Source organism: Lentisphaera marina (assembly GCF_028745505.1).
GTDB lineage: Bacteria > Verrucomicrobiota > Lentisphaeria > Lentisphaerales > Lentisphaeraceae > Lentisphaera > Lentisphaera marina.
On sequence record NZ_JAQZZL010000002.1, the window covers coordinates 1,960,834 to 2,018,504 of the forward strand.

The window sequence follows — 57,671 nt, forward strand, 5'->3', positions numbered from 1 at the left end:
ACCTCAATTATTCGTCAAGCCAACGCCTACAAAAAGCTACAGAAAGCTGAAGAAGCCATTGAGCTTCTAAATACTCTTATCCAAAAAGATAATGTTAACCCCGCCATGCTGAAGGCCGCACAAAAAGAAATCCAAAACATAGCAAAGTCTAATAGTATTGAGACTCCAGTTATAGAGAAAGTGAAAACTCCCACCACAAGCCAAAAGAAGGAAGTAATTAATGAGGCTCCAAGCGAGCCCAGCAAAGATGTGATCCCAGTCCCTAAAGCAGATCAGAAAATCTACATATAATTATCGAAGTTCTTCCAACATTTGCAGAACAACTTCTCCGACAATTTCGAAACTTCGGGGAGACAATTTATCTAAAGTATCTTTTTCAGTATGCCAATAAGAGTTATTGGGTCCATAGGAAAAGTCTATTAGGTCAATGGCAGGAACACCCAGATCAACAAAGGGCACATGATCATCAAGTACTGCCATAGTGCCTTTGGAAAAGTATTTTGACCAATTATTTTTCTTCGCTAGCTCTAAAGTTAAATCTTTTAACTTATCATCTCCATTTGCGGGGATCGCAATATGAAGATCTTTATCGGCAATCATATCAACTAAAATCATTGCCTTACAATTTCTCAGTTCTCCCTTAACTAATAACTGAGAAGCATAGCGTTTACTGCCGTGCAAACCGTCGTTATGCGCGTAATTAAGCTCACACTCCTCACCATCAAAGTGAACCATGCGCACCGATTTACCGCCTTTGGGAATATGCTTCATCAACTCAATAAGTAATGCCGTGCTCGAACCACCATCATTAGCACTGATAAAATCAGCTTTCCCCGGAATCGTCTTTGTATCATAGTGCGAGCCCAAAAGAATAAAATCTTTACCTTCGCCAGGCAATGTACAGATCACATTCCTGTAAGTATTAACCTTCCCGCGGTGCTTCTCCGTCCATTCATCAATCTCAACCTCCCAACCCGCTTTCTTTGCTTCTTGAGCAATCCATTCAGCAGTCTCTTTCGCTGCCTTGGAATTGAGTAAACGAGGCCCAAAATCGATCTGCTTTTGAACTAAAGACATGCAACGGTCGCCATCAATTCGAGAATTGTGAACTAACTCTTCTTCACAACTCGATAAAAGACCTACGAGACAAAGCATCCAAAATCTCAACCTCATTTTCTGACCTTAATCCCTAAGCGTTTATACGTGGGAACTTTTAATTTAGTCATTAAACCTGGAGTATTTTCATGGCGCAAAAACATGTGCATCAAATCTTCATCATAAGTCACTTGCTTCGGCACTGCTGTTTTTGGTGCCGCAACTACTTGAGGCGCTTGCTCAACTTTGTTAAGTCGAACTAAGGCTAATAAAAGCTCAATTTTATCGGGCTCGCCATAACCATCTCCATAGGCTCTTAAAAACTGACAATGTTCTGGGCAAGCCAATTCCACCGTAGTTCCTAAGTCGTGCAATACATTTAAATCTCCATGGGCTGAACCCATGCGCATATAAAGTAAGCCAACATCAGCAGAAGAACGTGATGATCCCAACAAGCTAGATGCCCATAAATTTTCAACTGAATCGCTAATTTTATGCCCCTTCCCATAGGCAAAGTTCACCACTCCGAAATCGTCTTTTAACAGAGAACGTAAATCATTTAGGTTAATCTTAACCGGTCCTAAATCCCTTAGCATATCAACGAAATAGCCAACACTCTGAGCAATTAATTCCTGTCTTGTACTAAAGGCTTCATCTAGAGTACTGCGAGAATTAGACATCATAACTTCATCATCAAAACACAAAACTGCAGACTTATTTTCTAATAATCTTTCAATGATGTTATTGGCTCGATTAAGTTTCAAATCCCCCTCTAAGCGATGAGGACGCATCAATAAAAATATTACTTTTTTATTCGACAATTTCTTACTTAAACTGAGTAGATTTTCACCTCTCTCCAAGCTATCAAGATCCGAAAGAACAATAATCCCACCCTCTGGGATCCAGAGTTCGCGCCATGGCGATCGTTCTTTTAAATTAATTAATTTGATCATACTCTCTCGAGCATAACGTTTACCTTCACGCAAAGCGACCAATTTGGCAAAATTATTCATTTTTGGTAAATCAGCAATCAAATCACCTGCACGTTCGCCCAAACCAATGATCATCATTTCGTTCATCTTATTTTCTATCATTTGGTTTTGTGTCCTCGCGATTGTAAATTTCAATAAATTAAATGGGAAACGAGCTTATGCCATACATTTACACTGCTTTCATATCAATTTTCTTTAGTCTTTTTTGTCATGCTGAACAAAGCCTCGTCATCTTGCAAACAACCGACATCCATAGTGCTATTTTTGACGAAGATAGCAAAGACTCTGCATCTTGGTTGAGGATGTCATCAAAAATAAAAGACTTACGACAAGGATACGGCGCTGAGAACACCTTGCTCATTGACTGTGGCGACACTATCCAGGGTAGTCTTTCTGCTTCAATTAGTCGCGGTGAGGACGCCATAACAATACTTAATCACTTAAACTATGATGCTTGGGTGCCTGGCAATCACGAATTAGATTTTGGTTCACATCGCTTCTTAGAACTCTGTAAACAGACCCAAATTCCTGTTCTTAGTGCCAACTTTGAATTTATTCCCAAGGACGCTTTCGAATTCCAAGCTTTTCGTAGCTATCAGCGTGCAGGAAAGAAAATTATTGTCATTGGCATGCAGGCCTCCTTTCTCCACTACTGGTCTACTGGCTCCCAATTTTCCAATTGTCGTGTTTGGAGTGCAAAAAGTGAACTAATGAAAATCATGCCCACCATTCTTGAACAAGATGCCGACCTCATCATCCTTGCGCTTCATCAGGGCCTCGCATTTCGCGATGACCGCAAAGTGAATGAAGTACTTGAAATCGCTAAACTCTTTCCTGAAATACATTTGATCCTAGGAGGGCATACCCACCGTGAATTTCCCGCTGAACTGATCTCTAATGGAGTCCTCTATACACAAGCAGGAGCTCACGCTAAGAGCTTAGCCAAAATCAATATTGAATTCCCAAAAAATAGTCCTCCTGTAATTCAGCCTGAACTCATAGGAATCAATCAAAACACCGCCCTAGATCCAGTCGCTCTCAGACTCGTACAAAAAACCCACCGTGAACTCACTACTCAACTCACTTATCCTATCACACATTTGGAATCTGACCTCAAGGCTGCAAAAGTTGGTGTGAACTGTCGAATCAGTCATTTAATTGGCCACGCTATTTTAAAAGCCAGCTCCGCAGACATCGCCATCCATGGTAGGTTAAGCTCTAGCAGCCTGAAAAAAGGCCCTGTCGGTGAACGAGAACTCTTTGGCATTATTCCTTACGAAAACGATTTATTTACTGCGCAAGTTAGTGTTGAAGAGCTCAAACTTGTCATGAATGAACAAATGAACTTTCAAAAATCATATAGTTTTAATGCTCCAGTTAATTTTAGCTATAATCACCTTGAGCAAAGCATCACTTTAAAACCAGAATTGAGAAACAAAGAGAAACTAACTCTATGCATCAATAGTCGCGTCGCCGCTAGTGGGGGCAAGCGTTTTCCTGTTCTAAAAAACATTATTAGCCAGCCTTCTGCACAGCTAAAAGAACTCCCCATAAAAACTCGGGATGCTGTTCGCCAACAACTGCAAAGAGGTGTACCCAATTTTGAAGCAACACTAATTTTCTAAACATACTTGATTTATCACTGACAAGATATAAAGTTGACTATTATAATCAAGATAAGGATTGCCTAATGATTCACAGAAAAATAGCATCCAAAATAGCGCATCTTTTCCCACAAAAGTTTCTATTCATTCTAATAGGATTAGTGATCCAAAGTAGTTTCGCTAATGATCTATATGAAACATCTTTGATCGATTATGAAAATCGCCAAGCGAACAATGCCATCGAAAGACTAAATACGGCCCTCCGCGAGAAAAAAACTACCCTCGACTACAACAATGAGCGTGGTTATTTAGACGCTTTGCTGAAAGAACTCAAAATCCCTCTCAATTCACAGACTCTCATCTTCTCGAAAACTAGTTTTCATCGTAAACAAATCTATCCCAGTAACCCCCGCGCACTCTATTTTAACGACGAAATTTACGTTGGTTGGGTTCCGGGAACTCAATTATTAGAGATTGCCATTTCTGACCCCGAACTTGGTGGCGTTTTTTATACCTTAGAACAAAAAAAGCAAGACTCCATTCAACTCCAGCGAGATGATTCCTGCCTTTCCTGCCACGTCTCGAGTCGAACACTTAATGAACCTGGATTTTTCATCCGTTCTGTTTTTCCAGACGAGGAAGGTGAACCCATAAGTCGTTTAGGTTCCGACACTATTGATCATAGTTCAGAAATAGGTGCTCGCTGGGGTGGCTGGTATGTCACGGGAAAAAAAACTGAAATTCATCGTGGTAATACCATTTATACAAAAAGCTCCGAACGAATTGGAAAACCTCACAAAGCGCTAACGACTCAAGATTTACACAGATTTTTTAATCCCGATAAATATCTAGCAAACAGCAGTGATATCGAAGCACTTATGGTCCTTGAACACCAAGTTCAAATGCACAACATTTTCACACAAAGAAATTTCCAAGCCATTAAAATGATTGCTGCAGAAGAGTCCATCAACCGCGCTCTTGGCGAAACTGGTCGCCGCCCTCTCACTAAGAAAATACTTAACAACGCCTGTGAAGAAATCCTTGAGTACATGCTTTTTTGTGATGAAGTCTATTTCAGAGCTATTGAAGGCAACGCCAACTTTAAAGAAGATTTTGCCAAAGGTAAAATTAGCGCCAGCAATGGTGACAGCCTCTATAAACTACAATTTAAAGAGCGCATTTCAGAGTTGCCCTGCTCTTGGCTAATTTACTCTGAGGCTTTTAAGCACCTCCAGCCCGACCTCAAGCAAATCGTTTTATTACGCCTAGAAGAGATTTTAACTGGCAAAGAAATCCCTAATGAATACATCCATTTGCGCAGTACTCGCGCTCGCATTCATCAAGTCCTTCTAGAAACACTCGATAGCTACCCAGTAAAGCCAAACAGCAAGATCTGACTTAAGCCCTTAAGCCATCAGATATTATACATAGAAGAATTTAAAAGCTTTTTTCTCTTCCACACTGTAAACTTAGTTCTTACAGAACAGTAGTATTTTATATTAAGAAACTAAGGGACAGCCATATGAATAAGTATTTCGTCAAAAAACTAATATTATTAAGCGCACTCTCACTACTAAGCCTCACTGCAGATGAAGGCGCCAAGTCATGGCCAATGTCTGGTGGGCCAAATGGCAATTGGCAAATTAACACCGAACAGCACGTTCCTACTGAATGGTCCGTACGTACAGGAAAAAACATTAAATGGCGTACCGAACTACCCGAAGGTGGTCAAAGTGGTATTGCAGTCTGGGGAGACAAAGTCTTTTTAACGATCAACCCAGAGCTAGACACTCCACCCTTTGATCAAATCACAAGTAATTTAGATAAAGCTAAAAAAGCTTACGATACTCATAAAGATACTGTAGTTAATAAAATCAAAGATGACTCTACTTACCTTGAAAAAACAACTGCTTTAAGCCAAGCGCAAAAATCATGGGATGATTTTTTTGCTAAGCGCAGTGCCAAAATGCCCAAAAACCAAATTGAGCGTAGTCGTAAACGTTTATTATCCTCCTCTGATGAAGGTAAAAACTTAAGAAAAGCGGAGCACAACTTACGGGTTTTCATTCACAATTTAGACAAAGAACTCAAATCATTAGACGCAGAATTATCACAATGCTTACGTGAATTTAAAACAAGAGGAGCCAGTAAAGATATCACCCTTGTGTGTCTAGATAGTAACAATGGCAAAATCCTTTGGCAAAAATCAGTTAAAGGCCTCATGTCTAGTGGTTACCATTACGGTTTTAGTGACTCAACCACTCCTTGCCCCACTACCGATGGCAAATACGTATGGGCCATCAATGCCAGTGGTGGCATGGCATGTTTTGATTTTAATGGCAATGAAATTTGGTCACGTACATGGATGCCCACTGGTGGACGTCCCTTTAACAAACAATTTGATTCTATCATGACAAGCAGTTCCATTCTCAATGTAGAGCCACCAGAGAAAGGGGATACGACGCGTAACCCTGAGTGGAACTATTTACGTGCTTTAGATAAAAACACTGGTAAAACTCTTTGGGTATGTAAAGATGCCATCACTCACTACAATGCTCCAGTACTTGGCAGAATGGCTGATGGTACACAAGCCGTACTCATTGGTCGCGGTGGTCCTCACGAGGTTCCTGAACGTCCGGTTGGTCTAAGTATGGTGAGCCTTGACAATAAGAATGCTGGTGAAATACTTTGGCAATGGGAACCCAAAGAAGATAATAAAATATCTGGTTGGGGAGCTCTTTCGACCCAACACTGGGATAAAGGTAAAGCTTACTGGTATAATAACCCTGCTCAAATGTCACACATCTCCATAGATTCTACTAATGGTAAAGAAATCAAGCAACTTCCACTGAATAAGATGGATCGCTATATCTATGATACCTCCGCTAAAACCTTTAAATTTGAAAAGGATTATGAACTGAGAAGACAAGACCAATCGCGTCACTGTAATATCATCGTTGGTGATCATGCTTTGTATCTAATGCGCTATGCTCCCTTTGTCGTTCGTCACAATACCAAAACGGGTAAAACAGAAGCCCTAGAACTTCCAACTGAAATCATTCGTGAGAAAGGCAAAGAGGATCAATGGCTCTACCAAACTAAAGAAATCAATGATGGTTTGAATTCGAAAGGACAAAATCATGCTGCCGATTCAAGAACTCGTGGTGATGGCTTCCAAAAATGTTTCCTAGGCTCGCCCACAGCCGTGAATGACAAAGTTTACTTCACAAATGCTCTTGGCCTCACTTACGTCATTGATGCCAACGCGCCTGTACTCAATGAACAGGCATTGATTGCCATCAATGACCTTGGTTCACGCGGAAAAACTTGGACTGTAGGATCTATGACTTATGCCAATGGCAAAGTTTACCACCGCGATCTAAAAGCAGTCATTTGCGTGGAATAAAACACTTCGTATATAGTTCTTTAAATGCCGAGTTCTTGCTCGGCATTTTTTATTTTGACTAACGAATGAGCATGCACTTAAAGGCACGCCCTTTCCATTTATCATCTCGCAAAATTTTTAAAGCGTGATTCACGGACTGACGCTCAATGGCGACATAAGAGTAATAGTCAAAAATTTGAATTTTTCCGACTTGTTCACCCTTCAAGCCTTTATCTCCCGTGAGCGCTCCCAAGAGATTCCCTGCACGTAACTTCTGCTTTTTTCCAAAAAGAATTTTTACACAAGACATCTTGGGGCGATACGGGTTTTCTTCTAAAAACTCTCGACCCGGCAAACTTTCGCTCTCAATTTCTTGACCAAGGAACTCTTGTAACAATGAAATTTTATGAGCTTCTTTTTGGCTGTAGAGCGAACAAGCCACTCCACTCTTGCCTGCGCGTCCCGTTCGTCCAATGCGATGAACATGAATCTCAAAATCTCGCGAAATATGATAGTTGATCACCAAATCAATCGAATCAATATCTAAACCACGAGCCGCGACATCTGTCGCCACCAAAACGGCCACACTCTTGTTGGCAAAGCGCACCAAGTTTTCTTGCCTATCCTTTTGCTCCAAATCCCCGTGAAGTGCTAGCGTACTAAAACCTGCTTGTGCTAAATCTTTGCGAATATCTTTTGCTTCTTGCTTGGTGTTACAAAAAATAACCGCTGATTCAGATTTAAATTTTTGCAGTAAAAGTTGCAGTGCTACCAATCGTTGACTATCACTGGTAACTTTATAAAAATGTTGCTCAATCTTACTTTCTTCATGGACTTGCGATTCTAGTTCTATGCGGATAGGTTTGTGCATGACACGCTTTGCGATGTTCGCAATTTTCTTTGGGTAAGTCGCTGAAAATAATAGTGTTTGCCTTTGCTTATTTGTCTGAGCTAAAATCGCATCAATCTCTTCTTGGAAGCCCATGTCAAGCATGCGATCAGCTTCATCGAGGACCAAAGTTTTTACATCATCTAAGGAAAGTGATGATTTATTGAGGTGCTTTAAGATGCGCCCCGGTGTTCCCACCACAATATGTGCACCATGTGCTACTGATTTCATTTGAGGACGAAAGGGCATACCACCACCCAAACTCAAGAGTTTAATATTGGGCATCATTCGAGCTAAATCGCGGATAGCTTCCGAAACTTGCTCACATAATTCACGCGTGGGACAAAGAATCAAAACCTGAATTTTATAATCATCTAAAGCTAAGTTAGATAAAACTCCCAAACCAAAAGCAGCCGTTTTACCCGTTCCCGTTTTTGCTTGCGCAATGAGGTCTTTTCCCTCGAGAATGGCTGGCAAACTCAGCTGCTGAATCTCGGTCATTTCCTCATAGCCTAAAGAAGCCACATTTTTTATTAAATCTTCTGACAGAGGCAGAGATGCAAAGTCTTTCGAACTCAAATTATTTTCCTTATTAAAGTCCACTAGCTCAGATATCTTTGGCCTTAAGACAATTTAATTACCTTCAAGCTTAGCCTTGATTCAGACTCTTACGAACCAATGCGAAAAATGATTCTAGTTATTAAATTCAGTTGATTTTATAAGAAGAACTTGATCTTAATATCTTGTCTTCACTTAAAGATAAGTTATTTGAGCGCAAAAATCTAAAGAGCTCTCGTTCAGTAACTCGACAATTAGGTCCCAATGTTATACTCGATAATAAGCGCCCTATACTAATTGGTAATTCAAAATATGGAATTAAGCGACCATCTTGAACTCTATATTGAAGCTGATTTAGATTACCATTAATCATTAACTTATTATGCTCAACATACATATCTGGAAAATAACTAAGACGAATTTCAGCTTCTTCTTTAAAACTATCTGATTTCATCATTACAGCTTTAGACAGCAACCACAGAACATGGTTTGTGATATATGCAGGATTCTCATTATGCTCTTTTGATTGATTAACATTTAGTTTTTTATATTGTTCTTTAATATCATAAATAACTGGGAATAATTGTAATCGAGCCATATCGATCAATTGATTTTTAACAGTTAGGGTAGCCCTATATTTTTTTGTATTTTCTTGAAGAGTTTTCGCGAACTCATTTACCTTAAAACCGATGCAAACACCCTGACTATTATCACCATACCCTCGCCATTGGCTTAACATATCACTATGTTTGGAAAACGAACAAACAAAAGCCTCTCGCTCTTTAAAATCATCCAATATTTTATTGAGAAAATCAACTCGCTCTTTGTTATATTCAACATTATATGATTTTAATTTTTCTTCTTGCAGTAACTCTTCCACCAGAGCAAACTCCAAATTATCATTTAAATACATTGTTGAACTAAGTCTTATTTTTTGGGTCTTAATAATACTATGTAAAGCCTCTATGCTTGTATAATGAAACACTTCTTTTTGATCAAGATCATTTTCATCAATAGCAACTTGTAAATTTCTTCCTCTAAACTCCATAAACAGACCTTTTTAAGTTTCTCATCTTAAAGTCACTCGCGTTTGCCAACTTTTTCCAGGCTCAATCATTTGTGGCTTTGCGTTAAGCGCATTTTTTTCATTGGCAGGTTCAAAGCAAATGTAGGGTACTTCAGCTGACTTGCGCCAAATGGTATAACGTTTAAAGACACTGGGGTCAAAAATCATTTCAACTTTTTCACTGCCTAAATTGAGTATGTTTCTTGCGTCATGATGGTCGAGAACATGCATATCTGGTGCTCCGTGAATACGATAGCTTTGTTCTCCCATTACTTCAAAATACTCATTCTCATTCATACTCACTAGGGCGTAATCTTCTAAGTTATTATTAACGCTTTGAGCACGAGATGAAAAAATGATTTGATTGGGATCGTCCACCGCAAAATAAGGGTGAATTCCCGGGGCAAGTGGAAGTGATTCTAAAGAAAGGTTTTTAAATTCGTAATCCATGACAAGCTCGCTATTTTCTAAGGAATACTTTACAGTGAATTCAAAATCAAAGGGATAACGTTTTTTGCTTTCTTGCGAACTCCGCAAAATGAGCTGCAGACTTTTTTCGTCTTGACTTAAGAGCTCAAATTCATGGTCGCGTGCGAAGCCATGTTGCTTCATTGCAAAACTTTGTCCCTGCCAAAGAAATTCATTATTCTCCAAAGGACCAAAACTTGGAAAACATAGGGGTATGCCACTATGAGAAATATCTTCTTCCGCATAAAAAAGCAGGTTATTACCATCACGATAAAAGGCGAGGATTTTAGCTCCAAAAGTATCGCAAACAATGCCGAAATTCTCATCGCCCAAAATCAAAGTTTTTCCTAAAGCTTTTTCTTTCATTATCTTTCCTGAATTTACATTAACGATTGAGGATCTACATCGATTATAATCTTATACTCTGCCGATGTTTTATAATTGAGTCGCAACCAATTTAAAACGCGCACTAAACGACGAATATTATCTGAAAAAATCGTTAATTGATAGCGATATTGACCGCGAATTTTTTCTATGGGAGAAGGTACTGCGGGCATCAAACGATCGTCTTTTGAGCAAGCCTCACTCAAACGCCTGCTAAAGTCACTCGCTAAACTCGCCAATGGACCCTCTTCGGGACCACGAAAATGAATTAAAACCATCTTGCTAAAGGGAGGAAACTTCATCACTTCTCGCCCCATTTTTTCATCCTCGTAAAAAGCATCGAAGTCACCTTCTAAAGCACACTGTAGTGCCGGATGAGTCGGATTGTATGTTTGAATCAAAACTCGTCCAGCATCATCGCCACGTCCCGAACGACCCGAGACTTGTGCTAAGAGCTGAAAAGTTCTTTCAGCGGCACGAAAGTCAGCCATATTTAAGCCTGCGTCCGCAAAAACTACTCCTACGAGTGTCACACGGGGGAAGTGAAGCCCTTTGGCAATCATCTGAGTTCCAATTAAAATATCGTATTTACCTTGTTGAAAATCCCCTAACATCGTTTTGTGCGAATCCTTACGCGTCATTGTATCGCTATCCATACGAGCAATTCGAGCATTGGGAAAAACGCCTCGACATAAGCGCTCAATTTTCTCTGTACCAAGACCCGAAAAAGATAAATCATTATTTCCACACTCTGGGCATTTTGGCGGTGGCTCTTTGATATCACCACAGAGGTGGCAAATTAAAACATTGCTCTTGCGGTGATAAGTGTGCGAGGTACTACAGTCCCCACATTTTGAAGTGTATTGGCATTTCTCACAAGTTAAATGAGTCGAATAACCCCGTCGATTGAGAAAAAGAATTGTCTGCATACGGTCATGCAATTGTTGCTTCACCGCCTCAATCAGTTCCCGCGAAAAAATTTGATTAGCCCCCGTTGCGGCAGCTTCCGTACGCATATCCACTAATTTAATACTCGGAACCACTGCCGTACTAGGTCGCTGTGTCAACTTAGCCATTTTATATTTGCCTTGATTGGCATTATTCATGGTCTCGAAGGAAGGCGTTGCTGAGCCTAGAACTACGGGACATTTATCCATAATCCCACGCATCACAGCAATGTCGCGAGCATTGTAGCGCGGGTGGCTATCTTGCTTGTATGAAGGTTCATGCTCCTCGTCAACGACAATAATTCCGGGATCGTGAAAGGGGGCAAATAAAGCTGAACGAGCCCCCACTACTATCTGTGTTTCACCGCGAGATATCAACTTCCATTGATCATAGCGCTCTCCTTCACTTAAACCACTATGTAAAACGCTGACACTCTTGCCAAAACGAGCTCGAAAGCGGTGGACTGTTTGTGGTGTAAGTGATATTTCAGGTACGAGGACAATCGCTTGTTTTCCTCTAGTCAGAGCTTCGGCAATCGCTTGTAAATAAACCTCTGTCTTTCCACTTCCCGTGATGCCATAGAGCACCACAGTCGAAGGTTTTTCTTCGTCCATCTCATCGGTAATTAACTTAAGTGCCACACTCTGCTCTTCAGTGAGCTCCAGAGGCTTGGTGATAATTACTTCTTCATCACCAAAGGGATCACGCTCAACATGGCGAACTTCTTCTTCTAAAACCCCTGCTTTCAACAGACTCTTAATCGGTGATGCGGAAACATTAGCCACTTTCATTAGCAGTGATTGTGGGGCTTCTTTTAAGCCAATTAAGGCTTTCACAACCGCTGCACGTGGTGGATATTTTTTCTCTAATTCTGGAACGAGGGAAGCGGGCTGAATATCGCTTGCAAAACTCAAGAGTTTTTGCGTCTTTTCTTTTACTTTATCTTTGCGTACGGGTGCGGGCAACATATTGCGCACGGATTGAATCATTCCCGTACAATAATAATCGGCAATCCACTGCCCTAATTGCATCATCTTTTCAGGGATTAAATGACCTTCGTTGATCGCAATGGCTTTGAGCCTATTTTCTGGGAAGTCACTTTTATCGACTAAGTCAACGACGTAGCCTGTTCGCTCTGTTCTGCCAAAGGGAATACGCACTCGACAACCCAAACGCAGATCCATACCTGCAGGGATTTTATAATCAAAGGTCTTATCTAAAGACATATCCGGAAGAACTCGTGCAAATTTTGACATAGTTCCTCCTTATATTTTTTCTGAATTGAAGAGCACTTGCTGCAATATAAATACTGCAGTCATGATCGAGTCACGCTAATCTTTAGTCGATTAAAAACTTTAGCCACCTAATTGACGACGCAACTCATTTTGGAAGTCCATCATTTCTTCTTCTGAAGGTTGTGCTTCAGTATCGCCAAGATCCATCCCTAATTGACCGTAATGATCCAAAGTCCATTCACCGCTTAAACCAGAGGGGAAACTCACACTTCCACTCAAAGCCGCATCGGGACGAGTGATTTTTGAAACTTCTACGTGGAGTCCAGGAGTGCCTTCATTTAACATTTCTGCTTTTGCGGCTTCCGCAGCAGGATCTTCCTCGACAACTTCTGGCTCAGGCTCTAAAGCATCCCAGTCAATATCAAGATCAGCACTCAACAAGCGCAGGTCCATAAAAGTCATTTTGACATCGTGTTCACTTTGGAGTTCTTTGTGAATTTCGTTTAAAGATTTCTCAGCTCGAAGGCCCGTGATAATGATCTTTTCAATTTCTTCTTGAGTCATCTTATTTTCCTTATTTAAAATTTTCACATAATTTAAGCATAGATGAATGACTTTCAATCTTTGTAAGAGTTCACTTTCCCACTAAATTACTCGATCATTTAACACGGGAACATTATATGAGCAAATGCATTTGGATTATCACTGGGGAAGCCTCTGGCGAAATTTATGGTGCGCGAATTTTCTCCGAAATTAAAAAGCAACATCCCGATGCTCACATCAAAGCCATGGGATGCCGCGAGCTCAAAGAAGCTGGTGCGGAAATAATCCAAGATTCTAGCGAAATGGCGGTTATGGGTTTTGTAGAAGTCATAAAACGCTACCCCATGTTTAAGAAGATTTTTAATAAGATGGTAGCACGTGCCGCAGAGGAACGCCCCGATGCCGTCGTACTAGTGGATTACCCGGGCTACAATTTGCGTTTAGCCAAAAAACTCCACGAGCTCAAAATCAAGACAATTTATTACATCAGCCCTCAAGTTTGGGCATGGCACAAGAGCCGTATTCCCACAATCAAGCAAGTTGTAGATCGCCTCATTGTTATTTTCCCCTTTGAAGTCGATTTTTGGAAAAAAAATAACTTCCATGCCGATTTCCTCGGGCACCCCCTCATTGAACTACTTGGCGAAGAAAAAATTGACGAAGCTCGTGACCCCAATAAATTTGTTTTATTACCAGGCAGTCGCAAGAGTGAACTCAGCACCCTACTGAAACCGATGATTGATTCGGCTTTGCATATTTCGCAAAAACATCCCGACATGCAATTTATGATCCCCGCCGCTCGCGAATACTTGATCCCAATGATTGAAGACGCCATCAAAGATGTTCCCGACAAATCTAAATTCATTATCGAAAATGGTCGTAGCGTCTACTGGATGCAAAAAGCTATTGCAGGCCTCGCCTCTTCCGGTACTGTCACTATTCAGGCCGCTATTCTCGGACTACCTTTGATCTCAATTTACAGAGTCAATGCCATTACTTATTTCCTTGCCAAACGCCTCGTGGATCTCAACTACTTTACCATGGTCAACATCATTGCTGAAAAAGAAATCTATCGCGAATACCTACAGGGTGAAGTTCGCCCAGAAATTCTTGTCCCTCAAATAGAGAAGATACTTCCTGGTGGCGAACGCCATGAAGAAGTCATCAATGACTTAGAAGAAATGGTCAAAAAACTTGGCAAAGGCACAGATATTTTTGCGAAAACCGCAAAGCTAATCTGCGAAAGTGCGGGTCTCTCGTGAATTGGACTGATGAATTTTTTGATGCGGAAATCGCAAAGATTTTTGCGTCCAAAGCCATTACTTCCCGCAAAATCACCATGCTTATCATTAGCGAAAGGCGCAAAGCCCCCGAGCCAATAAACATGACCTCTGCCGAACGTAGTCGCATTTTGATCAATGGCACTTTCAAGCTTTTGGCCTGTTTTGCCAAAGCAGATTTTTTCATTTCAAAACGTGAAGCCACCCTACTCAATTATTTGATCAAGGGTGAACTCGCCATGAACGCTGAAACGGCTCGACATGCTGTTCAAGTTTTCAATCAAATTCAATCTGTCGCGGACATTGAAGAACATGCCGAGCAACAAATTGATGATCTTGTTCGTGCTTGGGGTCATGATAATGGCGAAATTCAACGAATCTTCAACATGTGCCTAGCCATGTCACTCTGCCATGGAAAAATCTCTTATTTAGCAGACAAATGGCTGCTAAAGATCATCAAGAAGTTTGAGCTTCACCCCATCAACTACATGCCCGTACGTGAACAATTCCTACACCCGCATGCTGAAGCTTATCACACATTGCAGATTGCCCCTATGGTAGACCAAGAGCAAATCAAACTTGCTTGGCGACGCCAATGCTCTCTTTATCACCCAGACAAACTCATCAAAGCTTCTCAAGAAAAGCAGGCCTGGGCAAAAGAAAAACTCCACCAAATCAACCAGGCTTACGAAATCCTATCAAAAAATAGAAAAGCCTAAGTAAAGCAGTACTAAAGATCTGAGTAAATTTTGATTTACACCCTAAGCGAATGTAATTTTTTCTCAAACAAATAATTAGGAAGAAAATCATGATTACTCTTTATGGCTTGAGCGTCTCACTTTATGTTCGCAAAGTTCGCTTTGTACTCGAACTCAAAAACCTCGACTATCAACATATCATCGCTCTTCCTAGCCAAAGTCCAGAAGTCTTAGACAAATCACCGCTCGGTAAAATCCCTTATATGACTGATGGCGATTTTGCCCTTAGTGACTCCACCGTTATCGTTCAATACCTCGATAAGAAATATCCCCACCAACCCATTCTTCCACAAGAACCCCATAGCTTAGCCAAAGCTCTATGGTTTGATGAGTACTCTGACACGAAAGTAAGTGAGATCATCTCAGGAATTTTCTTCGAACGTTTTGGCGCCCCAAGATTCTTGAACCGCGAGCCTGATGAAGCCATTATTAAAAGCAAAGAAATGCAATTCCCGGTCATCTTTAATTACCTGGAAGAACAAATCCAAGGCAAGAAATTCTTAGTGAACGAATGCCTCACTCTAGCTGACATTAGCTTAGCGAGCAACTTTGCCAATTTCTTTAACTTAGGCTACACAATAGATGCGGAGCAATGGCCCCACTTAGCTCAATACACCGATAATCTAATGAATATAGATTTCATCAAGAAACTCATCGAAGCCGAAAAAGTTGAGATTGAAGGTTTCTAAGTCCCATTAAGAGAAAAAAGCTATAAGATAGAATAAAAAGGCGAAATCATATATGATTTCGCCTTTTTTAGCAATGCTTTCTATGCTTAGATATTCTTAAGCTGTGGAAATAAGATGACGTCGCGGATTGTGGGAGCTCCAGTGAGCATCATCACGAGGCGGTCAACACCCATACCCATACCACCTGCAGGAGGCATGCCGTGTTCTAAGGCTGTGAGGAAGCTTTCGTCAATGCGGCCGCTATCTTCTTCTTCAGTACCTTTGGCACGCTCAAACTGATCCATAAGACGCTTGCGCTGCTCAATTGGGTCATTTAACTCAGAGTAACCTGGAGCAAGTTCTTTACCATCACAGACTAATTCGAATACGTCCACAAGCTCAGGATTCTCTGAACAGCGTTTAGCTAAAGGCACCATGTGTACCGGAAGCTTAGTAACAAAAGTCGGCTGAATGAGCGTTGGCTCAATTTTCTTGGAGTAGACTTCTTCAGTGATTTCTTCTTCAGTCCAATCCGGCATGATTGTGCAACCCATTTCACGAGCAATGTTTGCGCGTTCTTCGTCAGAAATATCAAACCAATCTTCGCGAGTATGTTCGATGAGGAGATCACGGTGAGTTACAACTCTGAAATCTTTTTCGAAGTCAATGACTTTGCCATCGGGGTGAGTGACTTGAAGTGTACCGATCACTTTTTGTGCACAATGACGAATAATGCCCTGCATGAGGTCCATCATTGTTGAGCAATCGCCATATGCCTGATAGGCTTCAATCGCTGTAAATTCAGGGTTATGCTGCTTTGACACCCCCTCGTTACGGAAGTTACGATTAATCTCGAATACGCGCTCAAAACCACCAACGAGAAGCATCTTCAGGTAGAGCTCGGGAGCAATACGCATAAACATCTCTTGGTCGAGTGCATTATAATGTGTTACGAAAGGACGCGCGGACGCTCCACCGGGAATTGGGTGCATCATGGGAGTTTCAACTTCCATGTAGCTATCCTTTTCGAGGTATTCACGCATGGCAGAAATAATTGCGGCACGCTGACGGAAAACGCGACGGCTTTCATCATTAGAAATTAAATCTAAGTAACGCTGACGGTAACGAGTTTCAACATCTTTGAGGCCATGAAATTTTTCTGGGAGAGGACGAAGTGCCTTCGATAGAACTTTGTAAGTTGCCGTACGTACAGTAATTTCGTCTTTTTTAGTTTTGAAGAGTTCACCATCTACACCGATGATATCGCCGATATCCATCTTTTTCATGCGATTGAACTCATCTTGCTCCATCTCATTGCGACTTGCGTAAATCTGAATACGACCTTCAGCATCTTGAATCGTTGCAAAAAGTGCCTTACCCATAACGCGCACAGTCATCACACGACCAGCTACTCGTAGTGCTTGACCTTCAGTCTCTTCTTTATAGTTAGCCTTAGCCGTTTCTGAATGAGTTGTTTCTGTAAATTTTTCACCGTAGGCATTGATGCCTGCATCCGTTAAATTCTTGAGTTTTTGCTTACGAATCGCAATTTGCTCATTGTCTTCTTTGTGTGTATTCTCTGACATCTCTAGTTTCTCCGTTATGCAGTCAGTTAAAATCTATATAAAATCGCGCATAAGATACCTAAAAGCTTTGTTTTGACAAGCCTTGATTTCGAATAACTTAGAAAAGTGGAAGTTTTGATTAATTTAGAGGTCTAAACCCAAACATTTTACTGCCGTGGGACGGCGTAATTTTTTTAGTGCCGAAGTCTCAATCTGGCGAATTCTTTCACGGGAAATACCAAATTCATTGGCAATATTTTCGAGTGTATGATATTCGCCATCTACCAAACCGAAACGCAAACGCAAAATTTCTTGTTCGCGTTCATTGAGAATATCGAGCATTGCGACCAAACTTTCATGGAGTTGCTTCTCTTCAACTTCAGCATCTGGCAAAATATCGTCGTCATTACTAACGATATCACCGAGCTCACCTGTGTGTTCTTCTGAAACCGTGGTTTGAAGAGAGATGGGCTGTTGGCACATACGCTTGAGTGAACGAATTTTGGCAGGAGATAATTCAACCGCTTCAGAGACTTCATCAATACTTGGTTCACGGCCAAATTTCTGAAAGAGCTCACGTTCCGTACGATAGATCTTGTTGACTTTCACCATAATATTAGCGGGCAACTTCATGGTTCTTACCATTTCAGTTCTGGCACGTGACACTGCTTGGCGTATCCACCAAGTCGCATATGTGGAGAATGTGTAACCGAAGCTAGCATCATATTTCTCTACTGCTGAAACTAGACCAATGTTGCCTTCTTGGATTAAATCCAAAAAGCCTTCTTGTGAATTTGAATATTTGCGAGCAATAGAAATAACCAGGCGTAAATTGCCTTCCACCATTGCATTTACAGAGTTTTCCATGCGGTAATAAGATTTGCGAAAACCATCAGCAAAATGTTTCATGAGTGATTCTTCTAAAATGAAGCAAGTCTCATATTCTTTTTGCTTAAATTTTTCGCTCATGTCTGTATAAAAAGCAACTGAAAATTGTAAATCGCGAATTTTGTTTGCTAGAGCTTTGTAAATTAATGAGTTTTCTTCTTTATCGTGACCTGCACTCGATTCTTCAGTATTTGTTAGATAGCCTACAACATCAGCTACCGAGTAATCACTCGATCTTTCTCCAGTAAAATAATGTCGTTTACGACCTGCGTGATCGCGATAGCCTTCTTCTAAAAGTAATTCTCTGATGAGTTGGGGGAAAGCAGCTAAAAGTTCATTCAAATGAACTCTAGATTCACGAAAACTTGAAGAGTAATAAACCTCTTCTTCACTACTTAATCGTGGTAGGTTAGCCACATTCTGCATATAGGCAGATACTGTATCAATTCCAGAGTAACTCGAATAAGACATATAACTCGTTTTTTAACTAATTGTTAAGTTAAGCTAGCTTAATAATAGGGGAAAGCAAGAGCCATACTCATCTTGAAGTGCTTGTTTTGCGTTTTACATTGCTGCCTCAAATTCAACAATAGCTTATAAGTATGAACCAACACAGTCAACAAATCCTAGAATTCCCAGAACTCTTAAACTGGATTGCCTCTTTTGCTAGAAGCTCTTCGGGTAAAAAATCTATTGCTCGTATACAGCCCAGCGGTGCAAAAGTACCACGTCGACAAAAGCTCTACCGCGATTTTGATGCCGTCACTCAACTCATCCCCGAAGGCATTCCCTGCAGTGCCTTTTCGCTCCCAGATTTGAGTGCATTAAATGCAGTTGATTCCTGGATTGAACCGGACGAAATCATTCATGTTCGTAGCTTCATCACTTATTCTGCTCAAATGTATGCCTGCTTCAATAAAGAATCTCTCAAAACCTTTGAAAGTATTCGCGAACTCCACGAACGCATTCTCCCCTTTCGCGAACTCCGCGATGAGTTCAATAAAATTTTTGATGCCAAAGACCAAATTAAAGATAATGCTTCCAAAGAATTAGCCGCACTGCGCCCCATGATTCGTCGCTGTGAGAAGGCGATCAAAAACCGCTTAGATTATTACTTAAAAAACGATAAGAATGATATCTTCCAAGATAAATACATCACCTCGCGCAACGATCGTTTTTGCTTACCTTTAAAAAGAGATCAAAAGAGTAAACTCAAGGGCATTGTCCATGATGAGTCCGCTACTGGGCAGACCATTTTCATTGAGCCTGAATCTATTGTCGCTCTGGGAAATGAACGCGCCGGGATGCTCAGCGAAGAACGAAAGCTCATTTTAAAAATCATTATTGAGCTCTGTGCGAGTATTCGAACAGAAATACCCAACCTTCAGCAAGCTTTCAAAGCCCTCACCCTCTGCGATCAATGTTTTGCGGTCCAAGCCTGGAGCGAAGAAGTTAAAGCACGTTTCCCAAAGACTGGTAATACCTTTAAATTAATTAATGCACGTCATCCGCTACTCTATAAAACTCTAAAGGATCAAGGCCAGGAAGAAAATTTAGTACCTCTAAACATGGAGCTCCCTTCTGACCTCACTACCCTTGCAGTCACAGGCTCAAACACTGGCGGTAAAACACTGATCTTAAAAACTATCGGTCTCATTAGCATCATGCATCAGAGCGGACTCCCCGTACCACTAAATGAATTCTCTGAACTCCCACTTTTTGAAGATATTTTGGCTGACATCGGTGACGAACAATCCATTAGTCAAAACCTTTCCACCTTTTCTGCTCACCTCAAATCGATCAGTAACATACTGAAATTAGCTCGTAAAAAGAAAAGCCTCGTCCTCTTAGATGAACTAGGTTCTGGAACTGATCCTGTGGAAGGCGGAGCCCTTGGCAATGCTATTTTAATGGCTCTAGCCAAAAGCGAATCACTCAGCTTGCTCACCACTCATATTGGCTCCATAAAAGTTTTTGCTCAAGAGCAAGAAGGCATGATGAATGCTGCCGTACGTTTCAATCGTCAAAGTTTAAAACCCGAATACATTTTAGACATTGGCATACCTGGCGCTAGTCACGCCATCGAAATCGCCCGCAACCACGGGCTTCCCCACGACATCCTTAAAGATGCTAAAAGCTTCCTCTCCGACAAAGAACTCAAGCTCGAAAACGTGATTGGTAAACTGCAAAAACAACAAAGCCAAATGCAAAGGGATGCTCGCGAAGCTCGCAGTAGTCGCGACACTGCATTAAAGGAAGCCGCCAGCGTTCAAGAAGAATTGACAACTCTACGCCGCGAACGCAAAGATATTTTGCGACAAGCGCAAAGAGAAGCGGAAAGCATACTTAATAATGCTCGTAGCCAAGTTGAGAAAGTTGAGCGCAAGCTCAAAAAACATCAACCTGAAGCTGATATTAGCAACCTTCGCAAACAAGTTATCCAAAAACGTGATGGCCTAAGAACTGCCCTCGACAACAACCAAGTCACACCCGCTGAGCCTGTGAAAGACCAAGAACTCAAAGAAGGCGATAAAGTTTGGGTCGAAAAACTTCAAAGTCACGCAAAAATCATCAAAGTTGAAAAACGTGGCAAGCAATTCCTTCTGGATGCCGATGGCATGCAAATCAATGTAAAACGAAGTGAACTCGGCACCGCCGAATCTGTCCCCGAAGTCAAAAAGCCCAAGATCAAACAAGCCAAACAAAGCTATCGTTTGACCAATAATGTCTCGATGGAAATCAAACTCATCGGCATGTATGCAGAAGCTGCCTTGCGCGAATTAGATACTTGGCTCTCATCGGCTTATGGCAGTAATCACGATCAAGTCAAAATCATTCATGGTCGTGGCTCTGGACAATTGCGCCGCGCCGTCCATAAACATCTCGCAACGCAGAAATATATTCAGCGTTTTTATTGCCCGGATCTTTCGGAAGACCCCGCAGGCGATGCAGTGACTTGGGTTGAATTCAAACGCTAATGATTAAGCAAATTACCAGCCAATTTAAAGATGCAAGGCACCTAGTTAAGTGGCTAGCGATCTCTATTTTAGTTGGTTTCTTAGTCGGCTCGGCCGTGGCCTGGTTTCTCATGGGCCTAGAATGGGCTGGCAACTTTCGCGACAATCGCATGTGGATCCTATGGTTATTACCACTTGGAGGCTTAGCTATTGGACTCACCTATCATTACCTTGGGCAAAATGTCGTCAAAGGCAACAATCAACTTCTGGACGAAATCATCCAGCCAAAAAAGATTATTCCCCTGCGTATGGCGCCCTTAGTTGCTCTCGGAACCATTGCCACCCACCTCTTTGGCGGATCTGCGGGACGCGAGGGTACGGGAGTACAAATGGGTGGGGCAATTGCCGATCAATTTAGTCAAGTATTCAAACTCGATAAAGACGAACGTCGCATTCTAATTATTGCGGGTATCGCAGCTGGTTTTTCCGCTGTCTTTGGAACTCCTCTCGCAGGCGCCGTCTTCGCCCTCGAAGTCTACATAATTGGACGCGTTCAGTATCAAGCCATCTTACCTGCTTTCCTCTCCGCAATCATTGCCAATCAAGTTTGCGTTCAATGGAAATACCCCATGGTCGTCACTCATACTCACTACCTTCACCCCGAAGCTTTAGTCCTTAGTCCATCAACTCTATTTTACACTTTCGTAGTTGCTATTCTTTTTGGTTGGACTGCCATGCTATTTTCTAAAGCCAATCATTTTTGGAGTGATCTCTTTTCTAAAAAAATATCTTACCCACCCCTGCGTCCCTTTATTGGCGGAATCATTCTTGCCATTTCCTTCTGGCTTTTAGCCCAAAGCTCCATTGATTTCACAAAATATGTCGGGCTTGGCGTGCCCATTATTGAAGGTTCATTTACCAAGCAAATGATGCCTTATGATTTTGCGCTCAAACTACTTTTTACTTCATTCACCCTTGGCGCAGGTTTTAAAGGTGGAGAAGTCACCCCTCTGTTTTTTATTGGAGCAACTTTGGGTTCCGCACTCTCATGCATAGTCCCACTTCCCATTGCCTTACTCACTGCCATCGGCTTTGTAGGAGTCTTTTCCGGAGCTACCAATACTCCGATCGCGTGCACTCTCATGGGCATTGAACTTTTTGGTGCGCAAATCGGCATCTACCTTGGCCTATCTTGCGTTGTAGCCTATATCTTTTCCGGTCACTCAAGTATCTACAGCTCACAAATCCTTCATCACGTCAAAACTCCTAGCCTCAAAGACGATCAAGATAAAACTTTAGGGGATAAGGATAAATAAACGTCTACCTTATAAAAAAGTGATTTCGTAAAGCTTTTCAACTTTTTTGCGTGCCCATTCATTTTTGCGGAGGAATTTCAGGCTTGATTTCATGGATGGATCATGATTAAAACAACGAATTTCTATACGTTCGCCAAGACCTTCCCAGCCATAGTATTCTTCCAAGTTAATAAGCATGATTTTGAGCGTCACACCATCCATGGGATTCTTTTTCCGCGTGCCATAAACGAGTTCATCTAACTCTTCTTCATTGAAAACTTCAGGAACTAAACCATCTGCAGTTTTGTCTTGATCATCATTGTTCTCTTCTGTACTCGTCATAGAACTTAACCTTTTATAAGTTTAAAATAATAATTGCTCTAAACGCCAATCTATGGGATTTTGTCCGGTATTTTTAAGATATTCATTAATTTTTGAAAATGGTTTTGAAGCAAAAAAACCGCGACTTGCAGAAAGCGGCGACGGGTGTGCGGACTCAATAATGAGGTGCTTTTGCGAATCTAGCAAAGTAGAATGACTTTGAGCATGCGCTCCCCAGAGAACAAAAACTACATTTTCTTTTTGTTCAGACAAACTACGGAGAACTTGAGCAGAGAAGCTCTCCCAATGAGCTTTTGAATGAGAACCTGGCTCACTATCGCGCACCGATAAACTCGTATTGAGTAAGAGTACCCCCTGCTTTGCCCAGGGACTTAAATCACCATCTAAAGCAGGAGGGATCCCGAGGTCAGCGTCAAGCTCTTTGTAAATATTTCTAAGCGATGGTGGAATCTTCTCTCCCCTAGGAACTGAAAATGATAGTCCCATAGCCTGATTGGGCCCATGATAGGGGTCTTGCCCTAAAATCACTACTTTTACGTCTTTAAAATCACAGAAGTCAAAGGCTTTAAACAAGTCTTCTTGGATTGGATATACCTGATACTTTTTCCGTTCTGATTTTAAGAATTTTTCTAAATCTGAAAAATAAGAATCATCCAGAGCTAATGCCTGTCGCCAAGCAGGGCTAAGCTTATCTGCGAGCATTCGGATTCGCAGAATTATATGAGCGCCAGCCTAAGTAGCCCGCCATAAGTGCAAGGATAAAATAACCACTAATATAAGCATAAATTGCGCATGCTGTAGCCGTAATAAAAGATATTTTCTCTATCACTTTCTCATTCACACTACCATTTTTCCAGCCAACTAAGGTACTCAAGACTTCAGCACCATCCAAAGGACGAATAGGCAAAAGGTTCATCAAATTCAAAAAGACATATACCGTCAAATGCATGCTTAAAAGTGCTTTAAGCAAAGCAGGCAAATTAGGAATCTGGAGTAAAGCGAAGAAGACCGCCGCTAACACCAAGCCCGTTCCCGGACCAGCAAAACTAATCACAAAGCGTTGGCGAAAGTCAAGCCTTTTCATCGTTTGCCAAATTGTTACACCGCCCATGCCATGGATTTCGATACGAGGCTTCATGCCATACCAACGCGCAAATAATGCGTGCCCCAATTCATGGGTAAGTATAGCTGTGAATAAAGTAATAAACCAAAGTACCGAAACCATTAAATTGGCACCATCAGGGCCACTACCCCACATAAGGGAAAGAAAACCAATTAGAAAGAAGAAACTATTCTTCACCTTAATAGGTAAGTTGAAGAGAGAGAACTCCATTAAATATCTACCTCTGATGGGCAAATAACTGATGTATCAGTCTCTTTGGATCTTTCTGGCAAAGAAAGCTCACTTGCTTGCCAGCCTTTGTGAACCAAAGAACCCTTAAAGGGCCCATCACCACTGACTTGACCACTCAAACTAAATTTAGCTGGGTCGTAGGCCTTAGGAACTTCGACTTCATCTCCTTCAGCTGAATCAATGAGGGGTTGAACTTTGAAGTGCTTCTCAAGGACTTTACCACAGCCTTCGTGAATTTGACGAACCGCAGCGCCCACTTGTTCATCGCTATAGGGGCCAATATCTTCTTTAAGAAAATCAATTAAGCGCCCTTCACGTTGAAGAAGTGTAAGAGTGTAAATTGCATCGCTACGGTCATTTTTTGAAGCTGCAGCTTTGAGTTCATCTTTAAGCTTGCTCACTTCCGTTTTACCAGATTTAAGTTCACCCTCTAATTCACCAACTTTAGATTCTAAGTCTTTGACTTGAGTATCTTCAATAAGTTTTCCGCCGCAAGCTTTTTCCCAAAGCTCGGCTTTTTCTCCATCACCAAGGATAGAGAAAAAAGCTTTAAATGCCGTTGCGAGCCCCATAATTAAGCTTCTGCAGGACTTTGATTAAGAACCTCAAGAGTTCCATCGAGGACGTTGCGGAAAACTTCGAGAGGAGTTTTTTGTGCATCAAACTCAGAAATGATGGCATCATCATAGTGATCTAATACAACTTGAGTTTTTTCGCGGTACTGAGCTAAACGATTGAGAACAATTGATTTATCTGCATCATCTGCACGCTTCTCAATTTTTGCGCGTTTCGCAAGGCGTTCTACTATCTCGTCGTCATTAGTCACTTTGAGTGAAATAATTTTTACGACCTCAACATATTGATCAAGAATCTTGGCTTGCTCAGCTGTACGGGGCATCCCGTCGAGGAAGATGTATTGAGTTGAAGGGTCGAATTTATTTGTATCGATAAGTCCCTGCATGTAACGCCAAAAAATCTCTATAGTAACATCATCTGGAACGAGCTTACCTTCGTTCGCGTAGCTATAAAAAACTTTACCATTCGGGCTTTCAGGAGGAAGACCGCGAAAAATATCGCCCGTAGAGAGGTGGTAGTTACCACTAACATTAGTTAATTTAGCACCTACTGTACCCTTACCAGCACCGGGAGGGCCGAACAATAAAATAGCTTTTGGCTTAGACATCTGTAATTCCTTGTGATTTCATTAGATAAATAAATGTAAATAAGCACGAATTTATGCCCGAATAGAATTTGTTCAAATGAATTAACTACCAATATTAAGGCTAAACAGAATTAGGTTCACCACTGCATGACTTTTATCCTTTATAACGCACTCGTTTCAATTTTCTTACTGCTTTACTCACCCATCCATATTATCCGTCTAATTATGGGAAGTAAATACCGCGAGAGCACCCTCCCGCGCCTGGGCTTTCAGCGCTACCCAAAAGCAGACAAAAGTAGAAAAACTTATCTCATTCACAGCGTCTCAGTTGGGGAAACTCAAGTGGCAGGCACCCTGGCAAGTGAGTTCAAAGCTGAAGATCCTCAATGCAGAATTTTTGTGTCAACTGTTACCGAAACTGGACAAGCCGTTGCCTCCAAGCTCAAAGATGTGGATGGTCACTTCTATCTACCTTTCGATCTCTGGCCCCTAACAAACAAACTTTTCAAAAGCATTCAACCCGACGCAGTTATTGTGGTTGAAAACGATCTATGGCTCAATTACCTTCACGCTGCGAAAGTACGCAATACCCCTTGCTATCAGGTCAATGCCAAATTATCTGCTTCATCCCTAAGATCCTACAAAAAATTCACTAAATTTGGCCAACTCTTATTCGAACCCATGCACCATTTTTTTGTTCAGTCGGAAACTTTTAGGGAACGCTTTGAAGATATGGGTATCCCCCCTGACAAGCTTACTGTCTCTGGCAATATTAAATTGGACTCAAACCCACCTCATCTAAACGAAAGTGAACTTAAAGATTTTAAAAAATCACTCGGGCTCAAAAGCAAGCCACTGGATCATTGCCTCATCTATGGCTCAACTCACGCTGGCGAGGAAGAATTAGCTCTCGAAACGCACAACAAGCTAAAAAAAAGTTTCCCCGAATTACAGACAATCATTGTCCCACGTCATCCTGAGCGCTTTGATAAAGTTTGCGCTATGCTCGAAAAATATGGTGCACAATTTTCACGAGCCTCACAAATAACAAATGACCAAGTTTCAGAAGATATCCTTGTTATCGACATGATGGGAGCATTAATGAAAGTCTATCAAATTGGCACCATAGGAATTGTCTGCGGAAGTTTTACTGGAAAAGTGGGGAGCCACAATTTCCTCGAGCCCTCTTTTTACAAAAAACCCTTTATTTTTGGCCCTCACACCTATTCACAACCCGGCTTCTACCAACTCTGTAAGCAGGCCGATGCAGGCTTACAATGCACAATGGAAGACTTAAGCGATGAACTCGACAAGCTTTTGCGAGATCCGCAAAAACAGCTTGAGATAGGTGAATCGGGATATAAAATCATTAGTGCCGCAAAAGGTGCTGTACATCACACTGTCGAAGTCATCATCAAAGAACTAGAAGGATAAATATGGAAATTGTCTGCGCATTACTAGGCTTAATTATTGGAGCTGTCCTCATGTTTTTTCTCAAGAAAGACTCAGACACTCCAAGAGAACTAGAAATTGAATTGGAGAAGCTTCGCGATCAAGCTAAAGCTTCCGCTGAGAAAGAAGAAAAGATCCAAGTTCAGCAAAATGAAATAAGTTTACTCAAAGCTGAAATTGCCAGCTCAACGAGCCTCTTGAATGAACGTCAAAAACTCATTTCCCGCTTTGAAGACGAAGCACAAAAATCGACATCTCAGCTTCAAGAAATCATGACCCTCAATGCAACTTTGAAAACTCAACTGCAAGCCGACCGCACCCTCCACGATGAAAAACTGCAGTCACTCAAAGCGGGCAAGGAAGAACTGACTCGCAACTTCCAAGAAATTGCTAGCAAAATCTTCAAGGAACAAAGCCAGACCCAAAATCAAGCCAACAAAGAAAAACTGGATCTAACTCTCAAACCCCTTAAAGATCAAATTCAGAACTTCTCTAAACAGGTTCAAGATTGCTATGACAAAGAAGCCAAGGAACGTTTTTCCCTAGAGAAAGAAATCAAGAGCCTCAAAGAACTGAATACACGCATGAGTGAAGATGCCCTTCAGCTCACCAAAGCCCTCAAAGGGGACTCAAAAGCTCGTGGAACATGGGGCGAACTCATCCTCGAGCGTGTCCTAGAGGCTTCTGGTCTACGCAATGGCTCAGAGTATTTCACACAGGTTACTGAAACAGCCAATGACGGCAAACGCTACCAACCTGACGCCATCGTTAATCTCCCCGATGAAAAACAAATTATTATTGACTCCAAAGTATCTTTAGTGGCCTATGAGCAGTACTGCTCATCTAGCGATGACGAGGAACGCATCAAGCTCCGCAAAGCTCACTTAGATTCAGTGAAAAATCACATCAAAGAACTCTCAGATAAATCCTATGAAAGCTTACCTGGAATCAACTCACTTGACTACGTCCTGCTATTTATGCCTGTAGAAGGAGCTTTCCGCTTAGCTGTTGAAGCTGACGAAAAACTATTCCTCGATGCCTACAAAAAAAATATCATGCTCGTCAGCCCGTCCACACTGCTTATCACTCTGCGTACAATTAGTAAAATCTGGCAATTTGAGAACCAAAACAGAAACACTCAAGCAATTGTCGACAAAGCCGAAGCCCTTTACACAAAATTTGTCGGTTACGTTGAGAGCTTTCAAAAGGTCGGCAAGGGAATTGAGCAAGCTCGCAAAGCTTATGATAGTGCTGAGGGTCAATTATTAACTGGGCGAGGCAACCTCATTCGCACTTGTCAAAGCCTAGAAAAACTCGGGATCAAAAGTAAAAAAGCTATGCCAAAAGAAATCCTGCACAAAGCTGAAATGGATTTCTCCAGTCCAGAACTTATTGAAGACAAAACTGAGTAAACAGCTTTTTTGTAAGTTCAAAAGAACTAGCTTTAGATATTTATTTTAGTGAAAACACCTTTACGGTAAACTAAGTAATGACTACTGAATAGACTCAAGATGTTTGGTCATTACAAATTCTGGCCAAATACTCACAACTACTTTCCGTTTGAACTTTTCACTTAACACAGCTTCGAATTCATCAATAATAGCTCGATCTGGAACGTGACCAACCTGAACCCATATCCAAACACTAAGCCCGCTTTCCTTTAGATCTTTGTAACTCACTTTGGTTACATTTGTAATTCTATGTTTTTTCAAAACTGAGTCGGTCATATCCACAAACTCCTCTCGATTAGGCAAACTACTGTCACTAACTTTTTTGACCACATACTTCACTAAGCGAGAACTCAGTGGAATGCAAAGCAGCGTCATACTAAAAATGAGGACTAAATAAAGGCGTTTAACTAATTTATTTGAGTTTTGATCGGGGCGAGCCCGTATCCCTGCCGCAAAAAATGTTAAAGCAGAACCCAACACAATACAGATAACATTAGTTACAAATAAAACCGTAGCACCCTGAACTGTTGCTGCAATACCTTTTGAGAGTGCTATCCCTATCGATGCTATCGGCGGAACTAAGGCCGACGCAATGGCTACACCTGGCAAAGCTGCAGATAAATGAGTTCGAGTCATGCAATGCGCCGCAGCTATACCCGATACAAATGCAATAAATAAATCTGCCATACGTGGTGTTCCACGAGAAAGAATCTCGCTTGTTAAGTGCTCCATCGGGGTAAATAAACCAATTAAAAAACTAATCCCTAAGGAAGCAAAAAAACCAAATAAAATCGAGCGAGATGCATTAATAATCATCGGCACATTGCCCTGCACCAAGGCTAAACCCGTGGCCAATATAGGAGTCATCAGTGGCGCAACTAACATAGCGCCAATCACTACCGCAACTGAATTGCTAATTAAGCCTAATGCTGCAATAGACGTCGAAAGGAGCATTAGTGAAACAAAGTCAAAGTTCCAAGTCGAATTCATCAACAGAGCTTCGTGAAGTTCAATTCGCCCTTCTCTTGTCAGCTGAGGAACCGCTAAATTGCAGTAATACTCGAACTTATCCTTAAATCTTTCAGCCTTATTTTTGGCCACGCGGTGGGCTGCTACTGAAATGTCTTTATTTTTCTCGATAAGCTTATCTGCCATATCACCGAAAAGAGTTTTTTGTATGGAGCCTCCTGTAGAGATACCTAGCACAACAAAATCATAACCGTCTTCTGCGGTCTCGGCAATCCCTTCCAAAACATCTTTATGATGAACTACGCGACCCTTGAGATAGTGGCCATCGAGCTCTAAACCAACTTTTTTCACCATCTTGGATAATTGATAAATCCCCACTTCTTCCATGACTTCAGGCTGATTATTCGGAGGCCTAACCATAAGTGGATGGACTTGCGTTCCTTGTGATTTTACCAAGGAGTTACAATGCTTCAATGCGTCCAAAGCATGTGGTCCACCTGAACAAGGAACTAATATTTTCTGCACCCTACCGACATCGGCTTTTCCTGGACGAATAATTGTCGTTGAACAAGGCGCTAATTTAAATAATTTATCCGTATAATGCTCTTCATTTCCTGTGGCTCTGCGACTCAAAAATAACTGTTCACATTTTTTTTCCGATAGTAACTTCATGATCACTTTCGTGAAACGTTCACCGCTAATTTGCAAACAAGTGATTTTGGGAACAAAACTTACTTCAGGGCTCTCGGTGAAATTCTCATTAGGAGTCGCCGCATGAGTTAAGATCCTTCTTTGCTCGCGACCAATCCTTTCATAAACACGACCTGGAACACTATCTTTCCCTTCATAATCTGCTAAATCAAGCTGATCAGTCTTTGTTTCATCAAGTCTAACTTTGCGAATGAGGAAAATAAATAAATCATGCTTCTCTGCGTACGCCATCTGATAAGCCAAAGCAATAAGTGGCTTAACCTCTTCTGGACTCTCGATCGTTACTGCAACACTCATTTATATCTTCCCATATTTTTCCTCCGCAAAAGTAATGACTAAATGTAAAAAAATCAACGTTCTTTCTTTGTCAATAAAACTAGAGTCTCGAAGTGCTCCGTTTGAGGAAACATATCAAACAATTGAATCTTTACTGGCTTATACTCACGAAAAAGTATACCCAAGTCTTCGAGCAAGGAGCGAGGACTACAAGAGAGGTATGCCAAATTAGCTGGAGCTAATTCTAAAATACGACGAAGTGCCTGTTCATGCATCCCTTTACGTGGCGGATTTAAAACGGAGAATTCCATTGCTAAATCTTCTTGTTGTAAAAACTCTGCTACATCCTGCTCAATTAAATTGACATTGCTAATTTTATTAGCCTCTAAATTCTTCCCTGCCATACGTACATTTTCTGGAAAGTTTTCAACAGCAGTAACGGAATCCACTAGGTCTCCAAAAATAACGGGCATCGTACATGTCCCTGAATAGAGATCATGAATTTGCCTCGCTTTACATTCTTTAATAAAATCTCTTACGGAAGAATATGCTGCCGAGGCCACCTCATGATTGGCTTGAAAGAAGGTAAGTGGCCCCAAAATGAAGTCGCGCCCCAATAAAGTTTCTTGAATAAACTCTTGGCCCCAAAATTTGCGACATTCGCCCAGACTATCATCAACGCGATTATCATTTACGTTCCAGTAGACTGAATTCACGCCCTCTGCTAAAAGGGCTTGAGCAATTTGTTCCATTTTTGCATCATCAGCACTACTTGTTGTCAACAAAGAAACCAATTGCTCACCAGTCCTTGTACGGCGAATAATGATATAGCGCAAACAACCCGTATAATTTTTCTGATCGTAAGCTTCTATAGAAAATTCCCGACTCAAATCTAATGTTTTTGCGTATATCGCATAATTCTCATTTTCGATGAGTGCACATTCTTCGAGCTCTACTACCCCTTGCTGACCATCACAACGTCGTTGACCTGAACCTTCTGGTGTGACAATAAAGTCCATGCGTTGACGGTATTTATAATCGCGCTCTGATGATATAGCTTCTAATTCTAACTTAGCTAAAGACGACATTCCTGGTGTTTCCTTAACAAGGCGCTCAAGGGCTTGTTTTTTTATGTCGATTTGTTGCTCATAAGAATGTTGTTGCAAAGTGCATCCACCACATTTTTCAAAGTGTTGGCATTTGGGCTCAGCGTCAAAACGATGCTTCCAGCGTACCTCAGCAAAAACTTGCATGAACTTTTCTTTTGCTTTAGCATTCCCCTTTACACGTTTTTTTCTTGCCATTTAAGCTCCTAAGGCCGCTTTAACAATGGATAAAGCCTTCTCTGAAAGATCGAGTTTCAATGCAGCTTCATGGGCTTTCTCACTCATTTTTCCCCAAGTCTTTCCGACTATGCCAATTAATTTCTCATCGCTGTGTTTAGCAATGAAGTCATCAAAGTAATAATTCAGAAACACCATGCAAGCACAATCCTCTACGCATTGGCTATCCTGATTGTTTTTAAAATTTTTCTTTTGGCATGCTTCAGCCGCGCGAGCAATATCTTCGTCTAAAAATGCACACTCTTTCATAATTTCTGATAAAATTTCGGCATGAAGCTTAGCTAAACTAGTACGCCATTTGAAGTAGCCCGCTTTACCATCAGGAAAATCGTTACGTTTAAGTTCCCAACGACAAATATGCTGAGCTCGTGCTGCTAATTTAATAGAATCATCTACATGAGGATAAAGTTTTTCTTGCCATTCGCCCATATACTGTGAGTAGAGAAAATTGGCGCCCACTTCTTTGCCATCAATAATTTTCTTGTCGGGATCTAATTGATTTTTCGCTATAATTAAACTCACGGCTTTTTGAAAATCTGCCATTATTTTTTCTCCTCATAATCATTGAATAAATTCATCACATTCTCTGGGATTTTTACTGGACGTCTTGTCTCTGCACTCACAAAACAATGAGTCGTTCCACCCACTACTAATAAGTCCCCATCTTGATTGTAAACTTCATTTGTCACCAACATGCGGCAACCTTTCATTTCCGTAATACTCGCTTTAATCACCAAGAGGTCATCGTATTTAGCTGGGATTTTATAATCACAATTAGCGGAGGCTACGGGCAACATTAAACCATCAGCTTCTAAAGTGGTGTAAGGCAATCCCATATTTCTTAAAAGCTCGTTGCGTACACGTTCAAAATACACGAAAAAATTGGCATAATAGACAACGCCCATCTGATCCGTGTCTGCATAGGGAACCCTGTAAGAAATTTCTGCCTCAACCATTTATCAACCTCTATTTAAACCTTCTCGAACAAGTTTAGCCATTGATGAAATAACTTCTTCTAAACTCAAATCAGAGGTATCCACCATAACTGCATCTTCTGCAGGCTTTAAAGGAGACACCGCACGATTCATATCCATTTCATCTCGTTTTGCTATTTCAGCAGCAACTTTCTCTACTGTCGCACCTGCAGAAACTTCACCTTCTTGAGCCAAGCGCCTTTGGGCTCTAACCATAGGTGATGCACTCACGTAAAACTTGAATTTGGCTTCGGGAAAAACAACTGTGCCAATATCTCGGCCTTCCATGACAATTAAGCCTAGTCCTGCTGCTTCTCTCTGCCTTTTCACCAACCATTGACGCACGGCAGGTATTTTGGCAACTAAACTCACTTTAGCCGCGACTTCTGGAGAACGTACCTGTGATGCTTGTGCTAAGCTACCGTTGATATGAAGCAATAAATCTAAACCATCACCTGAGACATAGCGAATATCCTGCTCAGGAAGAATTTTCTCGATTTCTTCAATTTGAGTTTCGGGGTCAATCCCTTGCTCTAAAACGACAGAGGTTAATGCACGGTACATATCACCTGTATTCACAAAATAAGCATTTAGTTCTTTTGCAAGCCCTTTTGCTGCAGAACTTTTCCCAGATGCTGCTGGGCCATCAAGTGTAATTTGAGCTATTTCAGCCATAAAGTATCCTTCTAAAATTTTAATCAATATAGCTCGATTGAAACCTAATTCAGTTAAAGAAAAGTATTTTTTCTTCACTTCTTTTAAATACAACTTAAATATTAATTTTAATTGTCATGTGAACATAATTCACAACAGCTTCACAAAGCCTTACACCTAAAGCTTTTTATATCCATCAAGGAGCCATATAATACACACAGAGAAGGAGAGCTTCTCATCATTTAACTGTCGTTCTGCACCCTCCCCTCCCTCCTATTGACACTCCCAGCAGGGCGACAGTTTTTTTGTTTTTTATAGCCAAAAATAATATTCCTCACATCCGACTTGAAAAAATCCAAAGCCTACCAATTGTAAAGCTCAACAACAATTTTTTTGGATTAATACATCATGAACGCAATTTGCACAACATATCGCTGGAACACCACAGTCGTAATGCCCAAGCATTATACGACCGCGGGGTCATGGACATGTGCAAAAGGATTTCAATAGATAATTTTTCCTCCCACATCTTCAAAAGCCCCGCAGAAAAATCTGCGGGGCTTTTTTTTTGCCCAAATTTACTACAACAAATTTTAAGAGATATACAATGATTAATTTACAGAATGAATACCAAAAGGCTATCAAAGCCAAAAACACCGTTAAGCAAGAATTTATTATTCAGCTGCAGAAATTATTTTTGAAAGCCAAAGATAAGCCCCCTAATGAATTGACTCCTGAAAACCGATTATTATTGGCTATCGTCCAAAACATTCCTTACATCAATAGCCAAGAATTCGATGCTTTACTTATTTCACTTGATAGAAAAAATGAAGTTCCTCATAAAGGGGGACTTCTAAAGGCTAGCTAAAGTTGTAGTAGCACAAAACACCAGAGTAGAGATCTTACACTCCAAATGATTGTGCGAGGCCAATTAGTCAGAACTAATTTTTTGATATATTTATCATCTTTCCCTCGAGACTGTAAGTACTGGTGGCAAGGAACACTCCACAGAGCAGTTGAAGCCCAAGTCATTACTGCTAAGCTCACATTCAGCCAGCCGTATTCAGGCACTAATAGCAAAGCTGTCAACAAATCTAGCAGCATCAATGGCACTACGATAAAAGAAATTCTCTTTGCATGAAATTTGGCAAAGTCTGCAAATCTATCTTTAGCGACATGAGCAAAGCTAGGGTAATGCACTAACTGAATTAGCCAAATTAATCCAGTTAAACTGAAGCAGGCAAAGACCTGTAAGACTAGTAATAAATTCATTATTCACCTTATAATATATTTAAGTTATGATCTATTTTGGATAAGGCTAGCATATTCCCGAGCTTACTTCATATCAAACCTACTAAAATATATCATATATGATCTCTGTCATTTTACCCTACTTCAATGCGCAAGGAACCCTGAGAAATGCGATAGAGAGTATTTTACAACAAAGCTCTTCCAAATTTGAACTCATACTCTGCAATGATGGCTCGAACGACAGAAGTGCTGAAATCGCAAACTCTTACGCCTCTGATAAACGGGTTAAATTAATCAAACAGGAAAACCAAGGCGTTGCAAAAGCACATGCATTTGCAATGCAATATGCTCAAGGTGACTTTATTGCACGCATGGATAGTGATGACAGCTCTCATCACAAGCGCCTCGAATTACAGAATGATCACCTTTTACGAAATAGTGATATAGGCGTGTCGGCAACACAAGTAAGTTTCATTTCATCCATCTATAAATCATCAGGCTTTCAACATTTTGTCGATTGGAACAATAGCTTACTTAGTACGAGTGAAATTCGCGATAATCGTTTCATTGAAATGCCTTTAGTAAACCCAAGCACGATGATTAGACGCGAACTTTATGAAACTCATGGGAGCTACCAGGACAATGAATATCCTGAAGATTATGATTACTGGCTTAAACTCATGGGCGCAGGAGTTAAAATTGAAAAACTTAATCACAAACTATTAACTTGGAATGACTCAGCTACTCGATTAAGCCGTAGTTCAAAACTCTACGATCCTGAAAATTTTTATGCTTGTAAAGCTTTTTATTTAGCGCAAGAATTACAAAGTCTAAATGTAAGAGGAGTTGTCATTTGGGGCGCAGGCTCAAAAAGTCGCAAACGTGCTGAGCTCTTACTTAAGCATGGTATTCAGATCCATGCCTACATCGATGTGTCAAAAAAACTTATTGGCACTAATATTAATGGAATACCCGTATACGATTATCAAGACAATGAGATGATCAAAGGTTTTTTTATCTTATCTTATGTGGGGAATCGTGGGGTTCGTGAAAAAATTCAAACTTACTTACAAGAGCTTGATTTAATCGCTTACAAAAATTTTATTCTTTGTGCTTAAAGAAGATTTGATAATTTATCGTTGATTTCTTCTTTCTGCTCTTCTTGCTTAGCTTCACTCACAGCTTCAGTCTCTTCCTCGACTTGTGGCTCTTCTTGCATAACTTCTTCAAAGACATCCTCTTTTATTTCAGGGGCTTTCTCTTCCACCTTTTCTTCGATAACTTCTACTTGGGTAAGTTTTTCTAAGACATCGTCACTTTCTTCTTGAAGGTAGGCAGCTACTTTGCCACTATAGTCAGCTCCAGATGTCGTGATACTGTCTGATTTAGCTTCTGAAATAACCTGTAAAAACATATCTTCTAAACTGCGCTTAGGGTGCTTCAATCCTACATCATCACCTAATTCTTCTGAAACAAATTTACTTATTTTTGCTAGAAGTTCTTCATCTTTTGTCTCAAAGGTCAAAGTATGTTTATCATCTTCTTGTAATAAAGATTCTAAACGTCCACTTGAACGCACGTGACCGCCATACATCACCACTACATTGTCGACAATATCTTCAACATCGGCTAATAAGTGACTACTGAGGATGACTGTCTTTCCACGTTTCGCTAACAAACGAATCAAATCTTTAACTTCTCTACATCCCACTGGATCTAGCCCTGAAGTTGGTTCGTCTAAGATTATTAAATCTGGATCATTGATCAAAGCTTGAGCTAAACCAATACGACGCGCCATACCTTTTGAAAACTCACCTACAGGACGCTTACGAGCATGATCTAAACCCACCATCTCGATGAGTTGGTCCACACGTTTTTTTCTATCTGCTTTAGGGATTTTAAATAAAGAAGCGTAGAAATCTAAAATCTCTTCGGGATTCAAGTAACGATAAAGAGTCGTTTCTTCCGGTAAGTAACCAATTCTTTTTTTTACATCTAAATTCGTGGGTTTTTCACCAAAGATTTTTACTTGTCCTACGGAAGGGAAAAGTAGGCCAAGCAGCATTTTAATCGTTGTGGATTTCCCCGAACCATTTGGCCCCAACAAACCAAAGACTTGTCCTTTTTGAATCTCAAAATTCAAGCCATTAACGGCTTTGGCCTTCGGGCGTCCCCAAAAGTCTTTGAAAACTTTATTGAGGTTACTTACTTCTACTACGGTTTCGCTCATTAGCTAACCTCCGCAGTTTCACTTTCTTCAATATTTTCACCCTGGCGGACTAACCTTGCGGAGTTCGCAATAATAATTAAAGTTGAAATCGTGTGCAAGAAAGCCGCATTAACACCATCTAAAATACCAAGAGTTGAAAGCACCAAACCTCCGACAATCGAGATGAGACCAACGAATAAATTTTGCATCATAATCGCTTGATTAGTCTTCGCTAATTTAATAAAGAAAGGCACACGGCGTAAATCATTATTCATCAAAGCAACCGAAGCACTGTTCACTGCGATATCAGCTCCAGATACACCCATGGCAATACTTACGTGACCAGCCGCAAGCGCAGGAGCATCATTCACACCATCGCCAACAACCGTAACAATTTTGCCTTCCGCCTTTAAACGCTCTACGTATTCTACCTTTTCATGAGGCAAGCACTCTGAACTCACTTTGTTCACTGCGACTTCTTTCGCCACTTTCACTGCTACTGAGTCACTATCACCAGTTACCATATTCAAGTCGTCGATGCCTAATTTATTGAGGGAACTTATGGCAATAGGCGCCTGTTTACGAATTGTATCACTGAGCCCAATCCAACCTAAAACTTTTTCATCTTGTGCAACGTAAACTACACTTCGTCCTTTGGTTTCCTCTGGGTTCACTTCGATTGGGCTGCAGTCCACCCCTGATTGCTCGAGCCATGAACGGCGTCCCACACGAATAAGTTTACCTGCTGACTTTGCCTCGACGCCACGACCAGGAACTTCCTGACATTCAATATCCTTAGGCAATTCAATACCCGCATCAGCCGCTAGGCGCAATATTGCACGCGCCGCAGGGTGATTAGATGAACTTTCTGCAATCACTGCTGCTTTCAATAAATCAGCCGGTTCGGTACCTTCACCTGGCTTTAGTTTCACAACGGCTAAATCTCCACAAGTAAGCGTACCCGTTTTATCAAAAACTACTGAACTTACTTTTGCGGCTAATTCGAGGACACTCACATCTTTGATCAACAGGCCTAAGCGCGCACAAGAAGCTACTGATGCCACAAGTGCTGAGGGAGTTGCAACGACCAAAGCACATGGACAGGCTACAACTAAAGTTGCCACGACTCTATCCATATCGAAACCACTGAAGAAATACACTGCGGCAGCAATCATCATAACTGTTGGCAGGTAATAGGCGGTATAGCGATCAATCATTCTCATAACAGGGAGTTTTGCATTTTCTGCTTGCTCAATCAGATTACGAACTTTGCCTAAAGTGGTATCGCTGCCAATGCGAGTCACCTTAATCTGTACGAGTCCACTTAGGTTTTGTGTACCTGCAAAAATCTCTGCACCCACTTCACAGTCAACGGGGAGTGATTCCCCCGTAATCGAAGCTTGGTTAACGCTCGTAGAGCCCTTAATTATTTCACCGTCTGCAGGAAAAGCATCACCGGGACGAACAACAATTTTATCTCCTAGAGCTAAATCTAAGGCATCAACTTCTTCTTCAGTCCCGTCTTCTTTAAGACGCTTTGCTTTACGTGGAGTTAAACGAATAATTTCCTCGATTGATTCATGAGCTCCCGCTGCTGTACGGTGCTCTATGGCAATCGCAATTAACATGAAGAACGCTACGGCTGCTGCTGTTCTAAAGTCTTCACCAATAAAAGCAGCAAGCAATGCGAGTGCTACTAATTCATTCATGAAATAACGACCCTTAATGACGTCGACTATTGCAGATTTCACAATGGGGATGCCTAATAGTAAAGCGGACACCAAAGCCGTTAATTGACCATGAAATGAACCTTCACCAAAAATTGAATCCGCGATGTAGGAGCTAAGTAGCAAAGCTCCCCCCAGCATCACTACTGGTCCACTGACATGGGCATGTGAATGGCCGTCATCGCAGCAATCTGAACCATGCGTATGATCGTGGTTATGCTTCTCATGAAAGAGTTGTGAATTATCGAGTGGTCTCATTATTTCCCTCCCTTTTTGTCTTCATTCGCGAATGGAGATAACTTGATCCTAATTTGATTATTGGGGTCGTCTGAACCCGAAATGATAAATTTATTTTCAACATTTTGCAATGCATGAGAAAGTGAGGTCATATACAAAGGAAGAATGGACTTCTCTGGATTCTTCTTATCATAGACGCTTAGGAATGCCGAAAACTTTTCACTACGATTTTTAAGTGATGAAATCAATCGACTCTTAAATACCTCGGCATCTTTCTCACTTGCGTAAGCATCCTGCCTTGCTTGAGAAATGATTTTCGCTTTTTCTTCTTGAGCTTTCGAAACTCTTTTATTCGCATCTGTAATGGATCGAGAAACACCTGTGAAACTGCCACTCAATTGAGCTATTGGCTTCCTATCTTCAGGTTTAATATCAAAACGATCACATTCAATACCTAAATTTAATGCACTGACCTCTTTACGAATTGCATCCAAGCACACCTGCATGAACTCATTCTGACGAGTATAATGCGCTTGATCAACACTCCATTTTGAGCTCTGAAAGGCAAGGGTTCGATCAATTATGTTTGTCAAAACTTGACGTGCTCGTTTATCACCTTCCTCGGCATCTAACTTAGTTGAGTAAAAACTCTTGTAATAACGCACTGGATTCACTACTCGGTAAGTCAAGTGCCCCTTTATGTGATACAGGTACTGATCGGCCGTGAGCACATAACCATCATTACCCATCATTAGATCTGCAGTAGAATCTCCTGCTTGTGCAGATGCTCCTAAAGCTTGACCTACTCCACTGGGCCAGAAGCTTGAGCTACTCACCAACTGGGGTGTATGAGCTGAAGAAAATTTAAGTACTTCACCAAATGGCTTGGGAAGAATCAAATGAACGGAACCTTCATCTTTTATGAAGCCCTCGCCATCATGCATCATAATTTCTTTGAATTTAAAAGTAATGACTTGCTGACCTGATTCGACTGTAAAGTAACCACTGCGGATCACAAAGAACAATAGGACCAACATAAAAAAGCGCATCGATGTAAAAATAAACGTTAAGGCTTTACCTACGGCTTTTTCTGCCTCTCCAGTCTGCTGTTCTTGGGGTGGCTCATGGTGATGGTGACAATTCTCATCATGTTCGTGATGATCGTGGCCACAGCTATCACCATGCTCATGATGATGGTGCTGAGACATTAGCGAGCTCCTTCGCCTAATACGTTAATCGCCCCATCGTGTAAAAGATCAAAAGGCTTAGTATTCACATCTAAGATTAAAGCTGTCTTACCATCTGCTAGAGCAGATTTTAATGCTTCTAGCTTTAACAAGAAACTCGCCAATTCTGGGGCCTGATTAAAAACTTCATAATACATAGCTGCTTCCATCTCTCCTTCAGCACGTATGCGTTCGGCTTGAGCCAATGCAGTGTCACGAATTTTTCGTCCTTCTGCTTTACCTTCACTAATGATTTTTTGAGCTTCAGTCTCGCCTTTTATTAAATATTTTTGAGCTTCTACTTCTCGCTCTTGGCGCATTCTCTCGATCAATGACTGCTGTGTTTTATTTGGTGGCAAACCTAAATGACGTACGCCAACACTTAGTAATTCTATACCATATTGCTCAGCATTCTTCTTGGCTTCTAGAGAAATACTCTCTTCGATCTCCGCCAATTTATGCGCTTTGGCATCTGTTGTAACAACATCACTCATTTCATAACGTGAAAAAACCGAGCCACTTGCGGAACCAATAATATTTGGAAGAATATTGCTTTGTGCTTCAGCATTAGTGTTAACCGTTCTTAAGAAAGTTTCTGCATCTGCAATTTTCCAAATGCAGTACATAGAAACCATGAGGCTCCGAGCATTCTTCAAACTCGTTTGTGTTAAAGGGCGTTCATAAGTGTTGAGGCGTTTTTCCAAGGAAATACTATTCTCTATTGGATAAGGTAATTTAAAAGTAAGGCCAGACTCCGCAATTCTATTAACCTTGCCAAATCGAGTGATAATCAAATATTCATTCTCTGACACTTGGCGACAAACTGATGAACCCAAAAATACCGCTGCTACTACTAACACAGCAATCATTGGTATAGGATTTTTTTTCTTTTTAGCTTCCATAATTAATCCTCTTCTACACTCAGGCTTTTGAGCAAGCCTATATTTTTATTATTTTCAAAATTGATAATGATATTTTTCGCGGCTTTAGGTGAGTTGAAAATGTATTTAGGCACACCGTTCAAATCACGTTCGATAAAATCTAAGTATGAGACCAACTTAAAAATCTCAGGAGCTTTTCCGTATATTTTCTGCTGGATTCTAAAGCGTTCTGATTGTGCTCGGGCAAAAGCAATGCGCTGAACCTTCTCGGTCTCTGCTTCTTCAAGCATTTGCTCTTGATAACTTTTCGCTACACTCAACTCTCTCGTTGCTTTAGTTTGAGCTGAAAAAATATTGGCTTCACTTTCGTAAACCGCTCCCATGACGCGGTCATGACTCAACACTGTGTCTACGGGTGGGTGTGAAGCTTCGATTTCTAAAAATACTAGGTTGACCCCAAGATTAATAGCATCGGCTTTTGCTTGGATGGTCTCTTTTAGTAAATCTGCTGCTTTAGTTCGATTATTCCCCATAAAATTATGATAATCAGCTGTAGATATGTAAGACACCAACTCTTGTTCGGCTAGGGACTGTAAAACTAACTGTGGATCTTTGTAATTATAGAGATACTTATATATATCTTTCACTTGATAATGAACAGGGATCTTAATAGTGAGCATACTCATGGTCGTTTCACCTTGGGCTCTGCTATTAGAAGCTAAATAATTAAAATCTTCAAAGCCTTCATCGTGAGCGCCATGTGATTGGCGTCCCCAAACGTGTACTTTTTCTTCATTCGAAATCTTATACTCGTCTTCTTCCATTGGAGGAGCTCCTAAAGCAGACGACGCTGATTTAACTTGCCCCACTGTAAATGTACTTAATTTGTCAACATTGTAAATTGAAATTTCACCCAATGGCCAAGGCAATTTGAAATTCAATCCAGGTTGCAACTGAACAACTTCGCCACTTGCATCTCGACTCACTTTACCAAAGCTTTCTCGTATCCCTGCGTAACCAGGCTTAATCTCCACCATTGTAGTCAAGAGGTAAAGCCAGAGTAATTGAACCGCAACAATTGGCAATAGAACTTTTTTGAAAACGATATTAAAACTATTTTCTGAAACTCGAATACCAGTCTGATACTCTATCACGTGAACAATATTCGATGCTAAACCACCTGGACTAGTTAGGATAGTCAACAAACGACTCTCTAGCAAAAAGGCCCTCTCTTCTTCACTGTGGCGAGGTCGAAATGACTCCATGATAACACCCATGATCATTTCTAAAGCCAAGATAGTAAGAGTGATCACAAATACATAGTTGACCTGCTCCCTATAATCAAAAAGATCTAAAGAGGAGGCAATCTCAAACACCCCAAGAATAAAAAGCATGATGGCCGAACAATAAAACCATCCAGATAAAGCTCGAAGTTTTGAGCTTTTAACATCCCGAGAAACTCCACCGGCATAAGAAGCAAATATGAAATAGCCTGCTGCAAGCCCCATAGTCATGGCTGCCGCATTAGCTCCTCTTTTGCTCAAAGAGGCATCAGGGCTAATGCTAAGTCTTGACCAAAAATAGTATACGGCAATTAGAGTTCCAACCCCAACGCCAAAACAAAAGAGAGAAACCACATAACGCTCAAAAAACATGAGTGATCTTTTTGCAAAAGCTAAATCAGTCCCTTCCTCTTCTTCGAACAAGGCATCACCAGACACACTCTTGGCTTGAGCACTATATTCTTTGAGTTTCGCCTCCAGCCTGTTACTTTGCCATGCAATAGCACCAACCAGGAGTCCAAAAGCTCCTAAATAAATAAAGCTGGAAAAAATCTCTATTGGGTACCACAACTTTAAGGCATATAAAGATGATGTGAGTACGAGTGAGGCTATAATGGCGAGAAGGGAAACAAAGTGAATTTTCGAAAATTTCTCTTTGCTATTCATGGTCGCTCCTAGGATTCATTTCTAATTTGAAAAAGTATGTTTTAAAATACCTCTTAAATCAAGGGCAACTAAGCCTAGGAGAGCCCTACTTAGGACAAAACTGTAAATAAACTTAAATTTCTTCGTAAACAGAGTTTCTTTCTACCGCTCTATAGCCACTTTCAGCTATTCTTTTAGTCAAGTAATCTCGGCTAAGCGCTGGGTTCTCTATCGAACCTGCCATCGAATAAATCTTTGTACTATCGTCAACAGTGCCGTCCATATCGTCGACACCATAGTCCAAGGCCTTAAAAGCTTCCTCTACCCCGAGCATGACCCAATAAGCTTTTAGATGGGGAATATTATCCAAGAAAATCCTCGCGATGGCGAAGTTTCTCATATCCTCTTCTAAGCTGACTTCTTTCAAGTTACTCATACTATTATTTTCATTGCGATAACGAAGTGGAATAAAAGAATTAAAACCCTGTGTCTCATCCTGTAATTGACGCAACCGCGACATGTGATCAACGCGATGCGAGTATTCCTCTATGTGACCATAAAGCATCGTTGCATTTGAAGATAAACCAACTCGATGGGCTTCACCGTGCACTTCTAACCAACGATCGGCTGGCGCTTTGCCACCGGCAATCTTTCGTCTAATTGATGAATCAAATATTTCGGCACCACCACCTGGCAAAGAATCTAAACCCGCCTTTTTCAAACGAGTCAAAGTCTCTCGTACACTCAATTTGCTAACTTTAGCCATCCATGTCACCTCTACCGCTGTAAAAGCTTTGACGTGTATTTCAGGTCTTACTTTTTTGATAAAGGCAACTAATTCTTCACCAAATTCAACCCCACGGTCGGGATGAACTCCGCCGGTAATATGAACTTCGGTCAAAGCTCCCACTGGATATTTATCTAATTGAACCTTGAGTTCATCAATACCGTAATCCCAAGCCCCCTCCTCTTCAGTTGCCTTTGCTTTGCGAGCAAAGCTACAGAATTTACAGGCATAGACACATTTATTAGTTGGCTCAAAGTGGATATTTCTATTATAAAAAGTTTTGTCTTGATGTTTATCTTTGCGAATCTGATTAGCTAACTTTTGCAAAACCGCCAAATCAGCCTCTTCATAAAGCTGAATTGCTTCGAGCTCACTAATCCTCTCACGTCTCTCTACTTTCTTATATATTTCTTGTATACTGTTCACAAAAAAACCTAACTTTTATTCTCATTCATATCTTTCACAAAGCGATAAGTACTTACACTTCTGACATAATGCCATATTTTCTGTGAATGGAAAATCATTTTGAGTATTATTCAACAAGCTTCTTGTCTGCATAATCATTTCTCGCACATCAAAAAGCTTTTCTAAATCAAGCTTTGACTTCAAAATTACACAAGATTCATCTTTAATTAGTAAATTCCAGAAAACAATCCCTTCCAGATCCTGACCAAATTGCTTATTAAACGCCAAAGCCTCTAAGGCAATTGCTTCCTCATCTACATTAAGCCTATTATGCTGAACTCTCAAAATATTAAGCTCACCTTTGATTCGCCACGCTAAAGAAACAAAAATATCAACTTCCACTTCATCTGTTTCGAATTTCAAAAACTCATTACAAAGCAGCACATCTTTAACTGGCACCAACCAGGAAAACTCATCTAATTTCAGCAAAGACTCAATCAAGCTGCCAAAGCGCGGATAAAGCAAAAACTCTAAACCCTCTCGATCTCCTTCTGGATAGCCCATAAGCTCTCTTGAACAAGACAAATCCAAGACCTCGTTTACTTTGCTACTTCTGCGAGCATCGCAAAACACCAGCGGCAAGAAGTCTTGACTCACAGAAATAAAGATCTCTTCCAAGCTCTTTTCATGGCGCCTATCATATAAACGCCTAGAAAAAAAGTCCCTATCCTTATCAAAGGCATAGAGACTTTCTAAATAATGATATTTATAGCGCCGCGGGCAGGCTTCATACATGCGCTTTCGCGCCAATGACCAACGCATCCCGCTCCTCCTACATCAAAACTATTTTAAATGACTAGAAATAATTCCAACATCCTGTGCTTCTTGAGCTGCAAATGGCCCATTAGAATCATCACTAAACTGCCATTCGTTAGCATTCCAAGACGCACTCAAATCCCCATCTATATCGTCGAAAGTTCCCACAGAGTAAATTATAAAACTATTTGTTGCATTGTGATAGGAATAGCCATAAGGAGTCCCCCAGGGGTCATTCACTACGGTACTGGAAGCTCCATCTTCATCATAGTTAACATTACTAACATCATAGCCCTGCTCATTAAATTTAATAAACATTGGACGCTTCCCTGTCCAATTGTTATCTAAATTATTATCCGCAGCAACTTTAGATAACCATTCACCAAAATTAAACTCCTCATTAACGTCGGCTCCACTCGCCAAGGGATACTGCCCCCAACGATCGTAATACATTTCAACTGCTGCCTTCAACTGAGCAATCTCACTTTTAGCCTTGGCAATCTCTGATTTCCCTGTTGCAATGGTAAATACCGCTGTCCCAATACCAAATAAAATAGCAACAATCCCTAAGACCATCATCATCTCTATTAATGTAAATGAGTTTTTCTTACTTCTCATAATTTCTCCAAAATTCTAAATACCTTTTAAAGGTATATCTAGTTTAAGCTTATGAACAACAACTAGGGCCTCGCAATTTCAGTTAAATTGAATAATAATACATAAAGACCATTAACTTAAGCTAGGCAAGGTCTGCACAGCCTGTAATTACATCATCACAACACAATGTAAATCTGCTTTCTCCTTGATTTCACAATGATCGCAGTAAGCCTAGTCAAATAAATAGAAACCCCCTCAGGACCAAATCCTAAGGGGGTTCCTATAGCTATTATTATATTCTACTGAAGCTCAGCAAGCTCAGCTTGTTTTTCTTGTATTCTTTCAAGCTTTCTTGCAGCCTTCTTGCTTTGACCTTTTGAAACCGCCTCCTCATATTCGGCTCTTAAATCGACTATTTTAGCCTCTAACTGAGCAATCTCTGCAGAATTGTCTACCTCTACAGAATTAGGGTTAGTATTCCCATTATTACCTTGGGCATTCTCTGCATTATTATTTTCTAAGCTATTACCTGGGGCATCTTGATCACCATTACCAAAGCCATTGTTTTGATTTTTGGAAGAGTTAACTTCTTCCTCAGAGTTGGACTCATCGCCTTGAGCATTTTCTGCATTATTGTTTTCTAAGCTATTCCCTGGCGCATCTTGATCACCATTACCAAAACCATTATTTTCGTTTTTTGAAGATTTATCTTTTTGACACATAGCCTCTTTCTCTTCAGCCGCAAGTACAGCCTCTTCAGCTTCTTCAAGAGCTTTTTTAGCGGCAGCTTCTGCTGCTACTGCGGCTTCAGCAGCTAGCTCTGCTTTTGCAGCTGCCTCTGCTGCCTCCGCAGCTGCCTTTGCAGCATTATCAGCATCAGTCGTCGCTGTGACAAGCGCTTCTTTAATCTCTTGAACTTGCTTTTCTAAATCTGCTACATCTTCTTTCGTAGACACAATTTCAAATGTGGCCAGAACAACTAAATCCTGCATATCATAATATGATTTGCTTTTATTAGTCGTACCTAGTTCCATAAGAAAAATTACTTGGTCTGCACCAATTGTCACATTACCATCCTTGTCAATGTAATCAGAGAGGAATGTTTTTACAGAATCCTGTCCATTGTAACCACCAACACTTGTCGCCTCATCACCATCTCGATACACCATCAAGTTACTCTTACCCTGGAGGTTAGATGAGTCATAATATGAGCTTCTGCCATTTATCGCAATCGTCAAACCCGTTTCAACATCTAAATCAAGTGTCAAACCCTCTACACCTACAACGTGTTGTGAGTGATTTTCACCATCCTCATTTTGCCATTTGTAAGTATCGCCTCCAACTGAGACATCAGAATAAATGGAATTTGATGAAAACCCAGATCCTAACAATTCGAATGTCACTCTGACATCAGTATTGACGATGATTTCATTACCTTTATTATCTTCGGGCAATGTCACATTTTCACTGTCGTAGCCTTGCGGACCATTTTCTAGCGCTTCTTTAGCTTGCTCTAGAGCCTCTTCTGCTTTAGCCAACTCTTCTTCAGCATCATTTTTATTTTCTTGAGCTTCTGTAGCTTCTTCTTGCTTAGCCACATCTTCTTGTTTAGCTGCTTCTTGTGCCTCTTCTGCTTCCCTAGCGGCCTCTTCTGCTTCTTCTGCCTCTGTTGATGCTTCTGTCAACTCATCTTCACGAGCCTCTAATTCTTCTTGAGCTTCTTCTAAAAGAGTTTTTCCTTCATCTTCGTTTGATGCGTTTTCTTCATCTTCGTTTGATGCGTTTTCTTCATCTTCGTTTGATGCGTTTTCTTCATCTTCGTTTGATGCGTTTTCTTCATCTTCGTTTGCATTGTTGTTGGAGGCAAGCTCAGCAAAATCAAAAGATCCCGCTTTTAAAGTCTGTGCGATACCTGACTTACTGTTTCCTGAACCGTTAAAGTAAACAATATTTCTATTACCTTTGTGGTTACCATCATTATTATCAAAAGCTACTAACTTTAAAGAACCCAAGGCGACTCTATCATTACTTGCCACTTCATAGTCACCGGGAACAAAACCTGTTACTGGCTCAACATATGCCTCCGTGGGAATATAAGAATAAGATGTATAACCATCTAAACCGTTCAATCCTATCGACACTAATTGATTGCTATTGTCACCAGGACAAATAAATGTTCCAAGATCAGATTCACTAACATAATCTTCTGCAAATGAGAAGTCATCATGATTGACTAGGTCTCCAGCTGGAGCTTTTCTGTGGTCCTTTCTGTAAGCTTCGTAAATAGATTGAATTTGTTTGAGGTTATTTAAACAGGTTGTTTTTCTACCCGCTTCACGAACTGAGCTACTTGCACTCATAATCAAGGAAGCAAGAATTGCTACAACTGCACAAACGACAATGACTTCCACAATTGAGAAGCGTTTGCTTTTCTTCAGCGTCTTCATAAGGACTCTCCTACATTTTATATATAATTTATCTTAGTTTTCAACGAAATATGCCTAAACACATATTTTAATCTAAAACATTTAAATCTCAGACTCAAGAGCCACGCAAGTATTTTACTAGCTTTTTTTAATCTTTTTTTAATTTTTCTAGATAAGGCAATGGATTCAAATGAGTATTTAAGTTTTTTAAGCTACTTTAATAAAATTCAAGTCTACAAAAACAAAAAAGCCCTGCCGAGGCAGAGCTTATTATGATTGGGATGGAAAACTAATTAAAATTAATTTGGATTAGCTTCTCCGTGAATTTGATGTGTTTGACCATCGGTATCATTTTCAGCATTGTTATTTTCTAAACTATTACCTGTAGCTGTCTGGTCACCATTACCCCAACCATTATTACCAGTAATATCTAATCTGAGATATTCACCAAAATCAGGACCGTCTCCACTAGTATTTTCGCCAGCACGAATCCAAACATTAGCAATAATTTTACCTTCATTATCTCCAGTACCCCAAACAGTTACTTGTGTTCCAGGCAGGCCTTCAAATTTTTCTATTGCGCCATCAGAATACTCAAGCACTACATTGATAAGGTCAGCATCAGAATAAGCAGTAATCACTAAACCATCTGTACTATAAATAGCAGACACTTGAGGATCCGAACTTTTACCTTCAACTAAAGTTCCCGTGATTGCTTCTGTTGTATAACCACCTTCAAAAGCGCTTGAATCAGATTCTGTATAAATAACATCTTCCCACTTCTTAACTTCACTCTTTTTTGCGTTAGCTAAATACTCTTCAAGCGTCATGTCTGTATCAGCATTAACTGAATTGATGTAATCATCAAAAGCACTTTCACCGTCGACAAAAGTTTTTTCTTCAACTGGCTGAGAAACAGGCCCTTCTTCAACAACTTCTTTAGTAACTGAAGCTTTGTCAGCCAAAACAACCTCTTTAATAAATGTACCTGGCGGAACTACTGTAACAGTCTGAGCAATACCTGACTTACTATTGCCAGAACCATGGAGATAAACAATATTTCTATTGCCATTATGATTACCATTATCTCTATCTACAAAAACAAGCTCTAATGATTCAAGATCAACTTCTTCGGTGCTAGCTAATTCATAGCCGTCTTTACGGTAAGAACTATTATTAGCGGTAGCAGGCACATAGTGATATGATGTTCCACCTACTAGATCAGCATAAGAAGTAAGCTGGCTAACTGCCTCATCACCTGGACAAACAAACATATCTAGATCACTCATATCTACATAATCTTTAGCAAAAGAAAAGTCATCATGATTATCTTTATCACCTTCTGGGCTTTTACGATGATCTTTTCTATAAGCTTCATACACAGCTTGAATCTGCTTGAGGTTATTTAAACAAGTAGTTTTTTTACCAGCTTCACGAATAGAGCTACTAGCACTCATAATCAAGGAAGCGAGTATGGCGATAACTGCTGAAACTACAACCACTTCCACAATAGAGAAGTATTTGCACAATTTTGGCGTCTTCATAAGGACTCTCCTTTTATATTTATATATAATTTATCTTAATTTCTTAAGCACACAGGATGATGCACTTCTATAATGTAAGAGCTAGAAGAACTTCAAGACAAGCACTTAATTAATATATTTTTAACAAAAAGATGATTTATTGGCCAAAAAACTTAAAAAACACTCATCATCTTGCGTTTTACTGTACTTTTAAAGTATACAAAAAATACTAACTACCAAACACTTAGGTAAATTATAGTTCAAAAGCTATTAAACTTTGTCCTACTTCTTACTTTGACCATTATTTACTGCATCAACATAATCATCGAACTCTTCATCGTTGATATTGCCTCGACCAGTATTCCTTTCGTCATCTACGCTTTTATCTCCATCGGTCTTTGGAGCTTTACCTGGATTGGACATATCAACTCCATCTTCATTATTACCATGCCCATGATTATTTCTACCTTCGCCTTCGGGATCATCTTCACCTTCGGGGTCGCCTGTAACTCTTGGAGGAGTAATTCCTGGTTTATGGTTTTCTGTTCTGGCTATCCCACCATTATTATTATCCATCCCATGAAGGTATACAACATTAAAACGTCCATTATGGAATCGAGCATCTTTATCGTAGATCATCATAAATTCATAAATCCCACTAAAATCGTCTTCTGGATCATTTTCAGCATCTTTTTTCGAAGGAATGTATTCGTAAGATGTTCCGTAATTCAACACTGGAAAGAACCAAGCCTCTTCAAGATCTGTATTAACAAGTTCTAATTTATCACCTGGACAACGAAAAATGGCTAAACTCGACTCATCAACATAATTCTGAGCAAAGCGAAAATCATACTTATGCTCAGCACTCGGCGTCGCTCTATGATCTTTTTTAAAAACTTCAACAATACTTTGAATTTGTCTTAAATTGTTCAAGCACTGGGTACGCTTGGCTTCATCTCTCGCAAAACCAAAACTACTAAATATCAATGAAGCTAAAATTGATAATATTGACAGAACAACTAAAACTTCAAAAATTGAGAAATGTTTATTAATTTTTTCTTGTTTCATAACTACTACCTCATACATAAGACCTTATTTATTAAGCGTAAATTTTCTTTATACTAAAATATATAAGTCCTTGTAACCCCACACAACAACTCCAATAAAACAGCACACAGAGACCTCGACAAACCAACTCTAGAAAAGGCGTAAATCTATTATAAATAAAGACTTACAGATTAATTAAAAAGCTATTAATAAATCATTTTAAACACTTATCAATAAAGTATTTATCACAAATTAAGATGTTATAAAATTAACAGCTATAAATATTGAAACATTAAAAACAAAACACTTGCTTTTCAAAAAGTCGTCTCATTACTTAATAAGTAAGCTTTTGGAGGATAATTATGGACAATGAATTAGTTCAAGACATATGCCTAAATATGTTACCAGGTTTAGGTCCCCGTACATACAATAAACTAATCAAACATTTCAAGAACCCAGATAATATTTTTAAGGCCTCAGAAAAAGATTTATTAAAATGCCCTGGGGTCGGAAAGCAAGTCGCTAAAGAAATTCTCTATTACGAGAAAAACTATGATCCTGGAGAAGAATACAAACGCAGTCAACTGGCCGGCATCAAAATCATCAATCGCAAGCATAGCTACTACCCTGAAAGTCTTCGTGCTATTGACGACGCGCCTATCGTACTCTACATAAGAGGCAATCCTGATATTTTACAGCATTATGAACGCAACATTGCTATAGTTGGCACCCGTCGCCCCTCTAACTACGGAATAAACATGGCAAAATCCATCGCTACTGATGCTAGCTTAGCTTCTTGGACGGTCGTTTCTGGTCTAGCTCTTGGCATTGACACCTCAGCACATCAGAGCGCAGTTCAGCTGAAACGACCCACGATTGCTGTTCTCGGAGGTGGCATCGGACAAATTTACCCCAAAGATAATTTAAAATTGGCTAGGGACATCTGTGAACATGGTGCCATCATCAGTGAATACCCTATTTTATTTCCTCCTGATAGACGAACTTTTCCCATGCGCAATCGAATCATTGCAGCACTCTCTCGTTCTGTACTCGTTGTCGAAGCAGGACTAAATAGTGGGTCCCTCATAACCGCCAATCAAGCTTTAGATTATGGACGCTCTGTCTTTGCCGTTCCAGGCCGTGTTGACTACCCGCAATCAAGAGGTTGCCACAAACTCTTAAAATTAGGTGCAACTCTAACTGAGAGTTTTAAAGACATTTACGAAGAATTCAATCTTGAGCTTGGCGTAAATAGAAAAAGCGTAAAAAAACAGAGTAATGAAAAGCCCTTGTTTGAAGAAATCGACTTGCAATTAGACAAAAACGAGCAAAGGATTATGGGAATTCTAAAATCCGGAGAAGTCCATGTGGACAAAATCTGTGAATTATCTGAGCTAGCGGTAGGGCAAGTTTTAGCCTGTTTGCTACGTTTAGAAACACAGAAATTAATCAGACTGCTCCCCGGAAGAAAGTACGAACTTACAAAGTGAAGGCAATATGGGTAAAAAAAATTTAGTAATTGTGGAATCGCCTGCAAAAGCGAAAACAATTGAAAAAATTCTAGGTAAAGATTTTGAAGTCAAAGCATCTTTCGGTCATGTCCGCGATTTGCCTCAACGTAAACTCGGTGTGAATCCCGAAAATAACTTTGAGCCTGAATACCAGGTGAGTGCCGATAAAAAGAAAGTTATTGCTGAGCTTAAAAGCTCTGCTAAAAACTGCGAAAACATTTACCTTGCTCCGGACCCGGACCGCGAAGGAGAAGCTATTGCTTGGCACCTCTATGAAATCCTAAAAAAACAGAGTAAAGCCGAATTCAAACGAGTTACTTTTAACGAAATCACTAAGTCTGCGATTAAAAGCGCCTTTGACAAAGCCCACGATGTTGACATGGACCGTGTCGACGCCCAGCAAGCCAGACGAATCCTCGACCGCCTCGTTGGATACAAAGTCAGTCCCTTATTATGGAAAAGAAATGCTCGTAGTGCGGGCCGTGTACAAACAGTAGCACTGCGCCTTATTTGCGAACGCGAAAAAGCCATTAGAGCTTTCACTCCTGAAGAATACTGGAGTTTGCAAGCAGAACTCAAGAATCAAGCTGAAGATGCCACTTCTTTCCTCAGTAGACTTGATAAAATTGATGGCAAAAAGCCACATATCCCCAACGAAGAAAGCTCTGCAAAAATTGTCAGTGAATTAGAAGGCAGTCAATTCCGAGTCAAAGACATCGAATCAAAAGATCGCCAAAAGCGACCTGCTCCACCATTCATAACAAGTACTCTACAACAAGCTGCGAGCTCTAACTTACGTTTTAGCCCCAGTCGTACCATGTCACTCGCGCAAAAGCTCTATGAAGGTCGCGACCTCGGTAGCGAAGGCACGGCGGGTTTAATCACTTATATGAGAACTGACTCCGTTTCCATTGCCAAAGAAGCTCAAAATGCAGCTATCGACTTTGTCAACAATATATACGGTAGTGAATTCTCTCCGAGCAAGCCAAACTTCTACAAATCCAAAAATTCTGCTCAGGGTGCTCACGAAGCCATTCGCCCAACTGATGTCAATCGTACACCTAAAAAGATGGCTCCCTACCTCAATGATGATGAATTAAAGCTTTACACTCTGATTTGGAAACGCTTTGTGGCCAGTCAAATGGTTCCCGCTCTTTACCGTCAAGATAGCATCACCTTCCTTCCTGAAAATATTGGCTTGAGCCATGAATACCTGTTTAAAATCACAGGCTCTGTACTTATTTTTGAAGGTTTCATGAAAGTATATAACTTCTCCGATGACGGTAGCAAAGATGGCGAAAGCAAAGACGTTATCTTACCTCAGTTGAAAAAAGGTGAAATTTGCGACCTCTTAGCCTTATTACCAAAGCAACACTTCACTGAGCCTCCTCCCAGATTTTCTGAGGCTACCTTGGTTAAAGAACTCGAAGCCAATGGTGTTGGTCGCCCATCTACTTACGCTTCCATTATCCGAACTATCCAAGATCGTGAATACGTTTTCAAAGACAAAGGACGACTCAACCCTTCTGACAAAGGCATGGAGAGCTGTGATTTCTTAGTAAGCACTCTTCCATCTTTATTCGAGGTCTCTTTCACAGCTCATATGGAAGAGTTACTGGATAAAGTTGAACATGGTGATCTAGAGTGGACGACTATGCTTGGCGATTTTTACTCTGGCTTCACTAATTGGTTAGAAGATGCAAAAACTGCCGGTGCTCCCGACAGAAGTATTTTTGCTGCCGTCATCGAAACAATCCCTCAAGAAATCACTTACCAAGCACCAACGGGTAAAGGTAAAAGTGCCTTTAGTGATGAAGAGTTCATCGGATCTATTCGCGAAAGCCTAGAAGAAGATAAAGCTCTATCTGAAAAGCAATGGCAAACACTTCTAAAAGTCTTGCTCAGATACGAGACTGTTATGCCGGGACTCAAAGCAAAAGCTGAAGAAATGGGTTTCGATAGCGAACTTAATGAAGTCATTGCCAAAGCTGAAGAAGAAAAGAAAATCAATACCGAGAGCAATGCTACTGAATTGCTAGCCTTACTCGAAAATGTGACTTTTGAAGAACCACAAAAGCCCGCCAAGGGACGCCGCGCATTTAATGAGGCCAATTTCTACAAATCACTTAAAACTCAAAGTGAAGCAGGAAGAAACCTCAGTATCAATCAGATTAATGCACTAAAGAAAATGGTTTTAAAGTATCAAAAACAAGTAGAGAATTTTGAAGCCAAAGCAGCTGAGCTCAAACTTGAGATACCAGAAGAAGCTGTTATTGATCCGGAAGAAAGCAAAGAGATCACCGCCCTACTCAAGGCACTCTCTAGTGTTACTGAATGGAATGCACCAACAAAACGTGGCCGCATGACTTACGACGACAAAAGTTTTTACGAATCCTTATCAAGTAACTTTGCTAACAAAGGTTCCTTAACTCCCCGTCAATTAGCAGCACTCAAAAAATGCGTTGGTCGTTATAAAGAGAAAATCCCTGCGGAGCTTTTCCCTGAGGGCTTAGATTCAGCGAGTTCTGGTGGCGAAGAAAAAACAGATGTAAAATGTCCAAAATGTGACTCTCCTATCGTAAAAAAAGCTGGGAAACGCGGACCTTTCTATGCCTGCTCTGGTTACCCCAAGTGTAAAAACCTAGCCAATTCTTTAGATAAATTCACTGAAGAAAGCTAAACTCAGTAGGTATCCACAAAGCGGTATATGCTAAGTTATTGTGTCACTACTTTAGATGGGAAAGAGTTACTCTCTCTTTCTCCATCTGAAGTGATGAGACCGGCTTCAAACACCAAGCTTTTCACTTGTGCTCTGGCATTAGAAAATTTTGAGGCCACAGAAAGTCCCGCTCCTGCTTTGGACGTAGTTTACGAGGATAAAAAACTCCAAATCAACTTTCACGGCAATCTATTTTTTTCCGCACGTTATAGAGATAAGTCTCGACTCGATCATGCTTTCAAGCAAATTGCTGAGGCCATTTTAAAAACGGGTATCCAAAATTTCGACTCACTCCATCTCTATTGCGAAGCAGAATTCTTGAGCCCATTGAAGGATTACCCCTGCGTATCTTTTATCTCCATCAATGAAAACACCTTAGATCTAGCTATCTTAGATGGTGAACTAGAAATCACTCCTGAATCACAAAGCTCTTTTAAGCTATCTGCTTGTAAGACAATTGAGTATCAAAGCCGTACAGATTCACAAATCTTCTACAATCCAAATCAAGACTCCGAAGACTTCTGGCGTTTAGAAGGTTCTAATTGGACATATGACATCCTTGTAAAAGAACTAAGAAAACTTGGTCTCTTCATTGCTAAACAGAGTAAAAAACCTTTGCGCAATCCGCAACTGATTGGACAATTCGCTGATCCCATCACCACTCAAGAACTCATCACTTCGAGCCTACGCTTTAGCGATAATTTTCGAGCGGAACTACTCGCTCTCCATCTGCGAAAATCGCAAAAGAACTCATCGATTGATCAGTGCCTAAAACCCCTAAAGAATAAGCTTCAACTCAAACACACTCAATTGACGGACGGATCTGGTCTCGACCGCTTAAATAAAAGTTCTTGCGAAGACATCTGCTCTCTACTTAGGTACATGCACCATTCCAAGCACAGTGAAATATGGCATCAATCCATGGCTATCTCAGGAGAAGAAGGTACCCTTTCGAACAGCAATAAAAATCAATTACCGAAAAAGCGTTTCTGGGGCAAAACCGGAACACTGCGCGATACTCGTGCTCTGAGTGGTTATTACAAAACAGAAAATGGTTCAATTGTCATTGTCTCTGTGCTACAAAATCATGCGAACTGTAGTAAGTTCAGCGAATCTGTAATAAAGCTTTTGCGTGAAATTGATGAAGAACAAACAAATTCTAATTGAAGGGTCGGTACTAAAGGCTTTATCATCCATTGCAGTCCCCATGTTCATCATGATGTTTACCGCTATTTGCTTTTCATGGTTAGATGCTTGGTATATTGCAAAATTAGGCGATGCAGAACTTACAGCTATAGACATCTCTTTTCCCCTAATCACATTTTCCAGCTCTATAATTTACGGTGGCTTAGGCACTGGCGTCAGTGCGGCCATCGCAGCCTATTCGAGCTCAGACAAACACTCCCATACCGCCACAGGTCTTAAATTTGGCATTTGGCTCTCCATTGTCATCTCGGCTATAATCAGCTTACTTGTGATCATCGGTGGTCGCCAACTCCTCGAACAACAGCTCATGAATCACCCCGAAATCATTGAACTTTCCTACACCTATTGCTTTTGGTACTTCCTGCCATTTCCCATTATGGGTGTTGGAGCCGTCTTAGCTTCTGCTATGCGTGGCACTGGCAACGCGGTTCGCCCTATGATCTACAGCCTCTTCTCCATGATCCTAAATGCGCTCTTAACCCCCCTATTTTGCTACAGTTCGAGTGGTGCTTGGTATTCATCACTTTTTTTAGATCTCGGAATCAAAGGCGCTGCTTTATCTACAGTGGTGGCCTATAGCCTCATGACCCTCCTACTTGCTTTAGACTTCTTTCATGAACGACAAGGTTTGAAAAAATGCACTTCATCTATTGACCCACTAGAAAAAAAGCTGATTTTCAAGCGTATTATCTCCACGAGCTTCATCGCCGCTTTAGTTCCAGCATGCACCAATTTCACTATTGGCATCTCTCAGTCTATCTTAGCAAATTTAAGCCCCGCAACACTTGATGCTTACTCATTATCCAAACGCTTTGAACAATTCCTCATCATGTTAGCAATTCCTATTTGCGCAGCCAATATGATTATTATTAGCGCAAATTTAGGACGAAATAACTATGCTCGCATCAGAGAAAGCTTTATGCTTTCACTCAAAGCTTTACTTTCCATCACGACTATATTAGCTATCTTTATGTTCTTCAAGAGTGAACTTTGGTTTGCTTGCTTTACACAAAAAGATGAAATTTTTATTGAGGGTGCTCAATACTTCAAATACGCCATGCTCCAAGTGATTTTCATTCCTCTCTGTATTATGATCAACTTTTCCTTCCAAGGGCTCTCAACTCCAGCGCGACCGCTGCCGTTTACTCTGGGATCTGTTTTCCTATTCCAAGGTATAGGCTGCTACTTTTTGGTGGAACACTTTCAAGGCTCTACAGAATTTTACCTCAGCCTTGGTGCAGGTACTTTCTTAGCTTTCATTTGCTGTTTATTTCTTTTCCTAAAAGATCTCCAAGGTTTGAGCACAAAAAAAGCCAAGACTGAGGAGCCTCGGCTTTAACTTGGTTTAAGCTTAAAAACTAAGTTAATGATCCACTAGGACCAAAGTATTCATAATGAATATTTTCTTCGGCAACGCCCCAAGATTTTAATTCACTATAAAGTGATTTCATCATTGCTGCGGGACCACAAATATAAAAATCTGTTTCTTTAACATCATTAGCGGCTTTTTGTAAATCCGCGAGAGTAATTTTTTTACCTTCATCTGAGAAACTAAATTCATAGGAGAAGTTATCCGCCTTCGTGAGTGATTTAATTTCATCCTCAAAAGCAAGCTCATCTTTGTTTTGAGTTCCATGCAAAAAAGAGACTTGGCGCTTAGATTCATTTTTACTGAGCTGACTTAACATACTCAGCATGGGCGTAACACCTACACCGCCGGACACAAGAACTACCGCCCCTTCTCCAGGAGAAAGTTTGAAAACACCATAGGGTGCATTGAGTTCGACACAGTCGCCTTCATTAACTTTATCATGCAAGTGTGTCGAGAATGCGCCGTCTTTTTTCACTGAAATCCTTAGATATTTCCCGCCCCAAGATGACAAAGAATAGTTCCTTACCGACTTCTGCT

At 40.6% G+C, this 57,671-nt stretch carries 49 protein-coding genes (2 of these 49 only partly in view); 17 read left to right on the plus strand and 32 right to left on the minus strand.

Features of this window, described 5'->3' with window-relative positions; all coding sequences use genetic code 11:
* Positions 1 to 291 carry the final stretch of a tetratricopeptide repeat protein gene (locus PQO01_RS19030; protein WP_274315812.1) on the plus strand. Its footprint begins 300 nt before the window's first position, so 291 of the gene's 591 nt are visible here — the last part of the coding sequence; its start codon lies beyond the left edge, outside the window; the stop codon is at positions 289 to 291.
* Here the strand turns inward: PQO01_RS19030 and PQO01_RS19035 are convergent, their stop codons facing one another.
* Together PQO01_RS19035 and PQO01_RS19040 are read right to left on the minus strand one after the other, a co-directional pair.
* Positions 292 to 1,173, minus strand: a complete 882-nt coding sequence (locus tag PQO01_RS19035; RefSeq protein WP_274315813.1) for a M28 family metallopeptidase — start codon at positions 1,171 to 1,173, stop codon at positions 292 to 294.
* Complete coding sequence (locus PQO01_RS19040; RefSeq protein ID WP_274315814.1) at positions 1,170 to 2,189, minus strand: FtsZ/tubulin family protein; 1,020 nt, start codon at positions 2,187 to 2,189, stop codon at positions 1,170 to 1,172. The genes PQO01_RS19035 and PQO01_RS19040 overlap by 4 nt, the downstream gene beginning before the upstream one ends.
* Before the next feature lie 56 nt (positions 2,190 to 2,245).
* Between PQO01_RS19040 and PQO01_RS19045 the strand changes: the two genes are divergently transcribed.
* The 3 genes from PQO01_RS19045 (at position 2,246) to PQO01_RS19055 (ending at position 7,097) form a co-directional block, all read left to right on the plus strand.
* Positions 2,246 to 3,712 (plus strand): bifunctional metallophosphatase/5'-nucleotidase, encoded by a 1,467-nt coding sequence (locus tag PQO01_RS19045; protein ID WP_274315815.1) that lies wholly within the window; start codon positions 2,246 to 2,248, stop codon positions 3,710 to 3,712.
* A 65-nt stretch (positions 3,713 to 3,777) separates the two neighbouring features.
* Positions 3,778 to 5,088, plus strand: a complete 1,311-nt coding sequence (locus tag PQO01_RS19050; protein WP_274315816.1) for a hypothetical protein — start codon at positions 3,778 to 3,780, stop codon at positions 5,086 to 5,088.
* Between the two features lie 125 nt (positions 5,089 to 5,213).
* A complete protein-coding gene (locus PQO01_RS19055) occupies positions 5,214 to 7,097 on the plus strand; it encodes an outer membrane protein assembly factor BamB family protein (protein WP_274315817.1) in 1,884 nt (627 codons plus the stop codon).
* Positions 7,098 to 7,155: 58 nt separating this feature from the next.
* Here the strand turns inward: PQO01_RS19055 and dbpA are convergent, their stop codons facing one another.
* The 5 genes from dbpA to PQO01_RS19080 form a co-directional block, all read right to left on the minus strand.
* On the minus strand, positions 7,156 to 8,544 hold the full coding sequence (dbpA, locus tag PQO01_RS19060) for an ATP-dependent RNA helicase DbpA (protein WP_274315818.1): 1,389 nt from the start codon (positions 8,542 to 8,544) through the stop codon (positions 7,156 to 7,158).
* Positions 8,545 to 8,671: 127 nt separating this feature from the next.
* On the minus strand, positions 8,672 to 9,571 hold the full coding sequence (locus PQO01_RS19065) for a DUF2971 domain-containing protein (protein ID WP_274315819.1): 900 nt from the start codon (positions 9,569 to 9,571) through the stop codon (positions 8,672 to 8,674).
* 21 nt (positions 9,572 to 9,592) lie between these two features.
* The gene (locus PQO01_RS19070) at positions 9,593 to 10,423 is read right to left on the minus strand and encodes an aldose epimerase family protein (RefSeq protein ID WP_274315820.1); all 831 of its coding nucleotides are present in this window, start codon (positions 10,421 to 10,423) and stop codon (positions 9,593 to 9,595) included.
* A 14-nt stretch (positions 10,424 to 10,437) separates the two neighbouring features.
* Entirely contained in the window at positions 10,438 to 12,645 is a 2,208-nt protein-coding gene (priA, locus tag PQO01_RS19075; RefSeq protein WP_274315821.1) for a replication restart helicase PriA, read from the minus strand.
* A 99-nt stretch (positions 12,646 to 12,744) separates the two neighbouring features.
* On the minus strand, positions 12,745 to 13,188 hold the full coding sequence (locus PQO01_RS19080) for a hypothetical protein (protein WP_274315822.1): 444 nt from the start codon (positions 13,186 to 13,188) through the stop codon (positions 12,745 to 12,747).
* A 116-nt stretch (positions 13,189 to 13,304) separates the two neighbouring features.
* Here PQO01_RS19080 and lpxB point away from each other — a divergent pair, with 116 nt between their 5' ends.
* From lpxB to PQO01_RS19095, 3 genes are all read left to right on the plus strand, one after another.
* Entirely contained in the window at positions 13,305 to 14,429 is a 1,125-nt protein-coding gene (gene lpxB, locus PQO01_RS19085; protein WP_274315823.1) for a lipid-A-disaccharide synthase, read from the plus strand.
* The gene (locus PQO01_RS19090) at positions 14,426 to 15,166 is read left to right on the plus strand and encodes a J domain-containing protein (RefSeq protein WP_274315824.1); all 741 of its coding nucleotides are present in this window, start codon (positions 14,426 to 14,428) and stop codon (positions 15,164 to 15,166) included. Before lpxB ends, PQO01_RS19090 begins: the two co-directional genes overlap by 4 nt.
* A gap of 89 nt (positions 15,167 to 15,255) precedes the next feature.
* Complete coding sequence (locus PQO01_RS19095; protein WP_274315825.1) at positions 15,256 to 15,894, plus strand: glutathione S-transferase family protein; 639 nt, start codon at positions 15,256 to 15,258, stop codon at positions 15,892 to 15,894.
* Between the two features lie 86 nt (positions 15,895 to 15,980).
* Here the strand turns inward: PQO01_RS19095 and lysS are convergent, their stop codons facing one another.
* Together lysS and PQO01_RS19105 are read right to left on the minus strand one after the other, a co-directional pair.
* On the minus strand, positions 15,981 to 17,459 hold the full coding sequence (gene lysS, locus PQO01_RS19100) for a lysine--tRNA ligase (RefSeq protein WP_274315826.1): 1,479 nt from the start codon (positions 17,457 to 17,459) through the stop codon (positions 15,981 to 15,983).
* 123 nt (positions 17,460 to 17,582) lie between these two features.
* The gene (locus PQO01_RS19105) at positions 17,583 to 18,797 is read right to left on the minus strand and encodes a sigma-70 family RNA polymerase sigma factor (protein WP_274315827.1); all 1,215 of its coding nucleotides are present in this window, start codon (positions 18,795 to 18,797) and stop codon (positions 17,583 to 17,585) included.
* Positions 18,798 to 18,928: 131 nt separating this feature from the next.
* Here PQO01_RS19105 and PQO01_RS19110 point away from each other — a divergent pair, with 131 nt between their 5' ends.
* Both PQO01_RS19110 and PQO01_RS19115 read left to right on the plus strand, forming a co-directional pair.
* Positions 18,929 to 21,304, plus strand: coding sequence for an endonuclease MutS2 (locus PQO01_RS19110; protein ID WP_274315828.1), 2,376 nt, complete (start codon positions 18,929 to 18,931; stop codon positions 21,302 to 21,304).
* A complete protein-coding gene (locus tag PQO01_RS19115) occupies positions 21,304 to 22,599 on the plus strand; it encodes a voltage-gated chloride channel family protein (RefSeq protein ID WP_274315829.1) in 1,296 nt (431 codons plus the stop codon). Before PQO01_RS19110 ends, PQO01_RS19115 begins: the two co-directional genes overlap by 1 nt.
* Before the next feature lie 9 nt (positions 22,600 to 22,608).
* On the opposite strand, the gene PQO01_RS19120 is transcribed toward PQO01_RS19115, so the two are convergent.
* The 5 genes from PQO01_RS19120 to PQO01_RS19140 are packed head-to-tail and all read right to left on the minus strand — an operon-like array spanning position 22,609 to position 25,457.
* Positions 22,609 to 22,920 carry a VF530 family protein gene (locus PQO01_RS19120; RefSeq protein ID WP_274315830.1) on the minus strand — a complete coding sequence of 104 codons (312 nt, stop codon included), beginning with the start codon at positions 22,918 to 22,920 and terminating at the stop codon, positions 22,609 to 22,611.
* 21 nt (positions 22,921 to 22,941) lie between these two features.
* Complete coding sequence (locus PQO01_RS19125) at positions 22,942 to 23,622, minus strand: uracil-DNA glycosylase (protein ID WP_274315831.1); 681 nt, start codon at positions 23,620 to 23,622, stop codon at positions 22,942 to 22,944.
* A complete protein-coding gene (locus PQO01_RS19130; RefSeq protein ID WP_274315832.1) occupies positions 23,609 to 24,253 on the minus strand; it encodes a site-2 protease family protein in 645 nt (214 codons plus the stop codon). Before PQO01_RS19130 ends, PQO01_RS19125 begins: the two co-directional genes overlap by 14 nt.
* Complete coding sequence (locus PQO01_RS19135) at positions 24,253 to 24,846, minus strand: DUF2760 domain-containing protein (RefSeq protein WP_274315833.1); 594 nt, start codon at positions 24,844 to 24,846, stop codon at positions 24,253 to 24,255. Before PQO01_RS19135 ends, PQO01_RS19130 begins: the two co-directional genes overlap by 1 nt.
* Positions 24,847 to 24,848: 2 nt before the next feature.
* Complete coding sequence (locus PQO01_RS19140) at positions 24,849 to 25,457, minus strand: adenylate kinase family protein (protein ID WP_274315834.1); 609 nt, start codon at positions 25,455 to 25,457, stop codon at positions 24,849 to 24,851.
* A 126-nt stretch (positions 25,458 to 25,583) separates the two neighbouring features.
* On the opposite strand from PQO01_RS19140, the gene PQO01_RS19145 reads away from it, so the two are divergent.
* Both PQO01_RS19145 and PQO01_RS19150 read left to right on the plus strand, forming a co-directional pair.
* The gene (locus PQO01_RS19145; RefSeq protein ID WP_274315835.1) at positions 25,584 to 26,870 is read left to right on the plus strand and encodes a 3-deoxy-D-manno-octulosonic acid transferase; all 1,287 of its coding nucleotides are present in this window, start codon (positions 25,584 to 25,586) and stop codon (positions 26,868 to 26,870) included.
* Between the two features lie 2 nt (positions 26,871 to 26,872).
* The gene (locus PQO01_RS19150) at positions 26,873 to 28,300 is read left to right on the plus strand and encodes a DNA recombination protein RmuC (RefSeq protein WP_274315836.1); all 1,428 of its coding nucleotides are present in this window, start codon (positions 26,873 to 26,875) and stop codon (positions 28,298 to 28,300) included.
* 81 nt (positions 28,301 to 28,381) lie between these two features.
* On the opposite strand, the gene PQO01_RS19155 is transcribed toward PQO01_RS19150, so the two are convergent.
* The 5 genes from PQO01_RS19155 to cmk are packed head-to-tail and all read right to left on the minus strand — an operon-like array spanning position 28,382 to position 33,287.
* Complete coding sequence (locus PQO01_RS19155; protein WP_274315837.1) at positions 28,382 to 30,316, minus strand: DUF389 domain-containing protein; 1,935 nt, start codon at positions 30,314 to 30,316, stop codon at positions 28,382 to 28,384.
* Positions 30,317 to 30,369: 53 nt separating this feature from the next.
* Positions 30,370 to 31,599, minus strand: coding sequence for a 23S rRNA (uracil(1939)-C(5))-methyltransferase RlmD (gene rlmD, locus PQO01_RS19160; protein ID WP_274315838.1), 1,230 nt, complete (start codon positions 31,597 to 31,599; stop codon positions 30,370 to 30,372).
* Positions 31,600 to 32,181 (minus strand): DUF4202 domain-containing protein, encoded by a 582-nt coding sequence (locus PQO01_RS19165; RefSeq protein WP_274315839.1) that lies wholly within the window; start codon positions 32,179 to 32,181, stop codon positions 31,600 to 31,602.
* Complete coding sequence (locus PQO01_RS19170; protein WP_274315840.1) at positions 32,181 to 32,594, minus strand: acyl-CoA thioesterase; 414 nt, start codon at positions 32,592 to 32,594, stop codon at positions 32,181 to 32,183. Before PQO01_RS19170 ends, PQO01_RS19165 begins: the two co-directional genes overlap by 1 nt.
* Before the next feature lie 3 nt (positions 32,595 to 32,597).
* Positions 32,598 to 33,287, minus strand: a complete 690-nt coding sequence (cmk, locus tag PQO01_RS19175) for a (d)CMP kinase (protein WP_274315841.1) — start codon at positions 33,285 to 33,287, stop codon at positions 32,598 to 32,600.
* 586 nt (positions 33,288 to 33,873) lie between these two features.
* Here cmk and PQO01_RS19180 point away from each other — a divergent pair.
* Complete coding sequence (locus tag PQO01_RS19180) at positions 33,874 to 34,134, plus strand: hypothetical protein (protein WP_274315842.1); 261 nt, start codon at positions 33,874 to 33,876, stop codon at positions 34,132 to 34,134.
* On the opposite strand, the gene PQO01_RS19185 is transcribed toward PQO01_RS19180, so the two are convergent.
* The gene (locus PQO01_RS19185; RefSeq protein ID WP_274315843.1) at positions 34,131 to 34,538 is read right to left on the minus strand and encodes a hypothetical protein; all 408 of its coding nucleotides are present in this window, start codon (positions 34,536 to 34,538) and stop codon (positions 34,131 to 34,133) included. The genes PQO01_RS19180 and PQO01_RS19185 overlap by 4 nt on opposite strands.
* Positions 34,539 to 34,636: 98 nt before the next feature.
* Here PQO01_RS19185 and PQO01_RS19190 point away from each other — a divergent pair, with 98 nt between their 5' ends.
* Positions 34,637 to 35,635, plus strand: a complete 999-nt coding sequence (locus tag PQO01_RS19190; RefSeq protein ID WP_274315844.1) for a glycosyltransferase — start codon at positions 34,637 to 34,639, stop codon at positions 35,633 to 35,635.
* On the opposite strand, the gene PQO01_RS19195 is transcribed toward PQO01_RS19190, so the two are convergent.
* The 11 genes from PQO01_RS19195 to PQO01_RS19245 form a co-directional block, all read right to left on the minus strand.
* Positions 35,632 to 36,747: an ABC transporter ATP-binding protein gene (locus PQO01_RS19195; protein ID WP_274315845.1), complete on the minus strand. Its 1,116-nt coding sequence runs from the start codon at positions 36,745 to 36,747 to the stop codon at positions 35,632 to 35,634. The two genes, PQO01_RS19190 and PQO01_RS19195, sit on opposite strands and share 4 nt — an antisense overlap.
* On the minus strand, positions 36,747 to 38,711 hold the full coding sequence (locus PQO01_RS19200; RefSeq protein WP_274315846.1) for a heavy metal translocating P-type ATPase: 1,965 nt from the start codon (positions 38,709 to 38,711) through the stop codon (positions 36,747 to 36,749). Before PQO01_RS19200 ends, PQO01_RS19195 begins: the two co-directional genes overlap by 1 nt.
* On the minus strand, positions 38,711 to 39,898 hold the full coding sequence (locus tag PQO01_RS19205; protein ID WP_274315847.1) for an SPFH domain-containing protein: 1,188 nt from the start codon (positions 39,896 to 39,898) through the stop codon (positions 38,711 to 38,713). Before PQO01_RS19205 ends, PQO01_RS19200 begins: the two co-directional genes overlap by 1 nt.
* The gene (gene hflC, locus PQO01_RS19210) at positions 39,898 to 40,818 is read right to left on the minus strand and encodes a protease modulator HflC (RefSeq protein WP_274315848.1); all 921 of its coding nucleotides are present in this window, start codon (positions 40,816 to 40,818) and stop codon (positions 39,898 to 39,900) included. Before hflC ends, PQO01_RS19205 begins: the two co-directional genes overlap by 1 nt.
* A gap of 2 nt (positions 40,819 to 40,820) precedes the next feature.
* On the minus strand, positions 40,821 to 42,746 hold the full coding sequence (gene hflK / locus PQO01_RS19215; RefSeq protein WP_274315849.1) for a protease modulator HflK: 1,926 nt from the start codon (positions 42,744 to 42,746) through the stop codon (positions 40,821 to 40,823).
* A 112-nt stretch (positions 42,747 to 42,858) separates the two neighbouring features.
* Positions 42,859 to 43,938, minus strand: a complete 1,080-nt coding sequence (gene mqnE, locus PQO01_RS19220) for an aminofutalosine synthase MqnE (protein ID WP_274315850.1) — start codon at positions 43,936 to 43,938, stop codon at positions 42,859 to 42,861.
* 21 nt (positions 43,939 to 43,959) lie between these two features.
* The gene (locus PQO01_RS19225; protein ID WP_274315851.1) at positions 43,960 to 44,712 is read right to left on the minus strand and encodes a hypothetical protein; all 753 of its coding nucleotides are present in this window, start codon (positions 44,710 to 44,712) and stop codon (positions 43,960 to 43,962) included.
* 48 nt (positions 44,713 to 44,760) lie between these two features.
* Positions 44,761 to 45,351, minus strand: a complete 591-nt coding sequence (locus PQO01_RS19230) for a prepilin-type N-terminal cleavage/methylation domain-containing protein (protein WP_274315852.1) — start codon at positions 45,349 to 45,351, stop codon at positions 44,761 to 44,763.
* A gap of 278 nt (positions 45,352 to 45,629) precedes the next feature.
* The gene (locus tag PQO01_RS19235) at positions 45,630 to 47,777 is read right to left on the minus strand and encodes a DUF1559 family PulG-like putative transporter (protein ID WP_274315853.1); all 2,148 of its coding nucleotides are present in this window, start codon (positions 47,775 to 47,777) and stop codon (positions 45,630 to 45,632) included.
* Between the two features lie 278 nt (positions 47,778 to 48,055).
* Positions 48,056 to 49,300 carry a type II secretion system protein gene (locus PQO01_RS19240; RefSeq protein ID WP_274315854.1) on the minus strand — a complete coding sequence of 415 codons (1,245 nt, stop codon included), beginning with the start codon at positions 49,298 to 49,300 and terminating at the stop codon, positions 48,056 to 48,058.
* A gap of 261 nt (positions 49,301 to 49,561) precedes the next feature.
* Positions 49,562 to 50,347, minus strand: coding sequence for a type II secretion system protein (locus PQO01_RS19245; protein WP_274315855.1), 786 nt, complete (start codon positions 50,345 to 50,347; stop codon positions 49,562 to 49,564).
* A gap of 341 nt (positions 50,348 to 50,688) precedes the next feature.
* Between PQO01_RS19245 and dprA the strand changes: the two genes are divergently transcribed.
* The 4 genes from dprA to PQO01_RS19265 are packed head-to-tail and all read left to right on the plus strand — an operon-like array spanning position 50,689 to position 57,101.
* Complete coding sequence (gene dprA, locus PQO01_RS19250) at positions 50,689 to 51,816, plus strand: DNA-processing protein DprA (RefSeq protein ID WP_274315856.1); 1,128 nt, start codon at positions 50,689 to 50,691, stop codon at positions 51,814 to 51,816.
* A 7-nt stretch (positions 51,817 to 51,823) separates the two neighbouring features.
* Complete coding sequence (gene topA, locus PQO01_RS19255) at positions 51,824 to 54,517, plus strand: type I DNA topoisomerase (RefSeq protein ID WP_274315857.1); 2,694 nt, start codon at positions 51,824 to 51,826, stop codon at positions 54,515 to 54,517.
* 27 nt (positions 54,518 to 54,544) lie between these two features.
* On the plus strand, positions 54,545 to 55,723 hold the full coding sequence (locus tag PQO01_RS19260; RefSeq protein ID WP_274315858.1) for a D-alanyl-D-alanine carboxypeptidase: 1,179 nt from the start codon (positions 54,545 to 54,547) through the stop codon (positions 55,721 to 55,723).
* Positions 55,698 to 57,101, plus strand: a complete 1,404-nt coding sequence (locus PQO01_RS19265; RefSeq protein WP_274315859.1) for an MATE family efflux transporter — start codon at positions 55,698 to 55,700, stop codon at positions 57,099 to 57,101. Before PQO01_RS19260 ends, PQO01_RS19265 begins: the two co-directional genes overlap by 26 nt.
* 19 nt (positions 57,102 to 57,120) lie before the next feature.
* Here PQO01_RS19265 and hmpA read toward each other — a convergent pair whose 3' ends face one another.
* A protein-coding gene (gene hmpA / locus PQO01_RS19270) for an NO-inducible flavohemoprotein (RefSeq protein WP_274315860.1) crosses the window boundary here: on the minus strand, positions 57,121 to 57,671 show its end. 601 nt of this gene lie beyond the right edge of the window; only the last 551 of its 1,152 coding nucleotides appear in the window; its start codon lies off the right edge, out of view; the stop codon is at positions 57,121 to 57,123.

Excerpts from the sequence above, each read along its gene's own strand:
- lysS (WP_274315826.1), bottom strand. The coding sequence starts at position 17,459 with ATGTCAGAGAATACACACAAAGAAGACAATGAGCAAATTGCGATTCGT.
- PQO01_RS19150 (WP_274315836.1), top strand. The coding sequence starts at position 26,873 with ATGGAAATTGTCTGCGCATTACTAGGCTTAATTATTGGAGCTGTCCTC.
- PQO01_RS19080 (WP_274315822.1), bottom strand. The coding sequence starts at position 13,188 with ATGACTCAAGAAGAAATTGAAAAGATCATTATCACGGGCCTTCGAGCT.
- cmk (WP_274315841.1), bottom strand. The coding sequence starts at position 33,287 with ATGGCTGAAATAGCTCAAATTACACTTGATGGCCCAGCAGCATCTGGG.
- PQO01_RS19180 (WP_274315842.1), top strand. The coding sequence starts at position 33,874 with ATGATTAATTTACAGAATGAATACCAAAAGGCTATCAAAGCCAAAAAC.
- rlmD (WP_274315838.1), bottom strand. The coding sequence starts at position 31,599 with ATGGCAAGAAAAAAACGTGTAAAGGGGAATGCTAAAGCAAAAGAAAAG.
- PQO01_RS19240 (WP_274315854.1), bottom strand. The coding sequence starts at position 49,300 with ATGAAGACGCCAAAATTGTGCAAATACTTCTCTATTGTGGAAGTGGTT.
- PQO01_RS19115 (WP_274315829.1), top strand. The coding sequence starts at position 21,304 with ATGATTAAGCAAATTACCAGCCAATTTAAAGATGCAAGGCACCTAGTT.
- hflK (WP_274315849.1), bottom strand. The coding sequence starts at position 42,746 with ATGAATAGCAAAGAGAAATTTTCGAAAATTCACTTTGTTTCCCTTCTC.
- PQO01_RS19190 (WP_274315844.1), top strand. The coding sequence starts at position 34,637 with ATGATCTCTGTCATTTTACCCTACTTCAATGCGCAAGGAACCCTGAGA.
- PQO01_RS19110 (WP_274315828.1), top strand. The coding sequence starts at position 18,929 with ATGAACCAACACAGTCAACAAATCCTAGAATTCCCAGAACTCTTAAAC.
- PQO01_RS19260 (WP_274315858.1), top strand. The coding sequence starts at position 54,545 with ATGCTAAGTTATTGTGTCACTACTTTAGATGGGAAAGAGTTACTCTCT.
- PQO01_RS19055 (WP_274315817.1), top strand. The coding sequence starts at position 5,214 with ATGAATAAGTATTTCGTCAAAAAACTAATATTATTAAGCGCACTCTCA.
- PQO01_RS19235 (WP_274315853.1), bottom strand. The coding sequence starts at position 47,777 with ATGAAGACGCTGAAGAAAAGCAAACGCTTCTCAATTGTGGAAGTCATT.
- hflC (WP_274315848.1), bottom strand. The coding sequence starts at position 40,818 with ATGGAAGCTAAAAAGAAAAAAAATCCTATACCAATGATTGCTGTGTTA.
- PQO01_RS19145 (WP_274315835.1), top strand. The coding sequence starts at position 25,584 with ATGACTTTTATCCTTTATAACGCACTCGTTTCAATTTTCTTACTGCTT.
- PQO01_RS19130 (WP_274315832.1), bottom strand. The coding sequence starts at position 24,253 with ATGGAGTTCTCTCTCTTCAACTTACCTATTAAGGTGAAGAATAGTTTC.
- PQO01_RS19125 (WP_274315831.1), bottom strand. The coding sequence starts at position 23,622 with ATGCTCGCAGATAAGCTTAGCCCTGCTTGGCGACAGGCATTAGCTCTG.
- dprA (WP_274315856.1), top strand. The coding sequence starts at position 50,689 with ATGGACAATGAATTAGTTCAAGACATATGCCTAAATATGTTACCAGGT.
- PQO01_RS19265 (WP_274315859.1), top strand. The coding sequence starts at position 55,698 with ATGAAGAACAAACAAATTCTAATTGAAGGGTCGGTACTAAAGGCTTTA.
- PQO01_RS19140 (WP_274315834.1), bottom strand. The coding sequence starts at position 25,457 with ATGTCTAAGCCAAAAGCTATTTTATTGTTCGGCCCTCCCGGTGCTGGT.
- PQO01_RS19155 (WP_274315837.1), bottom strand. The coding sequence starts at position 30,316 with ATGAGTGTTGCAGTAACGATCGAGAGTCCAGAAGAGGTTAAGCCACTT.
- PQO01_RS19200 (WP_274315846.1), bottom strand. The coding sequence starts at position 38,711 with ATGAGACCACTCGATAATTCACAACTCTTTCATGAGAAGCATAACCAC.
- PQO01_RS19165 (WP_274315839.1), bottom strand. The coding sequence starts at position 32,181 with ATGGCAGATTTTCAAAAAGCCGTGAGTTTAATTATAGCGAAAAATCAA.
- PQO01_RS19170 (WP_274315840.1), bottom strand. The coding sequence starts at position 32,594 with ATGGTTGAGGCAGAAATTTCTTACAGGGTTCCCTATGCAGACACGGAT.
- PQO01_RS19035 (WP_274315813.1), bottom strand. The coding sequence starts at position 1,173 with ATGAGGTTGAGATTTTGGATGCTTTGTCTCGTAGGTCTTTTATCGAGT.
- PQO01_RS19120 (WP_274315830.1), bottom strand. The coding sequence starts at position 22,920 with ATGACGAGTACAGAAGAGAACAATGATGATCAAGACAAAACTGCAGAT.
- topA (WP_274315857.1), top strand. The coding sequence starts at position 51,824 with ATGGGTAAAAAAAATTTAGTAATTGTGGAATCGCCTGCAAAAGCGAAA.
- priA (WP_274315821.1), bottom strand. The coding sequence starts at position 12,645 with ATGTCAAAATTTGCACGAGTTCTTCCGGATATGTCTTTAGATAAGACC.
- PQO01_RS19245 (WP_274315855.1), bottom strand. The coding sequence starts at position 50,347 with ATGAAACAAGAAAAAATTAATAAACATTTCTCAATTTTTGAAGTTTTA.
- lpxB (WP_274315823.1), top strand. The coding sequence starts at position 13,305 with ATGAGCAAATGCATTTGGATTATCACTGGGGAAGCCTCTGGCGAAATT.
- PQO01_RS19205 (WP_274315847.1), bottom strand. The coding sequence starts at position 39,898 with ATGTCTCAGCACCATCATCATGAGCATGGTGATAGCTGTGGCCACGAT.
- PQO01_RS19135 (WP_274315833.1), bottom strand. The coding sequence starts at position 24,846 with ATGGGGCTCGCAACGGCATTTAAAGCTTTTTTCTCTATCCTTGGTGAT.
- PQO01_RS19225 (WP_274315851.1), bottom strand. The coding sequence starts at position 44,712 with ATGTATGAAGCCTGCCCGCGGCGCTATAAATATCATTATTTAGAAAGT.
- PQO01_RS19045 (WP_274315815.1), top strand. The coding sequence starts at position 2,246 with ATGCCATACATTTACACTGCTTTCATATCAATTTTCTTTAGTCTTTTT.
- PQO01_RS19105 (WP_274315827.1), bottom strand. The coding sequence starts at position 18,797 with ATGTCTTATTCGAGTTACTCTGGAATTGATACAGTATCTGCCTATATG.
- PQO01_RS19185 (WP_274315843.1), bottom strand. The coding sequence starts at position 34,538 with ATGAATTTATTACTAGTCTTACAGGTCTTTGCCTGCTTCAGTTTAACT.
- PQO01_RS19065 (WP_274315819.1), bottom strand. The coding sequence starts at position 9,571 with ATGGAGTTTAGAGGAAGAAATTTACAAGTTGCTATTGATGAAAATGAT.
- PQO01_RS19040 (WP_274315814.1), bottom strand. The coding sequence starts at position 2,189 with ATGATAGAAAATAAGATGAACGAAATGATGATCATTGGTTTGGGCGAA.
- PQO01_RS19050 (WP_274315816.1), top strand. The coding sequence starts at position 3,778 with ATGATTCACAGAAAAATAGCATCCAAAATAGCGCATCTTTTCCCACAA.
- PQO01_RS19195 (WP_274315845.1), bottom strand. The coding sequence starts at position 36,747 with ATGAGCGAAACCGTAGTAGAAGTAAGTAACCTCAATAAAGTTTTCAAA.
- PQO01_RS19070 (WP_274315820.1), bottom strand. The coding sequence starts at position 10,423 with ATGAAAGAAAAAGCTTTAGGAAAAACTTTGATTTTGGGCGATGAGAAT.
- PQO01_RS19095 (WP_274315825.1), top strand. The coding sequence starts at position 15,256 with ATGATTACTCTTTATGGCTTGAGCGTCTCACTTTATGTTCGCAAAGTT.
- PQO01_RS19230 (WP_274315852.1), bottom strand. The coding sequence starts at position 45,351 with ATGAGAAGTAAGAAAAACTCATTTACATTAATAGAGATGATGATGGTC.